This window comes from Nocardia pseudovaccinii NBRC 100343, from assembly GCF_001613225.1.
GTDB classification, from domain to species: Bacteria; Actinomycetota; Actinomycetes; order Mycobacteriales; family Mycobacteriaceae; genus Nocardia; species Nocardia pseudovaccinii.
Window position 1 is genome coordinate 1 of the sequence record NZ_BDBY01000124.1, and the last position, 44625, is coordinate 44625.

Here is a 44625-nt window from a genome sequence, read left to right on the forward strand (position 1 = left end):
TGATCGAGCGGCCGGTTGCGGATGGTTCGGCGAAAGGCATTGGTGGCTCCGTATTTCGCGGATGTTCGCAGGTCGATCGGGTTCAGGCCCGCCCGTCCCTGGGTCGCGTTACCGCGACGCTGGCCAGGACAAGCGAGGGGCAACGACACGGGGCCAGACGGGGATCCGGGCGCGGATGTGGCCGGGTGAAGGGACGGAGCCGACCGTCGCCTCCGGAGCACGGGGGCCGCGCGGACACTCAGGAGGTCTTGTGCGGCACGGCGGCGACCAGTCCGCCGTCCACGACGAACTCCGAGCCGGTGGCGTACGAGGATTCGTCGCTGGCCAGAAAGAGTACGAACGTGGCGACCTCGTCAGGCTGGGCGGGCCTGCCCAACGGAATGGTCACCAGGTCGTCGGGGATGTTCTCGGTCATGGGTGTCCGGATCAGGCCGGGATGCAGAGAGTTGACGCGAATCTTGTGGGGCGCCAGCTCGAGTGCGGCCGACTTGGCCAGGCCTCGCACGCCCCATTTCGAGGCCACGTAGCCATGCGCCCAAGGCGCGCCGCGCAGACCTTCGATCGAGGAGACGTTGATGATCGAACCGCCGCCCGCGGCGATCATCGGCGCCACGACCGCACGCATCCCGAGGAAGGTGCCGGTCAGGTTGACATCGATGATCTGACGCCATTTGCCCAGATCGAACTTCCCGAGCGGGCCGCCGTTGACGATACCGGCGTTGTTCACCAGGACGTCGAGCTTGCCGAACGCCTGCAGCGCCTCGTTCACCGCCGCCTCCCACTGCTCCGGCTCACTGACGTCGAGGTGCGCGTAACGCGCTGCATCGCCAAGTGATTCGGCGAGCACCTTGCCCTCGTCGTCGAGGATGTCGCCGATGACGACCTTGGCCCCCTCTGCCACCAGCAGCTCCGCATGCTTGGCACCCATCCCCCGCGCCCCGCCACTGATAAGTGCAACCTTGCCGTCTACACGTCCCATGGCGGACACGCTAACATACCGACTGGAAGCCAATCCAGACTACTGTCCGGAAATATGACCAGAACTCGGAACATGCTTGTTGACCGGCATCGCTCCACTTTTCGCAAGGAGAATCCATGCCCATCCGCGTCGCTCAAGTCGGCACGGGAAACGTCGGGCGCCTAGCGCTGACAGGCCTCATCGAAAGCCCGCGCTACCAGCTGACCGCTGTGTGCGTATCGACGCCCGGCAAGGTCGGACGCGACGCTGGAGAACTCGCCGGACTCGGCGTCACCACCGGCATTGCCGCGGTAGGCGACCTCGACGCGCTACTGGCGACCCGGCCCGACTGCGTCGTGTATTGCGCGATGGGCGACACCCGCGTGCAAGAGGCGATCGAGGATTGCCGACGGCTCGTTGCAGCCGGGGTGAACGTGGTGGGCTCGGCGCCCGGTCTGCTGCAGTACCCCTGGCAGATGCTACCCCGGAAGCACATAGATCCGCTGGAAAAGGCTGCGCAAGCGGGTAATTCGAGCTTGTTCATCACTGGTGTGGACCCCGGGTTCGCCAACGACCTGCTGCCCTTGGCATTGACGGGGAACCTGCCAGACCCTCAAGCAGGTTCGGTGTATGGAAATCGCCGACTATGCCACCTACGACGGAGCGACCGTATTGTTCGATGTCATGGGCTTCGGCATGCCGCTCGCCGAGATCCCAATGCTGCTGCAACCTGGCATTCTGAGCATCGCGTGGGGGCCGGCAATCCATCAGCTCGCCGCCGGACTAGGTGTCACGGTGGACACGATCACCGAACACTACGAGCGGATACCGGCGACCGAGGCGTTCGACATCGCCGCCGGTCATATCCCTCAGGGCGGCGTAGCTGCCCTGCGATTCGAGCTGTGCGGCATGGTCGACGGTCACCCGGCCATCGTCATCGAGCACGTCACGCGCCTGCGCGAAGACCTGTGCCCACAGTGGCCGCAACCCGCACAGGCAGGCGGCTCCTACCGGGTTGAGATCACCGGGGAACCGTCCTACACCGTGGACATCTGCCCGACCAGCCACAAGGGCGATCACAACCATGCCGCCATCGTCGCGGCCGCAGGCCGCATCGTGAACGCCGTACCGGCGGTGGTCGCGGCCGCCCCCGGCATCCGCACGACGCTCGACCTGCCGTTGGTTACCGCACCCGGCGTCCTCGCGGCCCCGGTACACCCGTAGCGATGCTTCCGACCGTCCAGCACTCCTGACTTATTGCGCCTACCCACTATCCGATACTCAGCCGCACGGAGACTCCACCCCTATGCAGTTCTACATCAGCACCGGTTTCCTGGAAACGCGCGAGATATTGCAGATTGCCCGCGCCGCAGACAGTCTGGGCTACGACGGCCTAGGGTTGCCCGATCACGTAGTGAACCTGGCCGACCTGGAAACGCCTTATCCCTACACCAGCAACGGCAAGCGGCGCTGGGAGCCGTTCTCGGACTGGCCCGACCCCTGGGTCCTGATCGGCAGTTTGGCCCAGATCACCACTCGGCTGCGCTTCGTGACCACAGTGTATGTGCCCGCTCTCCGCAATCCCTACTCTGCGGCCAAGGCCATTGGCACAGCCGCAATGCTCGCCGACGGCCGTGTCGAACTAGGCATCGGAGCCGGCTGGTGCAGAGAGGAATTCGAGTTGCTGGGTCAACCGTTCGAACATCGCGGCAGGCGCACCGAAGAAATGATCGAGCTGATGCGCCAGCTGTGGCAGCCCGGCTGGACAGAATTCAGGGGCGAGTTCTACCAGGCCCCGAAGCTGGCGATGAGCCCAGCCGCACCCGCGCCCCCGGTCTATGTCGGCGGCCTGTCCGAGCTCGCGCTGCGCCGGGCAGCGCGTTACGACGGCTGGATCGGCGACCTGACCACCCTCGGCGACGCCGTGAAAACCGTCGAGCGCATACGCCACCACCGAACAACGGACGGGCAGTCCATGACTGGCTACACGATCATGGCGCCCCTGACCGACGCAGTAACAGTCGAGGACTACGCCCGGGCCGAGCGCGGCGGCATCACCCACATTCTTACGATGCCGTGGATGTTCTACTCCGGGGCCGCAGCGACTACCGCCGAGAAGATCCGCGATATGGAACGTTTCCGCCACGACCTGAAACTCGACCGATGACACGCGGCGCCCGATCCCGGCACGGAGCAGTAAGTGCGCGATGAGTTCCCCACAAACCTCACGCTGGTCGATGGCCGAGGCCGCTGACCAGTCCGGCCGCGTCGCCGTAGTGACCTGCTCCAATACCGGCATCGGGCTCGAAGTCGCCAACGCGCTCGCCGCAGAACACGCCACGGTGGTACCAGCTTGCCGCAACCGCGCGTGCCGCCGACGCCGCACGCACATCCTTGCCCCTACGCCGGGCGCGGATGTGGCTGTCACGGAATTGGATACGAGCAGCCTCGCATCGGTCGCGGAATGCGCGCATCGCTTGGGTGAGCGGTGGCCGCGCATCGACCTGCTGATCAATAGTGCCGACGTGATGGCCGCCGAGCATGCGCGCACCGTCGACGGCTTCGAAACGGACTTCGGCACGAACTTCCTCGGGCATTTCGCCCTCACCGCCCACCTGCTCGACGCTGTCACCGCCACGCCCGCCGGGCGGATCGTCACCGTCAGCAGTATCACCCACCACCGCCGCACCGCCAGTTTGGATTTCGATGATCTCGACCTTCGGCGCCGATTCGACCTGGCCGTTGCCTACGCGCATTGTTGGAGGATGCTCGTGCAAACGCCGCCAGGGTGCGCGGCCATTGATGTGCTGATGAGCCGGACGCGGTCAACCGGCGCTGCAACTCGGCAATGAAGGTCATCGATGCCATCTTGGATACGGAATCGCCTGGTCCAACTCGTCTACCAGCCTCGCCCCGGCATGGCTGACCCGCGGGTTCACCCAGAGCCCCGCGGAGGGACCGCGACCGATACTCCGTGCGGACCTCGACACCGCCGCAACCGGAACCGACTTCTTCGGTCGGGGCGGACGGTGGGACCTGGTCAGTCCCGCAGTGCCGGTAACCCTATCCCGCCGAGCACTGGCCCCCCACGGGTGCCCGCCTGTGGCAGGTAGCTCAGCAAATCACCAGTGTCTCCTACCTGAACCGGCCACACCTGGAACCCGGTTAGAACTCTCCATCGCCGACGGACTCGGTCCGAGAGGGATAGCCACAATATTCGCGACAACCGGTCTGGCCAGGGATGCCTTGCCTCGCCGAGGAGGATGATGATCATGAAGACCCGTCTCACCTGCCCGTGTGGTGAATACATCCGGGGCACCGACGAGAACGACCTCGTCGAAAAGACCCGTGCCCACTTGGCCGAGAAGCACCCCGACCACGACTACACGCGCGACGAGATCCTGTTCATCGCATACTGACTCGGCTGGCGGCCGTGGCTATTTCGATGATCGCCGCGACCGGCAATCCAACCGCCCGCCGAACCCGATCACCCCATTCGGCCTTCGGCGAGAAGTCAGATATCGGGCGAGCCTTCCCGATGTCGGGCTCGTTCGGCTGCGGGCATCGGCCTCGCGATCGGATACTTCGCGTGACCATACCCGGGCACGGTTCGCAAACCTCGAAACTCTTGTCTCCCGATGGCTAACGCATCCGAATGTCAAGCATCTCCGTCAGTTTCATACGACAGGAGTCGATGCTGGCGGGCGGCCAGGCGATCGGACGATGTCGGATCTCAATCCGATATAGCTAATACTTCTAAGGCTAATACTTCGCCTTCCATCCCGACCAAGGACGTTCCCCCTCCTTCCCGCGGAGGCACGCCACCCGGTAAGCCGCCTGCTCATGCAGGCTGGCATTCTCGGCCGCCAGTTGCGCCAGCCAGCTGGTCATCCGGAACTCGCGCACATCGCGCAGCAGTTCGAACCCGTCCCACTCCATGATGTCGTGGCCGTAGGCGGTTACGAATTCCTTGTACTCGCCCTCGCTGATCCATCCACAGCTCGCCCAGTTGACGGCCGTCTGCACTGTGTCCCACTCGGGCGGGCCGATACAGAACCGTTCCAGGTCCAGCAGGATTGCTCTACCGTCATCAGCTGTCACAATATTTCCCTCGTGGGCGTCACCGTGGATTGCGCACCACGGCAAGCCATTTGGCAGATTCGCCCAACGCTGTTCCAGTGAGGCCAGGTGCTCGTGCATCCAGACCCTGTCGTCGTCGGTCAGGCTGGGAGCTGCCTCGATCCGCTGATCAAGCCGAACAAACGGCTGCACCCGACCAAGGCCGATATCTGTCGGTGCCGGCAGGTCGTGCAATTGCCGCAGCATGCGCCCAACTTGGGCTGGCCGGCTGATTTCATGTGGCGGCAGTTCGTGCCAGAAGACAACCGGTTGTCCCTCAACCTCGATCGGCTGGGGAAGTTCCCGAATCACGCGAACAGCACGGATGCCGGAATCCTCTAACCAGCGCGATACCACTACCTCACGGCGGGCCGTTTCCAACTGCCCCGGGCGAGAGATTCGCGCGACCACGCCACCAGGCAGCCGGTACACGGCGTTCTCGTTCATGCTGATCACTTCCGCTCTAGCAGCGGAATAACCAACGGCCGCGCAGGCAGATTCGAGGATCAGGCGGGTAGCTGCTTCGCGGCTCATACAGCAGCTATACCACCAAGACGCTGCCGCAGATCGGCCACACCATCCAACCTACGGTGCGGGCCGGCGAGAGTGTTCAGTTCACGCAGATACCACCCTGCCCGTTGCGAACGAACGTGGCAGACGTCGTCGACCGCCGCCTGCCCGATCACGGCGGCCTCTTCTGGTTCGCCGGTTGCCATCACTAGGGACGCCAGCTTCAGACTGGCGAAGGCGCGGGATCGGACGTAGTTGTCGCCATGGCCGTCGACCGCTGTCTGAAGACGGCGCCGGGCCTCGGAGACGAACCTGCCGTGAATCGCCAGATCGTACAAGGCATGTCCGGTATCGCCGCCGTGCTGGGCCGCGTCGTAGTAGCCCATCCAGATCGGATCGTTCTCCGGTCGGCTATTACTGAATTCGTCGTCGGCTTCGCCAACGGCTCGTACGGCATCATCGACACGTTGCAACGTAGCCAGTGCGCGTGCCCGAACTGTATGGATGTTGGCGCGCTCGGTCGCCGTCAGCATGTCAGCTCGGACCAGCGCCAGTTCGGCGAATGTCAGGCCCGTATCGGGATCACCGCACCAGATCGCCTGACGGGCCATTCGTGTCAGCACTTCGGCCCTCAGGTGCGGATCGCCTGCTTGTTCGGCGCAGGTGAGAGCGAGACGCATCATGCGCCGGGCATCGTCGTGTGCGAAGGCATCGAACGCCATCCAGGCTGAGGTATGCCCAAGGAATCCGACCGCGGTATACAAATCCGCGCGGTTGCTGGCCGAGCATCGGGCATTCAATAACTCCACGGCATAGGCCAATTGGGCGGCAACGGCTTCACGAACCAATCCGCCGCCGTAGGTGTTATCCCATGATGAAAACACCTGAGCCGTGTTAAGTACCTGCTGGATCTCGGTCCTGCCCACCAAGGAAGGAACAGGAGTTGGTTGCGTCACCGCCGCCAGTTCCCGCAGTGGCGTGGACGCAGCAAACGCTGTCGCCGTGCCTAGTGCCACACGGAAAAAGTCTGAACGGCGCACAGGTTCCTCCTCTGGTAGATCAGCAACCAGCGCCAGTGGTGAGCGCTGGTCGTAGAATCCAACGTCGTGGTCGGATCCGACCTTGAAGACATGGCGAAAAGCCTCGCGGTAGCGAGGATTCGGCCAGGTTCGTTCGCCGCGTAAGTAGCGGCGAATCGTTTCATCGGTATAGCGGCCGGGTTTGCCGCCAAGTTGTTCGACGCGGGCGTTCAGCAGATCCGCCAGACGCTGCTGCGTCATATTCGCCTCACTCATGAGGCCTTGCAGCTTCATGTTGGGCACCAGCTGTTTGGTCATCGCAGCCTCCCCTTGCGGTGCCGTGGGTACGGATTAGTGGGAAGGGTACGCGCGGCGGGGGTTTCGTGACGATAAACCCCCGGTAGACCCCCCTTTTACCGCCCCGAAACCCCCCGTTTAGCGCGCTTCTGAACGGGGGTCAGTGGTGGGCCTACCGACGTTCGTCCGTAGAGCCCACCCTCGAATCGGCACGTGACACTTCCGGGGTGGCCGACCTCCCCACTTTCGCTGAATACCAGGTGCCCTTGCCAATCTGCCCAGGAGTGGCCCACATGGAGACGGAATTGCTGCTGATCGCGCAACCGACCGCTGTTCGGTGTGCGTGCAACCTGGTGCTGATCAGGCTGTCCCACTGGGGGTTGTCTCATATCTCCTCGGTAATGGAAACGCTGACAACCGATCTCGTTGCCAGTGTGGTGCGCACTATCGGCTCCCCCAAGCCGGACCGACCTGAGCCTGGCGACGACATTCCACTTATTCGCTGCGTCCTGTGGCAGCGCGGTGGCGTCGTCGGTTTCGCGGTTGAGGACCCGACCGATGTAGACATCCCAACCCCGTCCATCGCCACGTTCTATCCGGCCGTCCGGTGGGATCGAACAAGGCTGGGCATCGGCAAGGCCACCTGGTTCGTCGTCCCGGTGCCCTCGACGCTCACCAGACCGCAATCGTCAATCCCTCTACCTCCCAGGAGGTTTGGTCATGTCTGAGTGCCACCTCCGCGTGCTGTTCGACGGTTTTCCGCCCCTCGACTACCGGGCCGACTGCGACGCTGCCCAACGGTTCGTCTTGGCCGCGCCTTCAGTCGGCGCCACGGCCTTCCTTAACGACGATCCACACGATGACCTGCCGCCTTTGCCCTGCGCACGTCTCTGGCGGTGGCCATGACCCGTTCCACCCACACCCGTCGCATTGCCGCCGAACCGCTGACAGCACGACCAAACGAACTGACGATGCGTGACATCGAAATTGTCGCTCGCGTCTTCGGCTTCACCGATCTAAACGCCCTGATCGGCCTCATGACCAGAACTGCCCCAAAAGCGAAGGAGCAACTCCGTGATCGTTGATATTGCCAATGCGCCTCTGGCGCCGAACCTTTGGGGCCACAAGGTGGCCCAGCTCAGCCGGTTGGCCACCGCAGGACTGCCCGTGCCACCGGCACTGTGTCTCCAGCCGGGAGCCGTGACCGGTCTGTGGCGAGGCAGCATCCTTGGTCATTGGCTGTCAGCGCTAACCTCCGATCGGGTCGTGCTGCGTTCGTCGACCCAAGCTGAGGACCGAGTCGATGACGCACGGGCGGGCCAAACCGTGTCACTAACGGACCTCCCACCGTCAGCCGAACACCTGATCCGGGTCATCGAACAGGAGATTGAACCAGATCTGATCCGCTACGACGGTGGGCGCTGCTGCATCCTGCAAGAGCAAATTCCCTGTGTACTGGGTGGCGTCGCCTTCAAGACGCCGGAATCCCTTGTCGTGGAAGGCTGCTACGACACACCACTCGCGACCACGGGCGGGGAGGTGCCCCAACTACGGCTGGTTTGCCGGGATGGCATTCGCGAATGGGAGTTCATCGACCACGATAGGGTGCAATACCAGCGCTTCGCGGTCCAGATCGAAGACCTTGCCACCCGTATCCACGCCATCATGCGGACGCCGGTGGATATGGAGTGGATGTTCGACGGCCGCAGCGTCTTCGTAGTCCAGGCGCGGCCGGTAACAGCCCCTCTGACGAGCGAGGACCAGGCGTGACCATTACCAAAGCCCAAGCCGTCGAACTGTTTCAGCGCTTCCACCTCGATGGGTTGCCCGCCTTCTTGCTTCGCCTGCGTGACAACGATCCGATGGAGGCTATCCGCACTCAGCTGCCGAATACCTCACGGCTAACGCTCCGGGTCTGCGGTGGTGACGAAAACCAGAATCTGCCGCGGATCGTCGGCTGCGACCTGGGCGACGCCGAGCAATGGTTACGTGAGGCCTGTGAGGATGGCGTCAGCACGGTGGTAGTGCAGCCCTATGACGATCTGCTCTTCTCCGTGGAACTAGCGGTGACCGAACGCACCTACGTCACCGAGATGATCCCAGGCATATGGGAATTGGACAACCAGGCCGAACCCACCACCATGATACTGACGCCCGCAGAAGAAGTCGGCGTCCGGCTGCGCGGGCCAGTGGCGGCCCAACCCGCCAAGTACTGGACGATCTCGACCGGCTACATGACGCAGCAGGCTCACATCGAAGACTGGCAGCTGAGCGAAGTTATGTGCTGGGTCGGCGAAAACGCCGGCGAACTGCAGCAGTTGCGGAAGGCGGTCGGCACCGATGCCGTAGGCATCAAACTGCACTACGCCCGCCGATATGGCCTATCGCCGCAGAACATCCACACCAAGGGGCTGTCGATTCCGACCGACGTTCAACCGTCGGCGCTCACACACCTCCCCTTGATCACCTCCATTCAGCAGGGACCGCCCCAAACGAAAGCTGTCCGCCTGGCAGTCGGCATCGGCCGGGAGCGCTACGGGGAGTTATTGACCTTCGCGACCAAGTTGCAGACAGCAGGCGTCACGACGGTGTATGTCCGCTCCGGTCTGCTGTCCCACATGGCAATCACCCTGCGGCAGCAGGGTTTTGACGTAAGGCGATGGTGATGTACTGGATCTCTATCGACGGTGTGGACGGCTCCGGCAAAACCACTCTCGCCCGTCAACTCCAAGCGATCGACCTCAAGCAGACCCGGATCCTGGTGCGGGACGACAAACCGGAACAGGCACTGGACAATTCGCTGTTCGTCAGTCAGCGGCTCACCGCCCTACGCGAACTGGTCTGGGACTACGACGCCAAAGAGGCCGTCTGGGAATACGGCACCCGCTACTGGCTGCACAGCCTCGGCAGCTGGTTCTGGCTGTACTACGAAACCGTCGTCATTCCGGCTGGCCGAGTGGCGTCATTCGTCATCACCGATGGCTGGGCGATCAAGCACTGGGCACGATTTCGGATGCATCAATCACCAGCCATCCGCGATGCGGCTGACCGAGTTTTCCGCGAGTTGCCGTGGCCCGACCGAACCGTACTGCTGCCTCCGGGGACCGTCGCCGGAGACGCACCAACAAGGCAGCTGAAGCCCTCGGAATTCGGCGCGTTCCAATCGGGCGGTGCAACAAACTTCGATACCTACCAGCAGGCCACCTGGGTGCAGATTCGGGAGGTCGCCGAGGACATCGACGACGAACTGACCGACGTCCGCTACACGCCAGCTGGCGAGACGCCGGACGCTGCCTCCTTCCTGCGACTTACCGAGGTCAGCTGATGGTCACGCGACTTGTTCCTCCGACGCCGCCCGCGGATCACACCATGGGTGAGCAGTTGCATCGCTACGTCCTACCGAAGGTGCCGGAGTTGGATCTGAGCGACGTGCAGGCCATCAAGGTGTACGGCTCGCCGTCGCTGGCATTGCTGCTCAATGCCAAGCCGCTGGATGCGAAGCTGTTCAATTGGCGCCGACCGGAGTTCATCCGCCTCGATGGGTTCCTCCACTGCGTCGCCTCGCCCGGCCGCGACTACACCTGGCACTACGCGAAGCTGATAGCCACCGCGGGCCTTATCAGGGGTGAGCAGCGGCCGGTGCTCCTGACCAAACCCAAGCGCTACGAGATGGATTGGTTCATCGACCGCTGGCTACCACATTCACTGCCGAATGCCGATGTGGTCGTCTTCGGCTATGTCCAGCAGCTGTTCGGCCTCGAGGCTGAGGGTGTGCCCTGGAACCGCTGCCACGGCTTCGGATGGAAGCGCATCGACGTTGCGGGGGCATCAGTACTGTTGCTCGGCTGCGAATTCAGTTACTGGGGCGATCTAGCGGGCAGTCTGACAGCCGCCATCCTTCGCCGTGGCCTCACCTCATGGGTGCTATACGTCGGCAAGTTGGGATCGCTCGATCCCAGCCTGGCCCCGAATCAGTGGCTGGCGACCGGACAGAGCTCGGTAGTCGATGGCGTGCCGTTTACCTGGCGAGGCCGACTGCAGTACGTGCGGCCGACAGGGCGGATGCTTCGGGAAATTTTTCACGTGACAGTGCCCTCGGTGATCGATGAGACCCGGGAGTGGGCAGGCGAAGCATCGCAGTCGTGCCAAGTGGTCGATCCGGAAATTGGACACATAGCACGGGCCGCCGTCAAAGCGGGCGCGTCGTTCGACTACCTGCATCTCGTGACGGATAACCTCGTCAAGGACTTCGACCAGGGACTGTACGACGAGCGCTCGAAACACGTTGCATCACAACGGAAATCGCTAGTTATGGAAGCTGAACAAATGATACGAAGGGGTATAATTCAAACATGCTGAGGGGACCATTTTTGTATTGCGGCTTGAGCTGGCGTGAAGATGGCCAATGGTTCCATGAAGCCATTTCACCCGACGGCACAATTGAATACTGGCCGGGTCAAAACAAGCGACTGGCATTTCGAGTAACCGATGAAAGTCGCTACTGCTTAGGCTATTTCACCTTCGCCAATAGGATCGGCACCAGGCAGCCATGCGCAGAGCGGGCCATGGCGAAGACCAGCAAGCAATGCGACCGCTGTCGCTTTCTCGAAGGCTTCTCAACCGTCCACCAACACCAGGGCTCCATCGACGGATTGCCCGCGCAAATTCGGGATTACATCACCCAACCGCACCTGCTCTACATCGCCTGTTTCGGAACTGGGCAGTGCAAGGTGGGAACCGCAGCGCTGTCCCGGAAAAACTCTCGTCTGCATGAACAGGGGGCCATCCTCGCGCGGGTCGTTGCCAGCTCGCCGGATGGCCTCCATGTCCGCCACCTCGAACGGATCGTGTCCGCAGCCGGATTCAAGCAGGCGATGACCAGCAGCGCCAAAACGAACGCCCTCACCGGCACGCCGGATAGATGGTCAACCCTCGAAGGCTCACTCGCTACCGCAGCAGCCAAGGCCATCGAAAGCCTGCCTCCCGACACCAAGATCCTGTACGACACCTGGACTGGTGGTGAGTGGTTCTACAATAAGTTGCTGGATTACGGCCGATTCCTAGAGGCTGCGCCATCATTCGGCGGCGCCGGCGAGTATGTCATCGACGGTGTCGACGCCCTTGGGCACACCATCCTGTGCCATGACGGCGACGGATCGCCAGAACTGGTGGTAGTCAACGACTCCAAGTTCGTCGGCCACCTGGTCGAACTGGACGACACCATCGAAAACAAACCAAGTTCGGCTCAGACCAGCCTGTTCTGACCTTCTTTCATAGGAGTAACCAGTGAGCGCACTGGCGGATATCTGCACCTTCTGCTGCGAGGTGAGCGGCGGGACCAGCTCCAATCTGTTCTACGACCTTGGCATCTCCCAGGAAGGCAGCCGCGACTACATCCTCGATGAGACAGCGCATTTCGTCGTATTTCCCTGCATCGGCGCACTGGTGCCCGAATACGTGCTGATCGTCAGCAAGCGGCACACGCTATCGGCAGGCTGGTTCAATGGCGAGGAGCGAACTGACCTCCAACAGCTGACCGAGCGCTGGACCGGTCGGCTTGGAGGCAATGTAGTGCTGTTCGAGCACGGCAGCTACGACTTCCGAGACAAAGGCGGCGCCTGCTACGACCACGCCCACATCCACCTCATCTCCACCGATGCCCAACCAGAGTCGTTCGTTAGATCTGTGGCCGAGGACGTCGCACTGCACTCTTGTGACGACTGGTTGGGCGCGGCCGTCGACAGCGTTCAGCGCGAGGAGCGGTCGTACCTCGCGATGAGCATCGACGGGTGCGACTACATCGGCAACTCACGGCAGGCACGGTCACAATTCTTCCGGCAGCACCTTGCTGCATGGCTGGGCGCTGAACCAGGTGGGTGGGATTGGTTGGTATATCCGGAGATTGGGCGGGTACAGGGGATGATCGGACGGCATGGGCAGACCTCGGTGACCTGACGAGGGGACGGCTCGATAGAGTGATGGCGGTAATGAGCTGAGCGACCAGCGAAGCAAACCGATACCCCCGATTGAGCCCCGGCCCTGATGGTCCGGGGCTTGATTGGTCTTGGGCATTGATCTCCCGTCCCTGGACGCCTTCCGCCAATGCGCACGTCGGGCTGACTATCAAATCTCCTTGCCTACCAGGTGACGCTGCAGTTCTATGCCGGAACTGGTATACACCCTCAGAGATACGGAATAATTTCACGCAGTGCATTTCTTCCAGGAAGTCGATACTCCGTCGTCCTTCGTGTTTTGTCCTGACCTGCGGCGAGGAATTTTGAGTGGCGGACCGAGTGCTGGTCAAGGTTGCTGGGGAGCCCTGGGATCGGGTGACTTCGCCATTGGATCTTGCTCGATTTCGCGGACTCTGAGGATCGGAGACGGTGAAGGTGGTTCCGCTCTAGCAGCTGTGGGGACGGTGCGCCGACCGGCCGAATGGCGAACGGATACGCCCCTCCCAGTGGTGAACCGCGGCGCGCCCGATACAGCCGTGACAGCGGTTTTGACGTTGTGAAACCCGCAACGATGTCGCCTAGTGCAACGAATTCGGTTGACGTTGGCTTCAGCATCGACAACGATGCGGTCATGTCGAATACGACCACGACAGAAAACTGGTCGCCAGCGGATTCACCTGTGGCCATCGCGGTATCGGAAGCGTATTGGTGGCAGAGCACCATCATGCTCGAAATTCGCCGTCTTCGAGACGATCCGGATCGCCGGGTGCGGGTCAGCTCCCACCAGATCGACGCGCGGCAGCTGGTGTTTGCCCTTCGTCAGTTGATTACCGCAGCGACGCTGATGGAAGACGTGGCCGCGGAGTGCGGCGCCGCGCGGGTGGTTACGGGCATGGCTGGCGCAATCCAGCGGTTCAAGGATGCGCTGCCGGGTGTCAAGGACATGCGCGACGGGCTGATGCACTTCGAGAACTGGTCACGCGGCACTGGCCGTGGTCCTCAGGCAAAGCGGGCGAGGGCCAAAGAGTTGCGGGAGATTGCCAGGGACTATTGGTTATTTGCGTTCGATCGTGAGGCCGACACCCTGTCGATGGGACCGTACGGCTTCAGCGGGGCAGCCGCCGAGCAGGCAGCTCGTGACCTGTACGGGATGATCTACGAGGCCGGACGGGTCCTGGATACCCCAGCGGGACCGTAGGTGCCATAGGGGAACCAGATTTGCCACGTTCGGTCCGCGCAGCGACACGGACGTTGCCTACGTCAGCATGATCGACTTCCTCGCCAGGTCGCGGAAAGCCCTGGTCTCGAAGTCTCCAGATGGGTTGCCGGACAAGATGATTAATGTTCGCTTCGACGGCTGGGTGAGGTGTTGGCCGTCGCTGAGTTTGCGGATGTTGGCGTCATCGGCGGTGCCGATGACGCGGAGATGGGAACGGCCTCGCTCGGAAGGGTGAGCGAGGCCGTGGTCGGTGTGGTGACGGTGTAGGCCGTCGACCTGGTGGTGGCGCCGATGCCGATGTTGGTCAGTCGTTGCCGGTTTCGGTGATGGCGATGCGGGCGGATTTCTCGTCGACGATGGCGTTGCCCGCGGCGAAGGCCGCGGTGAGAGCGTGGACGGCGAGGTTGTTGACCGCGCGTGGGTGACCGCGAGAAGCGTTGTGGATCAAGCCGATTGCGTCGTCTGAGAACAGGGTGTCCTGGCGGCCGGCGAGGCGGCAGTGGTGGCGGATGTAGTCGGCGGTGTCCTCGGGCTGCATGCCAGTGAGGGTGTAGCGCACCGAGATTCGCTGGTCCAGCGCCGCCAGGACGCCGAGGCGGAGGCGTTGGCGCAGGGTGGGCTGGCCGATGAGCAGTGCTGCGAAGGGGCTGGTGGAGTCCATGTCGTGGTTGGTGAGCATCCGGATCGCTTCGAGCTGATGGTTGTCCAGCAGATGTGCTTCGTCGATGGCGACCACGGGCAGTCTCCCTCTTTCTGCTGCTTCGCCGGCGAGGGCGTCGGCGGCCTGCGGGGCCAGCATCGCGGTGTGGTAGGCGGGCTGATGCCCGAGGGAGGCGACGATGTGATGCAGCATGCCGCGGACCCCGATCGACGGGTTGGGCAGATAGATCACGATGTGGCGGGAGGAGTCCAGGCTGGCGGTAGCAGCGCGGACGGCGACGGTTTTGCCGGCGCCGACCTCGCCGGTGATGACACCGATCGCGCGTTGGTCGACGCACCAGGTGATGCGGGCGACGGCCTCGCCGTGACCGGGGTGGCGGTGCAGCATGCCCGTCGCGAGGTCGCGGCCGAAGGGCATTCGGGTGAACCCGTAATGTGATTGCAGACGTTGAATACTCACTGCTCAGCCTCAGTTCCGCCGACTTGGGTGTCGAGAGTGTCGGCCCGGTAGAGGGCGTCGTAGCCGATGCGCTGATCCCGGCGCAACTGCTCATGGTGCGCATCGGCAGTGAGTTTCAGGTAGTCGATGCCGGTCGCGGGGCGTGGTTGTTCAGGGATCTCGGGCCGTGCTTTCGGGTGTGTGTGGCGGGTGATGGTGTGAGGCAACGCATTTCCGTAACTGCGGTCGCGGTAGCGGACGTCGATGGTTTCCATATCGAACGGGGAGAACACCAACTCGACGCGGCGCCCCGCCAGGGCCGGGTCGACGGCATAGGTGTTGGAATGCAGCGAAACGGTGCCGGACTTGGTGACCATCCGCTGCTCGCCCCAGAGAAACGCCTCGGTCAAATCCGGCGCGGTCGGGATGGCCGGCGATCGGTTGCGCCTGTCCCATCCGATGTCCCAACGGGCCAGCGGTGTCTGCCCGGTCTCGCTGTGAACCCGGCGGTGGTATTCGATTTCGACCCAGGCCGCGAACAGGCCGTTGAGCTCCAGCAACGCGGACCGGTAGTCCATACCGGACTCGGCGATGTCCTCGGCGGTGGTGTCGGGGACCTCGACCAAGAACTGGTCGCGGACGGTGCGAAACAGTCTCTCGATTTTCCCGCGGCCTTGCGGGCGGCGGGGAGTCGAATGGACCAGGCGGACACCGAGTTTCGCGCAAGCTCGAAGCAACCAGGCATCGACGAACGCCGACCCGTTGTCGACATAGACCGACTCGGGAACTCCTCGGCTGGCCAGGGCCGGCTCCAGCGCCGCCGCCAAACGAACGGTGTCCTCGGCGAACCCGAACCGATACCCCGGCAACAACCTGCTGTGATCGTCCAGAAAAGCGAACAAATAGGTCTTGCGGCCACCCACTTTCGGTCCGTGCAGGGCGTCACCAACCCAGAGCTCGTTGGGTCGGTCGGCCTCGAACCGGCCGAACACCACCGAGGGCCCACCGGCGGCCGGGCCGAGGAGGTCGAGGCGGTGAAAGTGCCGCAACAGTGTCGATTCCGAGGGCGCCCACCCGGTCGAGGTGCGCAGGATGCGCTGCACCTGAGCGACGGTGCGGGCCGGGTTCTCCCGCTTCAACGCCGCCGCCATCTCCAATGTCGCGGCGTCGATACGGGTGCTGGACTCCCGAATCGAGGGCACCAGCTCCTCGAACCCGCCGCGACGCCAGCGGCGGATCCAGCGATCCAGGGTGTCACGCGAATAGGCGACCCGGTTGCCGAACGGATCGGTATGGGAGCGAGAAGCGATGTCGCGCACGATCTTTCCCCGTGCCTTCGGCCCCCGCCCCTGGTCCAGGGCTGGGCAGATCAACTGATACCGGAACAACGCGATCGCCTGCGCCCGCTCACGGCGACGGGCCTCTTCCTGATCAACGGCACTCAATGCCGATGTCCTCCTCACTGACTCACCACGCCCGACGCCAGAACATTTGCCGGGCAACAACATCGGTGAGGATCACCCGTTTGCGATCACGACATCAGGGGCAACTCGTGTTGGGACACCCCTGCTCACTCTCAGCAGGACAGTCCGGCGCGAGAAGCCGACCGCCCGAGGCGGCCACCACCAGCTCGGCCGGCGTCACCATGCCGAGCTCGGCGAACCGGTCACCGACCACCGCGGCCGCCCACTCGACCGCGGCCAGCATGTCCTTCCACCCCGATCCAGCCGTCTTCGGCACCGTCACATCCACCCCGGCCGTCACGGCCAACCTCACGAACTCCGCCCGCACCACCTCCAGCCGGCCACCCGCCCGGCGCAGCCAGCCCCGCACCGTGGTGGCCACCGCCCCGAGCCGAGTAGCAACACGACGGTGCCCCAGGCCCGCCGCGCGATGTTGCAGCGCGGCCCAAATCACCTGCGCCGCATACGCCCTGCGCAGCAACAATGTCACCGGCAACAACACATGCGTCACCCCGCACCCACGACAGCGCGCCCGCCGCGGCCTCACCGGCTCACCGGTCGGCGCGACCCGCCGCGACCGGGCCCAACCCCACCGTGCCAGCACCCCGGTATCGCAAGCCGGGCAACAGATTTCACCCGCCACCAGACGGGTCTCGACGCGAACCGGATCGACCTCTACCGTGACCATCAGTGCCTCTCGCACTACGCACGGCACCCCAGGCCAGGGCCCGCCAAGACTCACCGCCGGGGTGCCGTGCACCAACAATGCTCGATACCATGACGGTGCAGACGATCCAGATCAATCCCCCAATGGCGCCGACCACCCCATCGGCAAACTCAACGACGGCTCGGGCCACCGTGATCGGCATCCCCGATGACGCTCAACAGTGAGGTCGCGCTGCGGAGTGGCCTTCGGGTGGGCATGAGAACAAGATCTCCCAGCCGAAATCTCAGTGTCAGCAATGCCAGGAACGGAATGACTCACAATGTCTGAGGAAGCCGGGACCTGCGCAGTCGTCTCGGAACGAACTCAGTGCGCTCAGTTCAGTTGACCAGATTCTGCCGAATCCCTGATGCGTCAGCCACCGTCGGAGGGGGCGGTGGCCAACCCCCTGCTGCCGAATGAATGGCAGTCAGATATCAGACCGTCGAGTCGGTCAGAGACGGCCGGTAAGACTCAGGCCAGCTAGCATGACCAGTGTTCCAACGCATTCGGTCAGGTAATCGAAGTCGCGGGATGCCTCGACCATCAGGCGTTGCCCCTCATCCGGGTCGTCGTTGATCCGGGCGGCGACCATCTGCAGCGCCCAGCGCTGCGACAAATCCATGTCCACTGGCCAAATGTCGGGGACAGGTGTCGGCGCTGTTACGGTCGCGGGGTCACTCCCTTCAATTAGGCGGTCGACCCACCACAGCACCGCCAATGTGAGTCCGTCGCTACCGACTTCCTCATCGCTGAGCAGTTTCGCGACCTCGAGGCCAACAGAGTCGGATCCCTCGGTTGCCGCAGTCAGCGCGGCACGGGCGCGGTTCAGCCAAACCGGATAGTTCACGATTCCCCCTCTTCGATTCAACGCTTCGAACTGCATACGAGCATCCGGCCGCCGACAGCGGTCCCTCGCCTCACCTCACATCACATCACTGTAGCTCCGCCGGGCCGCTGCGCGGCCGGTCTCCGAGATCGCCGTGGATACATGCGCCAACCGGCACTCGGCCTGCTCGCGCTACCTGGGGTTCGCGGACGTCGTCTGCACCGCCATGGTGGTCGTAGTGAGTGACACCCATGCCGTGATCACGCGGCGTCACGGCAGCACACGTCGTGCTCGCGGGCGGAGAGCACGCGAGTTCCTCCGCGGCGACGGGTGCGCACTGGGCACGACCTGCGCACCGACATCGAATTGATCCGGCAGTTCATCGCAATCCGGCGCCACGAACCGATGACCTGGCTTCCGCACGAATATCCCTGATCGCTTCGAACCAGCGACCTTGGCCGATAGGGTGCTCCAGGTGACCGATCGCACCGACCCGGAGTTGCAGCCGACGCTCCCTGTCGAGGGCAGTCAGCCGGTCATCCGCCGTCGACGCGGCAGCCGCACGAAGGCCGCAGCTTTCATCCGCGACGAGATCGCCTCGGAGACATATCATCCCAGCGGCTCGGTCGAGATCGAGGTCAGGCCAGCTGTGTGGACTCTCGCCCACAAGGGATACAGCGGTGGTGGACGCCTTGACGTGTGGGGGTACCCCGACGCAGACACCGCTCTGCACGATGGCGCGCAACTGGCCCTCGAATGTGGTCTCGATGAAGACCCGGCCATCGTGTCGCTGTTCAAACGCAAGAAGTACACCGAGATCCTCGAACAGTACGAGCAGCGACGACCTGGTCACATCCTGCGGGTACAGGCATCGTTCTTCGTCCTGGGCGAATAAGCCCACAACAAACTACCGGCAGCCGCTCCACCTCATTTTCGTTACCTCGGCAAACCCGAACGTGACCGCGGCCCGCTTGCCTTCACCGCAGCCTCGGCGGCGTTCGTCCTCGCCGGAACCCGGTCTCGTCTGTGTCGCCCGATTCGGGCAGGGCGCGGCTGCGGCGGCGTTCTCCTCGGCCGCCGGGCGATGGTGACGCGGGCTGACCCCGACTGCCGGATATGGGCGGGCGTTCGGCAGCTGCGGCGCATGGAAGGGACTCGGCTACACCCTCGGTCCGCTACTGGGCGGGGTTCTCGTCACGGTCGGCGGCTACCGCCTGCTGTTCACCACGCTCGCCGGGCTGGCTCGACCGTGAAGGATTCCAATCAATGGTGTTCAGATCCACGGGCTGCATCTGTCGTACCCCCTTCGCCCACACCAGATTTGACACTAACCTGCCTCAATGTCTCTACCGTTCGATCGCGGCCCGTCCCAGTCTGTCGAACAGGTGCTCGAGTGTCTCGAGGGCGGTCTCGATATCGAGGCAGTATCGCAGCTCCCGCATGATGCGCCCGCGAAACGGTGCCAGCTGTTGTGTTTCGACCGCCAGGACGTGGTCGAGGTTCCATACTTGGCGACCACTTGCTGTGATCTCGGTGCGGGGACCGAAAAGCGACTCCAAGTCTTCCTTGCGGTAGCCCAACAGTCGTAGGTCCACCTCGGAAATCATGCCCGCCTCCGCCAGGTCCCCGTCGTCACTGACACGTTCGGTAGTACCGAGATATTCCGCCATGATCCGTTCATCCTCGAGATCGGAACCACGGACGTCGAAATTGCCGGACATAACCAAACCCCCATAAGGTTCAGAGCGGGCCCTTCCCGCCCCTGCCTGCCACCGAAACCTACAGTGCACCAATCAAACACACCAGAAATTGCCGAATACGTGATGCCGGTTACATCGTTTCGGCTACCCCGGGGGCGTGCGAATCGGTCAGGCCCGGATCAGCAGATATCTACCCACCAGAGCATCCGGTCGGCGCACCAAAAGCTCGCGTCCTACAACGCGACTGCTCCCAACATCGGTCGGGCCGCCGACTCGTACCCTGTGCCTGCAGGCCGATACCAGGCTGGCCTATGCCGACGGGGGGCGCGGTGCGGGGCTGGCACGCGCCGCGGAAGCGTCCGGCCTCGGCTTTCCATGGCGCGGCAAGCGCGCGTTGCATGGCGTGGTTCTGTTCGCGCGAGGACAGACCGGCGACATGCTCGTACAGGCGGGCGAGGATCCCCTGCTGCGGCCATCCTTTCTCGACATCGGTGGATCCGCTGGCGGATCTCGATCAGGTCGATATGGGCAGCAACTCATCAACCATCAGCCGACTGTTTCCCCGCGCGCTGCCACCAGTCGATCGCTTCACCGGTGACATCCATGCGCTCGATGAGGGCGGCAGTCGATTCCACCTGCGCGCCGGAGGGACCGCAGAAAACCCATAACCGCTGGGCGGCACGGTGGTACCGGTGGATCACCTCATCGACCTCGAACACGTCCAGCTCCCCCGCCCGTAACCGGTCCACCGCTCGCCCGACTTGCTCGATCAGCTCACCCAGGCGCGCCTTGTGATACGCGGCGACCCGCTCGCGGGCGACTCGCCGGTCAGCCTTGCTTCCCATCCCGGCAAAGCTACCCGGCGTGGGGGTTGCACCAGGTGGATACACGCACCGGCTACCGCCCGCGGGGCGATCGGACCCGCCGTTGCCGCCGACGCTGTTCGGCCTGATCTGGCTGACGTGCGACTCGACTCGGGATTGCGGTCATTGCTCAGGTATGTGGCTGGTCAGTCCCAGTCGTCGTGGATCGCCAGTGGTGCGTGGTATCGGCGTATCGCCTGGACGGCGACGGTGATGTCTTGTGCAGCAACGGGCGCGAGAGCGGTGCGGGCTTTGTCGAGGGCGTTGTATGCGGTGGCTTGGCCGAGGAATTCCGGATGCGCGTCGATGGGCACGAGGCCACTGGTGCGCCAGTATCGGTCCAGCCTCTGCCTGGCGCGCCGCCCGACAGTAGATGTTCCATCGGTTTGGTCGGAAATCGGGGATAACACGATCAATCCGTCGTGGGAAGACAGCATCCGGTCGCTGATCTGGCTGATCATCCAAGCCCCGAGTTGGTGACCGCGTACCGGCGGTGCGAGCTGCGCGGTCAGCACCACCAACACATCGTTGATCGGTGTCGCCTCGAACTGCTGCTGTACCTGCTCGTCGAGCCATTCCCGATCGAACAGCGGTGAAAATTCCACGGCCCCTTGGCAGTAGGAGTCCAGGATGTCGGCACCGACGTGCTCGCGGCCGAGGCGGATGGTGAGGAAGTCGATACAGCCCACGCACACTGCGGTGTCGTCGTATTCATCCACATGCATCCACAGCTGTGCACACCAGTCCATGCAGGCGTCGAATTCGCTGGTGTTGATGCTGCGATAGCGCACGAGCGGCCCACCCAGACTCAGCGTCTCGCGTCCGTCGTTCTGGGCTTGTTCGGCTATCTCTCGCAACGTCGGCATCGCCACAGCCGACAAGTATGGCCCATCCGCCGCACCATCGAGCGAGGTGATCCAGAGCCGTGCACGGCCACCTGGTCACCGCGTGGGGCGAGAGGATTCGCGCACCCGGTCCGCTGTCCCCAGGGGTAGGTAGAACAGGGCGTGGCCCGCCGCAGGGACATGCCTTACCGGTGCCGCGAGGTAGTCACTGAAGGCTAAGGCCGCGCCGGGCTTGGTCACTATCATTCCGCAACGTCGATAGAACTCGTCCAGACCGACCGTGGCCGCGTCGAACTGTCCGAAGATGATCGGGACGCGGGCGCGTCGTGCGGTCGCGACGGCCTCGCGTAGCAGAGCGCGGCCAACTCCGTAACCGCGGTGTTGGGATACCACCGCGATGGCTCGAATCATGATGGTGTTCAAGGCAACATGAACGACTGCGTGTGGACCCTGCTCAGCTACTTGAAGCGCCAGAGGTATCGGCGGTGCGGCGATCAGTCCGCCGATGATGCGCCCGTCTGCGACCGCGACCAGCGCCATCGTTCGTGCTGCTGCCAGGGCAGCGACACCACCACGCCCGAGGGCGCTGTGTTCTGCGGGCAGGGGCCCACCGTTCAACGCGGCCGAGAGCAGTCCGGCGTCGTTGAGGGCAGCGAGGTGTCGGGCGGCAGCGCGAGCGCCGGTGTTGCCGGCCAGCTCATGCCAGTGCCGGAACTTCAGCATTTCGGCGCGGCCTCGGGCGCGGCGGATCAGCACCGGCTGTCGCTGTCCTTGGTAGGGGTCTGTGGTTTGTGGGGATGCTGAGGGCACGGGATTCTCCTTGTCGCGGTGGTAGTTCTGGTGTGTTTTGCCGTGATCGGTTGCCGCACATCGCCGAGCAGTTGAGTGGCGGCGTGGATGGCTGAGCGGCAGGGGTTTTCATTGCGGTCGCCAGGTGCTCACGCCGTCGATGTCGGTGACGGATCCGAGTTGCACGTCGGCGAAGTGGAGTCCGAACCCCAGGGTGTAGGGCGCGGCGAGTTCATCGAGGAGCCATTTAGCGGTGTTCACCGACTGGGCGGGGTCGTCATCGGATGCTGCGGTCAGGTGCGGATGGCTGACCTGGATCGGGGTTTGCATGGCGTCCCCGAATGCGATGAGACGGTGTCCGCGTGAGCTGATCACGAACCCGGTGTGTCCGAGGCTGTGCCCGGGTGTGGCGATGGCGCGCACGCCGGGGAAGATGGGCTCGCCATCGGCGATCGGGTTGACGTGGTCGGCGAATGCGTCGAGCATCTGTGGGCTGATTCCGTCGACGAGGGCGAGGTCGCGTTTGTCCCATTCGGTGTCTCCGACCAGGACCGGTGTGTCAGCGAATGGACTGGTGGTGGGTGTGGTTTGCCACAGCCAGCCGATGTGGTCGAGGTGTAGGTGGGTGAGCGCGATCAGGTCGATGTCGGCGGGTGTTTTGCCCACGGCGGCAAGGCTTTCCAAGAGTTGTCCACCAACCATCCACCCGAACGGTGTCGGGATCTGCGACGGTCCGAATCCGGTATCGATGAGCAAGCTCTGGTCTCCGTGCTCGACGAGCAAGCCGCCGATGCTGGCGGTGAGATTACCTTCGGTGTTGAGCAGTGCGAGGTGGTCGCGCCACAATCCTTCGGTGGATTCGGGTAGCCAGGCGCGGGGGTCGAGGGTCGCGAAACCGTCGGGTAGATAGGTGATGCGATGGTCGCCGAACTCGAAGATGCGCAACGCGGCGGGACGGGTCAGGCGGTCAGGGCTGATTGTTATCATCAACGGATCTCCTTCACGATGTGTACGGGCAGGTCGGCGTCGGGTCCGACCAGGGTTGGGGGCATGTGGATTTGGGGCGGCGGTCCTCGTGTCTGCGGCCCGGCGGGCGGGTCACGGGCGAGTTGACGCGGCCGGTATCTGGTCCACCGCAGCGCTGACCGCCGATACCTGGGCGCATGGGCTCCTCACAATGGATATGGATGTCGGCCAACAGGAATCGGTTCCCTCGCCGCTACGGATCAGGTCCGGTGTCCCGATGTGCTTGCGGCGCGGCGGTCCCACTAACGAGGGTGTCGATATCGCAGTCCCAGCAGTAAGCGGCCATGTGCGGCAGCGCGTCGGTGATCGCGGCACCGATCTGAGTCCCCGCCCCGCTTTCGGACCGGTCGACCACGGTCGTGCGCAGGGCGTGGCGAGCCTGTGCGAGTAGCGCTTTCGGAGTCGGGGGGTGCTCGCCGTCGGTGTCGGTATTGGCGGTGTTGGTCCCCCGGTCGGTGCGGCGCAGGCTGGCCAGTGAGCGCCGCACGGCGGCGGCGATGGTGGCGGTGGTGTAGCGGCGCCACTGCGGATCCAGGTCCTCGAGGCTGTATTGCAGGTAGTGGCCGAGTCGCTGTTCGAGGTCGTCGACGGTGGTGCGGGATATGTCGGCGCGCTGTGTTCGGCCCATCCCGATCGAGGTGGCGGTGGCAACCGCGCGCGTCCAGATCGCTACCATGTTTCGCCGCACCTGTTGGGCCGCAGCGGGTTCAGGCTCACCGCTGACACCACTGGTGGCGAGCAGGTGTTCGCGGGCCACGGTAATCGCGGCCATGTCGATGAGCTGAGTGGTGTCCGCGATGACGCGCGCGATGCTGCGACGCTTGGTTTTTGGAAGTGGTGTTGGGAGCAGTTGCTCGTCGGTCCAGGCGTCGCCGGTCTGTCCGACGCGGCGCGCGAGATCGACCCAGCTACGGGGCACGCCTCGTGCGCGGGCCTGGATTTCGGTCAGATCCCGGTCCCGGTCGAGGGCGGCGATCTGGGCCAGTATGTCGATTCTGGTGGCGCTGTTGTTCGCCGCGGACTGCACATGGTGCTGTAGTCGGGCGGCTTCGGCGGCGAGCTGGTGGACGCGATGCAGCATCCCCGCCTGCTCGGCTGCGATATCGCCAACGCGGTGCGCTGATCCCGGCCCGGTCATGGCTCGGTTCCCTGGACCGGCGATAGGAATTCCGGGGCCGAAATCTCACGGTCGGTGGCGGTGTCGAAGCTGAGCGGATCCGTGCTAGCTGCGTCGCTGAACAGTGTTGCCGCGGTGGCGGTTTCGGTGTCAGCCTCGGTGCTGTCGGTGAGGTTCGCGGCATTGATCGCGGTGTCGATGCTCGCGCCGGTGATTACGGCGAATCGGACGCGCTGCTGGGGGGCGAGTAATCGGGCATCGATCGCGGCTGCCAACTGTTGGTGCTGTGGCAGTGCCGCCGCGGATACGGTCGTGATTCCGGCGGCGGCCAAGGCGATGGCTTGCAGTGCGTAGGCGCGGGTGTCGGTGTGTGCGACGGCGTGCCAGCGCTGGACGAGTTCCTCGACTGGTACACCGTCGAGGGTTGCTGATCCGGTCTGTGCCCAGTCGTGGGTGGTGCCCCACAGTTGTTGACCTTGCTCGGCGGTGAGGCCGAGCAGGTTCGCTATCCCAGTGGTCCGTTCGCACAGGTTGCGTAGGTTGCGATCGAAGTCGGCGCCGATGTCGGTGTCGGGTGCTGGGCTGATCTGCTGGTAGGCGACCTCGAGCGCGCTCCACTCGCATAGCCGGTGCACGTCGGCGGTGAGGGCGGCCAGTATCGGGTCCCAGTCGAGGGCGTCGGGGGCGCGCAGGTACAGCTCGGGGCGCCAACCGATACCGCGTTCGCCGCGCTCACGCACGTGGTCGATCCACGCACTAGGTACCCCGCCCGCGTGGGCGGCGTTGAGCAGTTCCTCACGCACAATCGCCCGGCCGTGGTAGTCCTCGAACCAGGACTGTGGAGGGTTTTGCCCGCTCTGCTGCTGGCGGCGAGTTGCGTTGGCCACCAGGGCGTTCAACGCCTTGGTCTGGTTCTGCAGGGCTTTGAGCACTCGCGCCTGCACACGGGTCGGCGTTCTCACGGTCGTGGCCCTGCCTGTGAGGCGGGCGCGAGGGCCCGGAAGTCGGGTCCCCATCCGAGGTGTTCGATCGGGGTGGTCGTGCCGTCGATGCCGAACCAGGCTGGTGCGATCGCGGTGTTGGGCAGTCCGGTCAGTTCGATGTGTCGTTGTGGGGTGCACAGGTGTAGCGGTCCTTGTGCGGCGTCGAGGATGCGGCGCATGTGCCGGTCGATATGGCTGACGAACAGGCTCGACATCGCGGTCTTGTCCTCAGCGCGGCGCGCGGCTTCGAACACGGAATGGATAGCGGCGAAGCGCAGGACGACCTCGTGGTGGCGCCACCATTGCCGACACCACGTGTAGTGGCCTTCACGGTTGTTCGCGGTGACGCGGACAGCGATGACCGGCAGCAGCCAGTCGGTCACGAAGTCGCTGTAATGGGCGAACAGCGGTTGTGGCTTCGCTTCGGTTCCGGTGCCCGCTTGCGGAGTGGAGGTTGATTTGGTGCCGAACCAGTTCGCGGGCACCGGGTCCGCCGATAGCGACGGGACGGTGTTGTGTTCGGTGCGGGTGCACCGGTAGAGCGGTCCGTTCGCGGCGTCGAGGATCAGGTTGAAATGCGGGTCGACGTGGTTCAGGACATAGGTACTGATCGCACTGCCGGACTTGCTACGCCGCGAGACTTCGAAACCGTTGTGCAGGTGGGCGATGCGAACCGCGACGGGCCGGTGGCGCCACCATTGACTGCACCAGGTGTAAGCGTTTTCCCGATTCGCTTCAGCGAGGCGCACATTGACCATCGGCAGTAACCACTTGTCGGCAAATTCAGTGAAGTGCCGGTACGCCGGCGGTTGAGGCGGTCCTTTCGGTTTCGGGCCGCCTGCTGCGGGTGGGGTTGGTGCCGGACTGTTCATGGCGCGCTCCCCGCGCTGTCGTCAGTGGTCCCGGTCGCCAGCGGGACGACGGTCTCGGCGGTGGGGTCCGTGAACCGGTCCAGGGATCGCTGGATCTGGGGCGCGAGGTCGGGGTTGTCGTACCAGGGAACCTTTTTCACCAGCATCGGCCCGTGGTTCGGTAATCGGATGACGGCGCGGTCTTTGGGTAGCGCCCCGAGCTGGGCGACATCCAGGATCGGTTCGGAGCGCCAGGTCAACGACCGGGTGACTCCGCCAGGGCCGTAGCTGTGGGAACGGTCGGCCACGTCGTGGGGGCCGGTCATGCGTGACCAGTGCTCGAGGTAGTCCAGGGCGGCGATACCGCCGCCGTAGACCTCGATGGCTTGGGCGCGCATGATCTTCAGACCGTTCGCGCCCCACAGGGCTTCACCCTGTTCGAGAACTTGCAGGATGGTCATCAAGATGATGCCGCAGCCCGCGCAGTAGGTGTAGTACTCCGGTAGCTCGGCGATGCGTGCGCAGTTGGCGGCTTCATCCAGCACCGCCAGCAACGGAACCGCGAGCCGCCCATCAACTCTGGCCCGCGCGGCGGTCAGTGCGGCTTCGAGGATCTGTCCGATCAGCGCCGCGGTCAGCGGGGTCGCGCTATCGTGTCCGGCCATCGACAGCGCGTAGAGAGTGTCGTTGCTGGTGACGAATTCCCGCGGCTGGAATTGCGGCAGGTCATGAATTTGTGTGCCGTCGCTGATGTCGAGGATCACGATGTTGTTCGGGCCTTCGTAGGCCTTGATGACGCGCCGTCGGGGTGGGGTCACCATCCGCGCATAGCCTTCGTGGGTCAGCACGTTGAGATACCGGCGCGCCATATCGAACAGACCGTCACGCTGACGCGCATACAGGCTTTGGGCTTCCAGAATCCGTTCCGCGGCACGCGGGTGGTCGTAGTGGCGCAGGATCAACGCCGGCGTTTGGTCCTGATCACGGCCGAGCCATTCCGCGGCATGTAGCAGATCCCCACCCGCACACGCTGCCGCGAAAACATACAGTGCCAGCAACTCTCGCGCACCACCGTCGAAATAGGCATCCACGCGAGCGTTTTCGGCGTTCGAGTCGACGATGAAGAACCCGCCCAGCTTGCGGGCGGCGGGCAATGTCTGCACCTGTGCCAGCAGGTTCACCCAGAAGCAGCATTGGACCGTCCCGGTGACCGCCTGCAGATCACACAACCAGATCCGGGAGCCCTGTTCTTCGCGCCCGCCGACGGTGTGGCGATACACGTCGGGTTTGTTGGAGGTCGCCAGCACCGGCCCCCATCCCGAGAGCACCGCGGGCACCGCCCAGACCATGGTCTTGCCGGTGCGCTGACCAGCAGCGATCACCACCCCCATCTCCGCAGGCACAAACAACTCGATCCCGCCCTGCACCGTCGTGCCCAGCGGTGGCCCCGTCAGCGCCCGGATTTGCGGTGGCGCATCACGCAGCAGCCGCGTCGCGGCGGCGGCGTTGTCGGCTTGGGTGGCCATGGTGATCTCACTGGGGCGGTGCATGGTGCGGGCGGCGGCATCGATACGCGGACGCAAGCCCATCGAGCGCCACCCCATCCGAACCAGCACCGCGACCGGCACCGCGAACACGGCGGCCACGACGCTCGATTGCCACGGCCACCGGTGCTGACCGATCGCCACTTGCAGCAACGCCACCACCGGGTGCCGGGTCACCGGCAGTCCAGCCCACCAACTGCCCGCACTCAACGCCACCCACGCCAACAGCACCAGCACCATGACGGCCAAAAACAGCAGGAGCGCGGTGGTTTCGGGCCCCAACCCACCCACCCTGCGGCGGCGGGCCTCTCGTGTGGAAATCATGATCGCGAACTCCTCGACTACGAGCACGAAAACGGCTGCGGATTATGTTGCGGGTCAACCTGATTCACCGAACCGCCTCCTCAATGACCTCGGCCCGGGGGCTGTCGAGGACCGGTTCGGCGGGTTCGGTGGCGGTGTCCCAGTCGTTGCCCGCGTCGTCGGGTATGGCGGCGTCGATGGCAGCGCCGATCGCGGCGCCACCGTCGCCCGTGGTGTCGGCGCCGATGGTGGGGTTCACGATTGCGGGCGTCGAGAGTGTTGGTGCGGCTGCGGTTTCGGTACTGGTAGGCGCGGCTGCGCGGCGGGCGAGTTGGTCGCGCAGATCGGCAACAACGGCGCGCAGAGCGGCAGTTTCGGCGCGGGCGTCGTCGCGTTCGGCGGTGAGCTGCGCGATGCGCCCCAAATGAGGGTGGGCCGGACGGTCACTCCAATACGTGCCGTCCAAGCCCGCCCGATAGGCGAGGTCGATCGCGGATTGCTCGACTCCACCGGCGAGGGCCTCAGCGCGGGCGCGACGCAGCTGAGCCAGCAACGACTCCATGTGCTCGACAAGAGCTTGCGAGTCCCCGATCGGTTCGCCCTGTCCATCCGCCACGCGCGAGTGTTCGGCCGTGAGGTCCTGCACTTCACACAGCAGCGCTGCCTGGCGCGCCAACTGGTCGGTACCGTTGCGGTCGCCGAGCTCTTCCTCCCAGTCCAGGGCGAGGTCGATACCGTCGATGACGGCCCCGACCTCGTCCATGCTCAACAACTGCGCGCCCGGCCTAGCTCCCAACGCACGATCCACCGCGCTCAACACCGGCCCGGTCCCCTGCGCCGAGGCCGCCGCAGTATCGGGAGCCGAGTGGGCTTGAGGCGCGGTCGTGTTGGTGATCAGACGTAATTGCGGTCCGGGTGCTCGCCAACTTGCCTGGTCTTGGCTGGAGCCGTATGCGGTGCCGTCGGTGTGGCCGGTGATTTCGCGGGCCTGGCGCAGGGTGCGCCAGCTCATGTCATCGACACTGCGATCCCCGGCTTGGCGGGAGCGGGCGATGCCGTCGAAATATCGGCGCGCCGCCTCGGGATCGGTTTCCCATTCGTCGGTCGCGGCGTCGATCTGCCCCCAGAGGGCGCGCCACTGCGGCATGCCGTGGTGGACCCATGGCGCGGCGAGCTCGACGGCGGAGTTCTCGAGTCGCGCGACATCGGAGGGTGTTTCGCCGTAGGGTGCGATCTCGCGCAGCGCGTAGTGCTTGGCGAAGTCGGCACGTAGGTGCTGCTCGGTATCGGAGGCCGCATCGGCGTAGTAGAGCGGATCTTGGTAGCCGCGCGGCTGTTCCAACCACGTCACAGGTCCCGCCCCCACTCCGGCCTCGCCGCAGGATCCTCAGGCGATGCTTCCGTTTCCGGCACCCATTGCCCCCCGTCTGAGGCGTGTGATGTCGCATCGACGGCCTCGCCGATATCGCGACCGGAATCGGCTGCACGGTGCTGGAGGTTCTCGTCGCCGACTTCGGCGTCGCCCATGGTTCGGCCTGCAGCGATGTCGGGGACAGCGTTGTCTCCCAATAGCTCTCGGAGTGTGGTGTGGCTGGCGCTGAGCTGGTGTTCGAGCCCGCGGATCTTGGTGTTTTGGCCGGTGATGTGTATGCGCAGCCGCATGCCCTGCTCGTGGTACTGGAATGCCTGTCGTGCGGAAGCTTCGGCTTGGTCGCCGAGGCGTTCGATCCTGCCCAGCCAGCGGTGTGACGGCTGCGCCGCCCATGGCACGCCCTCAGTACCCAGCAGTTCGGCCGCGATCACATCGTCCTCGGCGACACCGTCGGCGAGCGCGTCGCGACGCGCCTGCCCCAACGCCATGGTCAGGGCGTCCAGCTGGGCTGGCACACCGTCACCGTGCTCCCCCGGCACCGCGGCATCGGCAAGCAGAGTTGTTGCCGCGGCGAGGTTTTGCACTTCCCGCAACCGGCGCGTGTAGAGCGCGTCGGCCGCATCGTCAGCGGCCGAGGACCGGCCTGCTTCGCTGGGCTTCCCGTCGATTCGTTCGGGCCGATAGAACAGCTCGAGCGCCAGCTTTTCGACCTGCGCGGGGGATGTGTCCAGCGCGGGTGGGGTCGATCCGGTGGGTGGGGATTGGCCCGCTGTGGCTGTATCGCCCGGGTTCGGGGGTGAACTGGCTGTGGCGGTGGGTGTTTCGGGATTGTCGTGGAATGTGTTGTCGGACATCATCTTTCGACCTCGTCGAAGTGGGCCGCAGCGCCTCGCGCGGCTGATTTCTGATGTCCCCGGCGGATTGTGTGGCTGTCTTGCCTGTGACCGGCACCTACGGTCAGCGAGGAAGACCCGGATTTTGCACCCGCTGTCACTGAATGCGCCGCGACCGGCACGGTCGGGGGCGCGAATGTTGTTGCGGTGTCGGTGGTTACGGTTCGGGACCTGCCTCCTTATGGGCATGTGGTGACATCTCGGTGGTGGGGGTGGTTTCGCTGTTCCACTGCCCGACCAGTCCGGGTGGCAGCGCCTGCTCGATCGCGGCGGTCATACCTTGCGGAGCAAGGGCGTCCTCGATGAACTGGGTGCGAATCGCGGCGTAGGCGTCAGCGATCATCTGCTCCGGTGCCGGTGGCACGCTGTCGGCTTGCGGGATCGGTTGACCGTCGTCGTCGACCGCGACATACGCTGGCACCGGCAATCCCGGGTCGGCGCTCATGTAGCCGCGTAGTTCGTTGTGGAGCCCGGTTTCGTCCTGGGCGCTGATGTAGGAGTTGTGGAGTTTCAGCCATCCCGCTCGACCGATTCCCCACAACTGCTCGCCCTCGGCCTCGCTCACCTGCGCCATGTGCGCGAACGCGGTCGCCCGCTGGTGATGGACGCCCATATTGCGTTCGAAATGCCTTGCCTGTATGGGTGATATCTCGAATGTCGCCCGGCCGGTGGCGACGCGGTCCTGATAGGCGGCGGCCAGATACGCCATCCGCTCCAGATTCCACAGATCCGGGGCCATCATGTCGAACCAGAACCCTCGGACCTCACTCGATGCACTCGGCAACTGGACTTCCTGCGACACGGTCACGGGCCGGGATCCGAGCTCGCGCACATCGGCGATCCAATCGGGGCTGACCCCGGCCTGCAGCGCTTGCTGTTCGAGGGCTTCCCGTTCGGCGATCAGCGCTTCCAGATGGGTGGTCCATTCCAGCTGCGGGTCGGGCCCGTCGTAGCCGTCCAAACCCAGCCGCGAGATGCGGGTGTGTTCACCTTCGAGGTGCTGGATTCGTCGCAGCAACTCGGTTTGCCACCGCGCGAGTTCCCGCTGGTGTGCTGTCAGGTCAGGATCGGTCACGATCGAAACCTCCTGCCAGCGCACCCAATTCGATGCTCACCGGTGCCATCACAGCTCCCGGTCCAGATCGTGTGCCGAACCCGAGATGATGGTGCCCGGCTCGCCGAGCGGTTCAGCTCCCCAGCTGCGGGTCAATTCGTCCAGCCGTGCCGCCGCGATCGCCTTCTCGCTGACCTGCCCATCGATGTGAGGGTCATCGCCGGAGGTGATAGCGAGCGCCTGTTGGGCGTTGTCGATCATCAGCTGCGGTGTCGGTGGTAGCTCACCGGGGACGACGGCGCGGCCCGGTCCGCTGCTGTCGAGGGGATGCATGTGGGTTCGGGCGTCGTACTCGATGCCCGGCCACGCTCGAGTGCGCCAGTGTTGTTCCAGGACCGTGTCGCTGTAGCGATCGACCGTCGCCTCCACCAGGGTCGCCCACCCGTGTGCGTCGCGGCCCCACAGCTGGGCGCGTTCGGTATCGGAGAGGTCCGCGGCGACGGCGGTGTCGGCGGCACGCACCCACAGCGCGGCCATGTTGGTGTGGATCTGGCTCGCCGCGACCGGCTCGGATTCGGAAACAATCCCGGCCGCGATGCGGCGTTGCCGGCGCGCGGCGAGGATCGCGGCGGTGTGTTCGAGCGCCCAGACATCGTCCGCGACACTGTCGAGCATCGCCTCGCGCGCCACGTCGGCCCCGCGGGCGGTTTCCGGCGGTGGTGGTCTCCGCTCATCCCACCGGATTCCGCGATCACCGAGCGCGCGGGCCTGCTCGATCATCGGTTCGGGAATTGCGTTGGCGCGGGCGCGGATCACGGCTTGGTCGCGTTCGGCGTCCAGTTCCCGCAGGTGGGCCTGCCAAACACGGACTCGTGTGTCGTCGCTGCCGGGGGTGAGGGTGTAGTCGGGGTAGCCGTGATGCAGGACCCGCTGATGGTGGTACGACAGATCTTGTACCTGCTCGAGCAGTCGAGTTTTCCACGGCGGCAGCGACTCCCACGGCGGCGACGGCGCGGTCACAGCCACCCTCCTGGTCTACGAATCCGTTTGTGCTGCATTGTGGTTCGCAAGTTCATGCGTGACTCCTGTCGGGTTACGGTTCGATGCCGCGCTCGGTGTCCACCTGCGACGCGGGCTGGTGCGGGGCAAGCGGAAGACCGGTTGGGAGCCGGTCGCCCAAGGCAACGGCATCCACGTGGGCGGCGGTGTCGCCGGTCGTGTCGGTGTCGGTGTCGATTCCCGTCGCGTCGATGGCCTGACCGATCGCAACGCCTGCGCTGCGGCTCGAGTCCGGATCGGTGAGGGTGGTGGCGTCGGTTCTTGCGGTGTTGCCTGGGCTTGCGGCGACGGCGATGAGCTGGTGTGGTGACGGTGGCATATGCCCGGCCGCGTGCGCGTGGGCTAGGGATATCCCTGAGCTGGTCAGCGCTGCCAACCGCAGTTCGTCGGCCAGGAGCTGCGGCAGGGAGGCGTATTCGAGCCATCGCGCGGTCAAGGTGTCGTTGTCATAGCCGTGCATCCGCGCCTGCAGGGTTTGGCGCAGACCCGTGCCATCGGTCGACCACAGCTGCTCGCGTTCGCTGCTGGTGATCTCGAGGGCGTGGGCTACCGCGCCGATGCGGTTGCGTAGCACGGTCATTCGCGCGTCGAAAAACGACTGCTGGTCCGGGTCGGCGGCCCCGAATCGGTGGTTGTGGGCGGCGCGGACGGCGACCATATCTTCCAGCTGATCCACCTGTGTCCCCAACCGAGCCAGCAGTCCCACACGGTCTGCCGCGGCGGCGTCGGGGATTACCTGGTTACCGCGCCATCGCAGCCCGTCGGTGCCGCACGCTTGGACGTGATCGATCGTGTGTTGGGCGATCCCGATCGCCGTGGCCTGTTCGCGCACCAGCTGCCGGGACCAGTTCAGATGCCACAACTGCCGCCGCCACGCTGCCGTGAGGTCCGCGTCCCCCTGATTCGCGTGACGAGCGCGGTTCTCGGCGTTGCTGATCTGGACGGTGAAGTTCTGGATCGCGCGCAGCATCTGCACCCGCACCGCCGGAATCGCCAGGCCCGCACCCGAACTCGACCACAGCCGATCACTCACCACGACCACCTACTCGGGCAGTCGCCACGCGGTAGGTCGAGCAGGTCCGCGCCCTCGCTGTTCGCGAATGTGATGGCGTTCATGGGTCGATGCCGTGGTTGGTGGTCAGGTGCAGTGGGTGCGAAGGCGGATCGGTCGCCTCGTCCAGCGGTGCGGTGTGTGTGTCGCTGTTCAGGCCCGCATGCTCGATCGCCGTGTGGATCACCGCCCCATCCCCAGCCCACGCACTGGCCGCATCGAGGGTGGAGTCACCATCAGCGGTGCTGGTGGTCGTGGCGTCGGTTGCGTTCTCGGCGAGCGCGATCAGCTCTTGTGGGGCTGGTGGCAGTTGCCCGGCCGCGGCGGAATCAGCGCTGGTGATGCCCGCTCCTTGCAGGACATCGATCGGCAGGGATTCGGCGATCAGATTCGACAAGCTCGCCCGGCTCCGCCATTGCTCGATCAACGCGTCGCCATCGAGGGCGCGCGCTCGCGTGGTGGCCGCTGCGATGCTGGCGGCGTCGGGCCACAATTGTTCGCGTTCGGCCGGCGAGAGGTCCAGGGCGTGGGCGAGCGCGCCGATGTGCTCGCGCAGCGCTTTCATGCTCAGCTGGAACCACGTCTGCGGTTCACCGGTGAAGTCACTGTATCGGTGTGTGTAGGCGGCATGGAACGCGGCCATCTCCTGCAGACGGCCGACCTGGGCGGCTAATCCGGCCAGCAACTGCGCCCGGTCGACGACCTCGGTGATGGGCATCGTCTGACCGGGATGCCACCGGATGCCGTTGGCGCCGCGCTGACGGACATGCTCGATCAGCCGCGGCGGCACTCCAACAGCGGCGGCCTCACCAGTGATGACCTCGCGAGCCTCGTTGAGATGGTGCAGTTGGTGCTGCCATCCCTGCGCGATGCCCAGATCCAGCCGGTCCCAACCGAATCGGCCCCGATCAGCGGCGTTGCGTATATCGACGCTCATGTTCTGAATCGCGGACAGCAACGCCTGCTGCACTGGCGGTAGCGCCGACCCCGACTCGACCATCACAACCACCCACCCGCGTCGTCGACGCAGCGGCCAGTCCTCGCCCCCGGGGCGCTCATCGTTGGATCCCCACATCCACACCGAGCACCCGACCAGTCGGCGCCGGTCCGAAGTCGGCCTCGATTCCGACACCGACCTCGCCGGTCAGTCCGGCGTCCTCGATCGCGGCGCCGATACCGTCCCCGGTATCGGCAACGACGCCCGGGCGGGGGCCGGCCACGTCGTCGAGGAGGTGTTCGGCGTGCACACCGAGTGTCAGTTCCTCGGTCAGCCCGGCGACCGCGTCCAACAATGGTTCCGGGTTCCGGGTGCGGGTCGCGACGTCGATCTCGTTGACCTCGACTGTCTCGACGTCGATGTAGGGCAGGTCATCATCCGGGCTGGTGCCGTAGGGGACCATCGTCGTGCCCGGCTGCCCGGTGTCGGGGTCGCCGTCGAGATAGGTCTGCGGATCGGTGCCGGTGTCGTCGCTGAACCGCTCGTCATAGGCGGCGGCATGGGTGCGGTGCTCCTCGGACAGATCCGCGGTGTGATGGGCGGCGGCGAACCCGACCGAGGCGTGGTGCGTTGCCGCGTCCTCGCCGCTCGTGGTGGACAACGTTTCGCTGAAACCGGCAGCGCGGCGGCGGATGTCGATCAGCAGCTTCTTGTACTTGACGTCCAGGTCGTACAAGTCTTTCGCGTACTTCGACCGGTCGGCGTACCCGTCTTTCTGCAGTTGGTGGGTCTCGTTTTTGCGCTGCTGCTCGGCCGCGCTCTCGCGGTCGCGACGTTTCAGGTCCGCATTGCCTCGTCGGATCTGCTCGCTTTTGACCTCGATTTCGGCGTTGTTCAGGGCTTCGCCCCACCGGGCGCGGTCGTTGTATCCGTCCAGTTGACGTTGATGCACAGCCTGTTTGCGGGTCTGATCATCGCGCTTGGCTTGCTCGTCGAGTTCGAACAGCCGCTGTCCCTGTGTCTGGCGATCGGCGTAGCCCTGCAATTTCGCCCAGTGCAGTTGCCCCTCGCGCAACTCACGCGCTCCGGCATCCTGCATCCGCTGCAAATGCTCTTCCACCGAGCGGGACTCGGCGCCGCGGCGTTGCAGGAAGTTGCCGACCATCGCTCCGGTCTGGAATGCCTGGATAAACCCCTGACGCACCGCTTGACCGCCCTCCTCGACAGGATCCCCGGTCATCCGGTCACCTCCAAGGCCGCGACCAGCCACGGACTCGACAGGCCCGAGCGGGTGACGTGCGCGTACACCGCGAACCTCATCGCAGGGCTGGCCTCACCCAGATGCAGATCGACCCCGAGGACACGACTCATCAAGGTCGCGGTATCGGGCGGATGGTCATCGCCGGTGATTCGCGCGGTGGCCGTCACGCTCACGAGTTGGGTTCGCCATTCCTGCCAGCGCGCCGCAGTGATCGGCGTGAACACCGTCGCCGCCGATTCACCAGCAGCGGCGAACGCCGGGTCTAGCAACGGTTTCGCGTGCTGGAACGCGACGCGTTGATCAGCCTGGATCTGGGGCTGATAGGTAAAGACCGCCGCGACCGCCGCTCTCAGCACCGCTTCGCCCGAACAGGGATCGACCGTGGCGTAAGGAGAGGCGAATCCGGTTGCAGTGCACACTTTCCCGCTGCCGATGGCCGGTTCGTGGGCACAGCCAGCACCCAGGACGATGGAGCTCGTTGCCACTGCCACGACCAGCGCACGGGCTCGGATGCCGCTCATGTCGGGATCCGGTGCTGGATCAGGGTGCCCAGATCGATGCGGCGCCAGTCGACGGGGGTGGTGCCGATGGACTGGTCATGGGCGGGGTTGTGGTCCCGGTCGGTGATCAGATCCAGCACGAGTCCGGCGACGAACGCCACATGCTCCAAGTTCTCGAGCAGGTCGCTGCTTCTGCACGCGAGGATCAGGTTCGGTGTGGCGACCGGGTCACCCCTGTCGTGGCGAGCCTGTCGGGCCAGCCAAATCGTCTGGCGTGCAGCGGATTCGACCGCGTCCGCTTCGGATTCGATCACTGCGGGCGGGGTGAGAGCCTCGAAGCGTTGCCGCCAGATCACTCGCCCGTCGGCGCCACACAGCGTGAACTGCTCGCTCGTCGCGGCCGACCACAACAACAGGTGTGGTCGGCGTGTCCCGCGTTCGGCCAGCCGGGCGTGGGCTTGCTCTCGCGCCAGCTGGTTCTCGCGCAACCGCGTATAGTCGATCCCCGCTTCGGTTCGCAATGCGGCAGTGAATTTGGCGAACAGTTCCGCAGTGTTGAATCGGTGTTCGGTAGCGACACGGTCCAGCTGCTGGTAACTGGTGCAACCGCGCAGCTCACGCGCCAAGCCCCGCACCACCAACTGCGGGAGGGTGAGTGTGTGTGCGTCAGCGGGGGTCACGGTCAGTGTGACTGTCATTGGTGACTGCCTTTCTCGTTGGCTCGTTGGCTCGTTGGCTCGTTGGGTGTTCGGTTCGATTGCGGTGCAGCGGCTTTCACCCCGACCGGTCATGAGTCCGGGTCCGGCATGGGCGACGCCTGCGTCGCTGTGCCGTGTGTGGTGTCGCCTCCGATGGCCTCGCCCTGCCAGGCGCGGTTTGCACTGCCCCCGAGCGCGGCGTCAACGGCGTCGCTGATCGCGCTGTCGCCATCTGTCCCCAGATCCGAGGCGATGCCCGTGGCGCTGGTCGCGGCGCTACTGCGCCACGCTGTTTCAGCGGCCTTGATCAGCTCAGAGGGGCGCGGTGGTAGTTGGTGTGTGGCGGCGTCGCCGAGGCTGATCCCCGCCATGCTCAGGGCTTCGACTCGCACGTTCGCGTCGCTCACCGCGGTCGTCTTCGTGTGGGTTCTCCACCGTTTGAGCAGTTGCGATGCGGCCTGTTCGCGGGTTGACGCCAGCACCGATCTCCATGCGTCAGCGTCGAACCACCATCCCGCGACCTCGGTCTCGGTCACCTCGAGGGCGATAGCGACCATCGCGACCCGGGACCACTGCAACCGCAGATGCTCCCGGAACCGCTCGGCGAGATCGCCGGGGACAGCGCCGAAACGGTCCACGCACACCGTGTGGGTAACGGTCATGTCGTAGAGCAGCACCACCTGCTCACGCAGCTGCGCCAGCAACGGCTCGCGATCCACCGCGGCGACCAGAGGCATCGACTCACCGCCAGTCCATCGTGTTCCCGTATTTCCGGCGTTCTTAGCGACGGCGATCCAGGTACCGGGCACCCCGATAGCACGAGCTTGTTCCTCGACCAGCTGTGATGCCACCGACAGCCCGCGTAAGTTGTTGCGCCACATCCTGAGCTCGCCACCGCTGGGCCCGTCGGCGAGCAGCGCCAGATCAGCGGTGACGTTCTGGATCACCTTCAGCATTCCCAGAGCCACCGCGCTGGCCGCGCCGCCATCCGATGCCGAGGCAGTCACAGTCGCGGACCCGAATCATCTGGCAGACACCATATTTCAGATTTTCTATCGGTGATCTGGATGTGCCGGGATCTCTGGTGTGAATGCGGACCGGCTTCATACCGGCCTTGTTCGACAGATCCTTGGGCGGCCCTAGATTTCGTGTCCCGCCGCGCCGATCCAGGACTGAGCATGTGGTCGGTCATAGCGAGAACCCGAGATCTCGTGGTGCGCGCGCCTGGGAGTCGTTATCGGGCATCTCGCCTGGTTCCTACTCGAAATCTGTGCCGAGATCGATCGCCGCATCGGGCGGCACCGATCCGGGGCGGTCGCTGAGTTCTTCTCGCGGGCGGGCTACCTGATCGGACTGTGGGGTCTGCGGCTCGACCCGCAGGGCATCTCTGGCCTGTGCGGCCATTTCATGCGGCGGCGGTAGCAGTGGTTCGGTCACCACCGCGCGGCGGTAACAGAGACTATTCGCTATCCTGTTGGATCGGATCTCAAACCAAGGTTCGCACAGGTAGTTCCACGCCTCTTCGCTGATTCCAAGGGAGGCGATACCCTCTGCGGTCGCAGAAATCATTCGACGCCAGTTATCTGTCGTGCGGGCACGGATAGCGGTGAACTCGGCGTCAGTGATATCGATCAGATCCGCGATAGTCTCTACGTTCATTCGCAGTGCGGCCATGTTCCGCTCGTACTGTTGCGCGTCGGGACCCCGCTCGGCGATGGAACCTTCTGCCCGGTGCTGCTGGTCGCGGATGACGTCGACGGCGACCATATATCGGAGCATCCATGCGTCGGCGTCGGCTATTTCCAGCAGGCTTGCGCGAATCGATTCCCCAATATTCCGCGAGTTGCGAATATCAGTCCACTGCTGATCCAGAAATCCGACCGTACGGACCCCATCAATATCCTTCCAGGATATCCCGGCTCTATGCGCCCTTTCCTCGGCTTTACGCAGCACCGAATCATCCGCCTGAATATTCGCGGAACTCCATACCGAATTCGCCGCCGCCAGATCACCGACTTCACGCAGCCAAGAATTCTCGGTCACCGCGGCGAGTATTTCGTTCACCGTCTCGCGGACATCGGAGACCAGCGGCGGGATGTGGCCGGTCGCGTCTTCTTCCATGGTCACCGCGACCGGGCCATACCACCCGCTGGGGTGGTCATAGCCCAACCGTGCGAGCACTTGGTCGGCCAGCGGGTTCGGATGCAAGGCGCGCCTGGCGAAGTCCTCGGCGAACCAGGCCCGCACCCTCCCCATGCCCTGCGTGTCCAGGTCGGGCACATGCGCGCCGATAGCGCCCCGCAACCCCTGATCGCGCTCACGCGAGCCGTAGATGGCCGCGCCATCGGGCTGCAGCACCACGAAATCGGCAGGCCGGTCGATCGACGCACCTTCGCTACGCTGAAAATGCTGGTCTTCGAGACCCGCGGCGCTGTCGCCGGCGAGTGGTTGTGGGCTTGTCATCGCAGGACTCCCTTGATTTCCTTCGTTGTCAGGCGACGCGTATCGCGATCGCGATACGCTGCGCGGAATTGCTGCGCGGCACGGCCGCTGGTCTTCGTTGTCATCGATGGCGTTGTCCCGCTTCGTCGTTCGCCGAGACCTCGGCAGTGGTGGTGGTGGAGGTCGGGGTGTATCTGCGCACGTCCATGTGCTCGCCGGTCCATGCACTCAGTGGGGTGAGAGCGACGTTTTGCCCTCTCTGCGGGCTGTGCAAAAGCAGGTCTTGACCTTGTTCGTTGCGGCCCGCATAGATCCCGACATGATGGGAATCCGTGGCGCCGGGTTCGGTGAAGAACACCAGGTCTCCCGGTTCCCTCTTCTCGAACGGCACCGGCTGTGCAGATGGATGATCTTGCTGAGCTTGGGTGTAGTGCGGCAGCCGGATCTGCCCACCGGATGCCTGATAGATCGCGTACAAGGTCAACCCGGAGCAGTCGAACCCGCCGCCGGTCGGCCCGTCCTGGTTGCCGCCACCCCACACGTACGGTGTGCCGATCCATCGCCGCGCCGCTTCCACGACCGCTTGCCCGAAAGGCCCTCCAGCGCTCAGCGGTGCACCCGATCCGGTCGCACCGCATCCTGCCGGCGGTTGACCGGCTTGTGGTGCGGGCATCGAGGCCGGGTCAATATCGGCGAACATCGCATACAACTGCTTGGCGAGATCGAGTTGCCCGGCGTAGGCGGCGGGCGCGGATTGTTCGACGGCCTGAGCCAGCTGCGGTGGGCTCATCTGTTCGGCGCCAGCGGTTTTGGTGGCTTGGTCGTAGAACCAGTTGATCTGATAGGTCGGATCCATCAATCGGGCGATGCCGACCGACCCCCATACGCTGACCCGCATCTGGTGCGGTCCGACCGAGTCGTGGTCGTGGCCGACGCCGTCGTTGCTGTAGGACAGTGATTCCGGCACCGAGGAATTCGCCAGATTCCGGAACGTCGACTCGGTAGCCTGGGCAGCCAGCTCGGCCACGATCACCGAGTCGGGCATCTGCCGCTGTTTGCCGATCGCCACACCATTGCGGGCCAGCTTCAGCTTGGCTTCGTTCAGCCCAGCCACACTGGCCTTTCCCGATCCGCTCTCCCCACTCGCGGAGCTGGGTGCTACTGTCGCCGCACACGAGGTCGCCGGGTCGGCTCCGACGAAGATCAGCAACATCAAGATCAGCGCGATTGGCAACGAAACTGATACTGCTGCAAGGGTTTTCGGAGATTCCACCACCGTTCACCTGCCCGCCTCCTGGGTGGTTCCGATGTCCTGGAAGCGACGGTTGGTGTTGTGGATGTCGGATTCACGCTCGGTTCGCGTGAACGTCAGCCGGAACGCGATTCCGGGTTCGCCGGATTCTCCGGTTTTGAGCAGGAAGCACCCGGTGCCCGGTGGCGTTTCGCGGGTGTCGGTGTCCTCGTCGCTGGGTGGGCGTGGCGCGGCCCAAGAAGTCACCAGTAGTTTCTCGGTTTCGGTGATCCCGACCGCGGCACGGATGCGGTTGATCTCCTCCGGCCCGACGGGGCCGATGATTTTCGCGCGGGCTCGCTCGAAGAAGCCGAGCGCTTTGACCTGTGCGGCAACCGAATCGAAAGCGGAGAGGTCTTTGATGGTGTGGCTGCACATGATCAATCCCGCACCCAATGGCCTGTTGAGCCGGGTCAGGGCGTCGACGCGGTCGACCATGAACACACCGACTCCGAGAACGCGCCAGATTTCGTCCATCACGACTTCGTAAGTGCGTTTGCGGGCCAGTCCGGCATCAGCGAGGGCGTGTGCGGCGGCGACAGCCCCGAAACCCTGGGACCAGCACACCATCAGCACCGCCGAGAGGAGTTTGGTGTCACCTTCGGGGATACGGGAGACATCGACACAGATCGCGGGACTGTCCAGGTTCAGCGGTGTGCTGGTGTGGCCATCGAAGATCGCCCCGAACGGGCCTTCGACCAGCGCCCGCAGCGAGCGGCGCAGAGTTTTGGTGCTGGCCCGGTAGCTGCGGTCGTCGTCTTCTTCGGCGAACTGGCGCAACTGTTCCCCGCCACCGGAGATGACCGCCAGCAGATCCGACAACACCGGCGGCGCGGCCGGAGTGAATCCGCCTGCGGGACTGTAAAGTTCGCGAAGCCCCGCCGCGATGAGAGTTTCCTCGTAGTCCGCGACACGGCTGCCGCGCACGAGTTCGATCAGCCCCGCGACGATATTGACCTGTCCGGCTTCCACCCGGGCCGCGACCTGGCGGCGCTGGTCCGCATCGGGCAGCCGGTCGATGATCTCCCCGAGCGCGCCGACATCGAGGGGGTTGAGGTGCCCGTGCCCGTAGCCGATGTCGATGACCTGCCCACCCAGGTGTTCGACAAGGTCGCGGTAGTCCGGCTTGGTGTCGCCCATGCACAGCACGGTCTCCCCGGCCGCGACCGCGCCGGTCACCATCCTCCGGATCAAGCTGGACTTCCCGAAACCATTGAGCGCCAACACGAAAGCGATCGGCGCGGTGATATATCCCCTCAAGAACCACGACATCACATCGAAATGCACAGGAGCACCAGTGATGTAGTGGCTGCCGACCGGCGTGCCGACGATGGGGGCGCTGGCTCCGATCGCGAACGGCCACAACCCGGCGACCTGCACGGTGGTCGAACGCCACTCCGGCATCGAAGCGACCACCGCGGCACGCCCACCCCCAAGGCCGACGTAGCCGCGGTCGGTCAACCGGGCCAGCGACCGCTGAAAGCCACCGTCACGGTCGAGATCCTCGACACGGCGAGCCGCGTTGGACCGGCGGTGATCATCTGCCGACATCGCCAACCTGGCACGTCGTCCACGCCACCCGGGCAGCGCCGCATCCTCTTCGACCTGGACGCGTGCTGCCGGTGTCAGGACCCGGATTCCGGCGACGCTGACCGTCTTGCGCCGCCGATCGGACTGGTCAGCGGTGGTGTTGGTGGTGCGGTTGCCGCTCATGCCAGTTCCCCATCACTCAGGTTCGATTGGTGGTGGCCGGGGGCGGTGAGCCGCAGACCAGGGGCCTTAACCGTGATACGTGCTGTGATCGGCGTGATGTGGTTGTCTCGGCTTTTCTGAAGCGGTCTCATGTTTCTCGATCTCCTTCCACGTCGGGTGAAGGCGAGGTGTGAGAGTTGGGCGTAACGGCAGTCCGGGATCTGCGGTCGGTTCGGCTGGCGGCCTCGGCCGAGGAGTTGGAAAGGTTCGAGACCGCGCGTTCCTGCCGAACCTGCGCGGCCCGGCAGCGACCCTGGAACGACTGCGCATCGACCGCGAACTCGAGGAAGCCATCACCTGCGGCGCGGACCCGCTGCACCTGTCGGTGATGTTCGGGATCTCCGACACCAACGCGATCCGGTGGGCCACCAACGCCCGGCAACTGCCGACCGACCCTCACACCCCCAGCCCGCCAGCTTCCACACCAACCCGAGCACCCACCCACCCGAATACCGCCGGAGAGCACTCGGGTTCCCCCTGAAGACGCTTCAGTTTCCGTCAACCCGTTCAACTCGAGACCCGCTTGGAGATGGAGGTGTGCTCGGGCAGGATCAATCCGATCCCCAAGCTCGCCGCGAAGGTGGCGGCCTGCGAGCCATAGCAGCGGCGCACTCCGAGACGCGACGCGTCCGACATGCCTTGTACCGATGCTTCGATGCCGGGCAGGTCCGCCTCGAGATGGTCGCTGACCGTGATCAACACACCGAATCTGGTCAATCCCGCGCCACGCGCTTGTTCTTGGCGGGCGGCGTTGGTGTTGCCGACCCGCAAAGACGCCGATGCCGAAGCCATTCCGCGTTCGGTCTGTTCCGCCGCCAGCGCGTCACGGAAGTCGGAGTCGACGAGTTTGGTGGCCTCCGCGGCCGAGTGCAGCCGGTACACGATGGCGACACGTTTGCGTGGCACGTCCGCGCGGGGGCGCAGCAACTCCTCCAACCCGGATTCCAGGACCGCACCGCGCGGGGCGGCATCCATTTCCCACGTGATCGAGCGGGCACCGTCATGCAGGTAGTGATCCCATCGATCTGCGTGTGCGATCGGGCCTGCGGTGTCCCACGACTGCGTAGTCGTGATCGTCGCCCCCGCGGACTCGACGTCACGCTGCGCCGCAAGGTCATAGCGGGTGCGGACCAGCCCGATCACTTCCCACGCGTGCAGCGGGGTCGCGGGCAAACCTGCCCGCGCCAGATGCGACAGGACTCCTTGCAGGCGTTGCCCGATCTCACGAGCCTGTTCGGCGTCATCGCGACGGATACGCCCTTTGCCGATCGCCCGGTAGGTCACCGCGATACGAGCCTCAATGCGCACACCGAACCCACCGATATCGGCAGCGGCTTCCCGCATCACCGCTTTCGCGAATTCCGGTGCGTCCGAACGCACTAGACGCGCGACCTCGCGGCGCTGCCGCAGCCGGGTCTCGACCACGTTCTCCAGCACTGCGGTCACCGCGACGACTTCCCCGCCACGGCTTTGGGCGGCCAAGAACTGCCCGTAGCCCTCCACCCACGCATCGATCTGGGACTGGTCGACCAGTTCCTTGCCACGCGGGATCACCCGCAGCACCACCGTGTAATGGTCGGTGCGGCGGATATGGATCATCGCGAACCGCTTCCCGCCCGCGGTCTCGTACTCCGAGAGCCGCGAATCAGCCAGCAGCCCAGGCAATCTCGCCGTCCCTGGGATCCGAGAGAACCGCCCGGCCCGATACATCAGCTCACCGCGGGCGCGTGCCATCGCGAACTGGGTGCGCAGCACGATCAGTTCCCACCCGGTGCGGCCGTTGCGGCTCACGACCAGCGGGATGAACACCAGCGCGCCACCACCGACCAGTGCACCGGCCGCCGTCAGCGAGCGGGTGAGCATGAACCCGACCATCACGATGATCACCAGTGCGAGGCCGAACATCGACGCACCCCAGGTGAGCCCGAAAAACCCTGCGGAACGTGGCTTTTCCCACCTGCCGTACATGCGTGTCGTCATCGGCGAACCTCCCCCGGCGCCGACGCGTCCAGATCGACACCACCGTCAGCGGCATCGGTCGCGGTGGCGTCGACCGCCGAAACACCCTGGCGCGCAACGCCAGCCCCGGCCTTGGCGGCCATGACGGCAGCACCCGCAACACCT

The 44625-nt window shown here is 64.8% G+C and carries 44 protein-coding genes and 1 pseudogene; 15 read left to right on the forward strand and 30 right to left on the reverse strand.

Annotated elements, in window-relative coordinates; all coding sequences use genetic code 11:
• Positions 1-238: 238 nt before the first annotated feature.
• Positions 239-979, reverse strand: a complete 741-nt coding sequence (locus NP3_RS14935; RefSeq protein ID WP_063041733.1) for a glucose 1-dehydrogenase — start codon at positions 977-979, stop codon at positions 239-241.
• Positions 980-1095: 116 nt separating this feature from the next.
• On the opposite strand from NP3_RS14935, the pseudogene NP3_RS14940 reads away from it, so the two are divergent.
• The 4 genes and pseudogenes from NP3_RS14940 to NP3_RS46170 all read left to right on the forward strand — a co-directional run bounded on the left by NP3_RS14940 (position 1096) and on the right by NP3_RS46170 (position 4377).
• Positions 1096-2182: pseudogene (locus NP3_RS14940) on the forward strand (NAD(P)H-dependent amine dehydrogenase family protein).
• Between the two features lie 82 nt (positions 2183-2264).
• Entirely contained in the window at positions 2265-3125 is an 861-nt protein-coding gene (locus NP3_RS14945) for a TIGR03619 family F420-dependent LLM class oxidoreductase (protein WP_063041735.1), read from the forward strand.
• Between the two features lie 40 nt (positions 3126-3165).
• Complete coding sequence (locus tag NP3_RS14950) at positions 3166-3810, forward strand: SDR family NAD(P)-dependent oxidoreductase (protein WP_084508600.1); 645 nt, start codon at positions 3166-3168, stop codon at positions 3808-3810.
• A 420-nt stretch (positions 3811-4230) separates the two neighbouring features.
• Entirely contained in the window at positions 4231-4377 is a 147-nt protein-coding gene (locus NP3_RS46170) for a hypothetical protein (RefSeq protein WP_063824776.1), read from the forward strand.
• A gap of 343 nt (positions 4378-4720) precedes the next feature.
• On the opposite strand, the gene NP3_RS14955 is transcribed toward NP3_RS46170, so the two are convergent.
• A complete protein-coding gene (locus tag NP3_RS14955) occupies positions 4721-5611 on the reverse strand; it encodes an aminoglycoside phosphotransferase family protein (protein ID WP_063041740.1) in 891 nt (296 codons plus the stop codon).
• Positions 5608-6924 carry an NsdA family TPR-like regulatory protein gene (locus tag NP3_RS14960; RefSeq protein ID WP_218024859.1) on the reverse strand — a complete coding sequence of 439 codons (1317 nt, stop codon included), beginning with the start codon at positions 6922-6924 and terminating at the stop codon, positions 5608-5610. The genes NP3_RS14955 and NP3_RS14960 overlap by 4 nt, the downstream gene beginning before the upstream one ends.
• A 272-nt stretch (positions 6925-7196) precedes the next feature.
• Here NP3_RS14960 and NP3_RS14965 point away from each other — a divergent pair, with 272 nt between their 5' ends.
• The 9 genes from NP3_RS14965 (at position 7197) to NP3_RS15005 (ending at position 14055) form a co-directional block, all read left to right on the forward strand.
• A complete protein-coding gene (locus NP3_RS14965; RefSeq protein ID WP_157124320.1) occupies positions 7197-7631 on the forward strand; it encodes a hypothetical protein in 435 nt (144 codons plus the stop codon).
• Between the two features lie 174 nt (positions 7632-7805).
• Entirely contained in the window at positions 7806-7988 is a 183-nt protein-coding gene (locus tag NP3_RS14970; RefSeq protein WP_063041744.1) for a hypothetical protein, read from the forward strand.
• Positions 7978-8673: a PEP/pyruvate-binding domain-containing protein gene (locus tag NP3_RS14975; RefSeq protein ID WP_169814503.1), complete on the forward strand. Its 696-nt coding sequence runs from the start codon at positions 7978-7980 to the stop codon at positions 8671-8673. The genes NP3_RS14970 and NP3_RS14975 overlap by 11 nt, the downstream gene beginning before the upstream one ends.
• Positions 8670-9569 (forward strand): hypothetical protein, encoded by a 900-nt coding sequence (locus tag NP3_RS14980; RefSeq protein WP_063041748.1) that lies wholly within the window; start codon positions 8670-8672, stop codon positions 9567-9569. Before NP3_RS14975 ends, NP3_RS14980 begins: the two co-directional genes overlap by 4 nt.
• Positions 9569-10228: a nucleoside/nucleotide kinase family protein gene (locus tag NP3_RS14985; protein WP_157124322.1), complete on the forward strand. Its 660-nt coding sequence runs from the start codon at positions 9569-9571 to the stop codon at positions 10226-10228. Before NP3_RS14980 ends, NP3_RS14985 begins: the two co-directional genes overlap by 1 nt.
• Positions 10229-10272: 44 nt before the next feature.
• Positions 10273-11262, forward strand: coding sequence for a hypothetical protein (locus tag NP3_RS14990; protein ID WP_157124323.1), 990 nt, complete (start codon positions 10273-10275; stop codon positions 11260-11262).
• Positions 11256-12167 carry a DUF2797 domain-containing protein gene (locus NP3_RS14995; protein ID WP_084508601.1) on the forward strand — a complete coding sequence of 304 codons (912 nt, stop codon included), beginning with the start codon at positions 11256-11258 and terminating at the stop codon, positions 12165-12167. Before NP3_RS14990 ends, NP3_RS14995 begins: the two co-directional genes overlap by 7 nt.
• 22 nt (positions 12168-12189) lie before the next feature.
• Positions 12190-12858, forward strand: coding sequence for an HIT family protein (locus NP3_RS15000; RefSeq protein ID WP_063041756.1), 669 nt, complete (start codon positions 12190-12192; stop codon positions 12856-12858).
• Positions 12859-13488: 630 nt separating this feature from the next.
• Positions 13489-14055: a hypothetical protein gene (locus NP3_RS15005; protein WP_157124324.1), complete on the forward strand. Its 567-nt coding sequence runs from the start codon at positions 13489-13491 to the stop codon at positions 14053-14055.
• A 325-nt stretch (positions 14056-14380) separates the two neighbouring features.
• Here NP3_RS15005 and NP3_RS15010 read toward each other — a convergent pair whose 3' ends face one another.
• The 4 genes from NP3_RS15010 to NP3_RS15025 all read right to left on the reverse strand — a co-directional run bounded on the left by NP3_RS15010 (position 14381) and on the right by NP3_RS15025 (position 18227).
• Positions 14381-15154, reverse strand: a complete 774-nt coding sequence (locus NP3_RS15010; protein WP_174566218.1) for an ExeA family protein — start codon at positions 15152-15154, stop codon at positions 14381-14383.
• A 38-nt stretch (positions 15155-15192) separates the two neighbouring features.
• Positions 15193-16620 (reverse strand): DDE-type integrase/transposase/recombinase, encoded by a 1428-nt coding sequence (locus NP3_RS15015; RefSeq protein WP_218024860.1) that lies wholly within the window; start codon positions 16618-16620, stop codon positions 15193-15195.
• A 94-nt stretch (positions 16621-16714) separates the two neighbouring features.
• A complete protein-coding gene (locus NP3_RS15020) occupies positions 16715-17326 on the reverse strand; it encodes a hypothetical protein (RefSeq protein ID WP_063041762.1) in 612 nt (203 codons plus the stop codon).
• A gap of 469 nt (positions 17327-17795) precedes the next feature.
• Positions 17796-18227 carry a hypothetical protein gene (locus NP3_RS15025; RefSeq protein ID WP_157124325.1) on the reverse strand — a complete coding sequence of 144 codons (432 nt, stop codon included), beginning with the start codon at positions 18225-18227 and terminating at the stop codon, positions 17796-17798.
• Positions 18228-18645: 418 nt separating this feature from the next.
• Here NP3_RS15025 and NP3_RS15030 point away from each other — a divergent pair, with 418 nt between their 5' ends.
• Positions 18646-19065, forward strand: coding sequence for a hypothetical protein (locus NP3_RS15030; RefSeq protein ID WP_245720945.1), 420 nt, complete (start codon positions 18646-18648; stop codon positions 19063-19065).
• Positions 19066-19516: 451 nt separating this feature from the next.
• On the opposite strand, the gene NP3_RS15035 is transcribed toward NP3_RS15030, so the two are convergent.
• The 22 genes from NP3_RS15035 to NP3_RS15140 all read right to left on the reverse strand — a co-directional run bounded on the left by NP3_RS15035 (position 19517) and on the right by NP3_RS15140 (position 42462).
• A complete protein-coding gene (locus NP3_RS15035; protein ID WP_063041766.1) occupies positions 19517-19891 on the reverse strand; it encodes a hypothetical protein in 375 nt (124 codons plus the stop codon).
• Positions 19892-20409: 518 nt separating this feature from the next.
• The gene (locus NP3_RS15040) at positions 20410-20715 is read right to left on the reverse strand and encodes a hypothetical protein (RefSeq protein WP_063041768.1); all 306 of its coding nucleotides are present in this window, start codon (positions 20713-20715) and stop codon (positions 20410-20412) included.
• Between the two features lie 164 nt (positions 20716-20879).
• Positions 20880-21599 carry a hypothetical protein gene (locus NP3_RS15045; RefSeq protein WP_157124326.1) on the reverse strand — a complete coding sequence of 240 codons (720 nt, stop codon included), beginning with the start codon at positions 21597-21599 and terminating at the stop codon, positions 20880-20882.
• A gap of 75 nt (positions 21600-21674) precedes the next feature.
• Positions 21675-22388: a GNAT family N-acetyltransferase gene (locus NP3_RS15050; RefSeq protein WP_157124327.1), complete on the reverse strand. Its 714-nt coding sequence runs from the start codon at positions 22386-22388 to the stop codon at positions 21675-21677.
• Between the two features lie 108 nt (positions 22389-22496).
• Positions 22497-23354, reverse strand: a complete 858-nt coding sequence (locus NP3_RS15055; protein WP_063041774.1) for an MBL fold metallo-hydrolase — start codon at positions 23352-23354, stop codon at positions 22497-22499.
• A gap of 232 nt (positions 23355-23586) precedes the next feature.
• Positions 23587-24531: an FtsB/FtsL family cell division protein gene (locus tag NP3_RS15060; RefSeq protein WP_063041776.1), complete on the reverse strand. Its 945-nt coding sequence runs from the start codon at positions 24529-24531 to the stop codon at positions 23587-23589.
• A complete protein-coding gene (locus NP3_RS15065; protein WP_157124328.1) occupies positions 24528-25472 on the reverse strand; it encodes a hypothetical protein in 945 nt (314 codons plus the stop codon). Before NP3_RS15065 ends, NP3_RS15060 begins: the two co-directional genes overlap by 4 nt.
• On the reverse strand, positions 25469-26365 hold the full coding sequence (locus tag NP3_RS15070; protein WP_084508602.1) for a DUF4913 domain-containing protein: 897 nt from the start codon (positions 26363-26365) through the stop codon (positions 25469-25471). Before NP3_RS15070 ends, NP3_RS15065 begins: the two co-directional genes overlap by 4 nt.
• Entirely contained in the window at positions 26362-28212 is a 1851-nt protein-coding gene (locus tag NP3_RS15075; RefSeq protein WP_157124329.1) for a type IV secretory system conjugative DNA transfer family protein, read from the reverse strand. The genes NP3_RS15070 and NP3_RS15075 overlap by 4 nt, the downstream gene beginning before the upstream one ends.
• A 64-nt stretch (positions 28213-28276) precedes the next feature.
• Positions 28277-29542: a hypothetical protein gene (locus tag NP3_RS15080; RefSeq protein ID WP_157124330.1), complete on the reverse strand. Its 1266-nt coding sequence runs from the start codon at positions 29540-29542 to the stop codon at positions 28277-28279.
• A complete protein-coding gene (locus NP3_RS15085; RefSeq protein ID WP_157124331.1) occupies positions 29539-30417 on the reverse strand; it encodes a hypothetical protein in 879 nt (292 codons plus the stop codon). The genes NP3_RS15080 and NP3_RS15085 overlap by 4 nt, the downstream gene beginning before the upstream one ends.
• Positions 30418-30613: 196 nt before the next feature.
• Positions 30614-31531, reverse strand: coding sequence for a hypothetical protein (locus tag NP3_RS15090; RefSeq protein WP_157124332.1), 918 nt, complete (start codon positions 31529-31531; stop codon positions 30614-30616).
• A gap of 48 nt (positions 31532-31579) precedes the next feature.
• A complete protein-coding gene (locus NP3_RS15095; protein ID WP_063041789.1) occupies positions 31580-32530 on the reverse strand; it encodes a hypothetical protein in 951 nt (316 codons plus the stop codon).
• Between the two features lie 73 nt (positions 32531-32603).
• Positions 32604-33602: a hypothetical protein gene (locus NP3_RS15100; RefSeq protein ID WP_157124333.1), complete on the reverse strand. Its 999-nt coding sequence runs from the start codon at positions 33600-33602 to the stop codon at positions 32604-32606.
• 79 nt (positions 33603-33681) lie between these two features.
• Positions 33682-34557: a hypothetical protein gene (locus NP3_RS15105; RefSeq protein ID WP_157124334.1), complete on the reverse strand. Its 876-nt coding sequence runs from the start codon at positions 34555-34557 to the stop codon at positions 33682-33684.
• A gap of 118 nt (positions 34558-34675) precedes the next feature.
• Positions 34676-35797, reverse strand: a complete 1122-nt coding sequence (locus NP3_RS15110; protein ID WP_063041795.1) for an Atg14 domain-containing protein — start codon at positions 35795-35797, stop codon at positions 34676-34678.
• A complete protein-coding gene (locus NP3_RS15115) occupies positions 35794-36339 on the reverse strand; it encodes a hypothetical protein (RefSeq protein WP_063041797.1) in 546 nt (181 codons plus the stop codon). The genes NP3_RS15110 and NP3_RS15115 overlap by 4 nt, the downstream gene beginning before the upstream one ends.
• Positions 36336-37016 (reverse strand): hypothetical protein, encoded by a 681-nt coding sequence (locus NP3_RS15120; RefSeq protein WP_063041799.1) that lies wholly within the window; start codon positions 37014-37016, stop codon positions 36336-36338. Before NP3_RS15120 ends, NP3_RS15115 begins: the two co-directional genes overlap by 4 nt.
• A gap of 89 nt (positions 37017-37105) precedes the next feature.
• Positions 37106-38023: a hypothetical protein gene (locus tag NP3_RS15125; protein WP_063041801.1), complete on the reverse strand. Its 918-nt coding sequence runs from the start codon at positions 38021-38023 to the stop codon at positions 37106-37108.
• 250 nt (positions 38024-38273) lie between these two features.
• Positions 38274-39479 (reverse strand): hypothetical protein, encoded by a 1206-nt coding sequence (locus NP3_RS15130; protein ID WP_063041803.1) that lies wholly within the window; start codon positions 39477-39479, stop codon positions 38274-38276.
• Positions 39480-39579: 100 nt separating this feature from the next.
• Complete coding sequence (locus NP3_RS15135) at positions 39580-40572, reverse strand: C40 family peptidase (RefSeq protein ID WP_245720946.1); 993 nt, start codon at positions 40570-40572, stop codon at positions 39580-39582.
• 165 nt (positions 40573-40737) lie between these two features.
• Positions 40738-42462 carry a putative type IV secretion/conjugal transfer ATPase gene (locus NP3_RS15140; protein ID WP_063041805.1) on the reverse strand — a complete coding sequence of 575 codons (1725 nt, stop codon included), beginning with the start codon at positions 42460-42462 and terminating at the stop codon, positions 40738-40740.
• Between the two features lie 169 nt (positions 42463-42631).
• Between NP3_RS15140 and NP3_RS15145 the strand changes: the two genes are divergently transcribed.
• Entirely contained in the window at positions 42632-42982 is a 351-nt protein-coding gene (locus NP3_RS15145; RefSeq protein WP_063041807.1) for a hypothetical protein, read from the forward strand.
• Between the two features lie 26 nt (positions 42983-43008).
• On the opposite strand, the gene NP3_RS15150 is transcribed toward NP3_RS15145, so the two are convergent.
• Complete coding sequence (locus tag NP3_RS15150; RefSeq protein ID WP_063041809.1) at positions 43009-44481, reverse strand: SCO6880 family protein; 1473 nt, start codon at positions 44479-44481, stop codon at positions 43009-43011.
• Positions 44482-44625 lie beyond the last annotated feature (144 nt).

Coding starts and splice junctions, on each gene's coding strand:
- NP3_RS15105 (WP_157124334.1), bottom strand. CDS start 34,557: ATGAGCGTCGATATACGCAACGCCGCTGATCGGGGCCGATTCGGTTGG.
- NP3_RS15005 (WP_157124324.1), top strand. CDS start 13,489: ATGTCGAATACGACCACGACAGAAAACTGGTCGCCAGCGGATTCACCT.
- NP3_RS15115 (WP_063041797.1), bottom strand. CDS start 36,339: ATGAGCGGCATCCGAGCCCGTGCGCTGGTCGTGGCAGTGGCAACGAGC.
- NP3_RS14995 (WP_084508601.1), top strand. CDS start 11,256: ATGCTGAGGGGACCATTTTTGTATTGCGGCTTGAGCTGGCGTGAAGAT.
- NP3_RS15130 (WP_063041803.1), bottom strand. CDS start 39,479: ATGACAAGCCCACAACCACTCGCCGGCGACAGCGCCGCGGGTCTCGAA.
- NP3_RS15025 (WP_157124325.1), bottom strand. CDS start 18,227: ATGCAGTTCGAAGCGTTGAATCGAAGAGGGGGAATCGTGAACTATCCG.
- NP3_RS14960 (WP_218024859.1), bottom strand. CDS start 6,924: ATGACCAAACAGCTGGTGCCCAACATGAAGCTGCAAGGCCTCATGAGT.
- NP3_RS15120 (WP_063041799.1), bottom strand. CDS start 37,016: ATGACAGTCACACTGACCGTGACCCCCGCTGACGCACACACACTCACC.
- NP3_RS15020 (WP_063041762.1), bottom strand. CDS start 17,326: ATGGTCACGGTAGAGGTCGATCCGGTTCGCGTCGAGACCCGTCTGGTG.
- NP3_RS14985 (WP_157124322.1), top strand. CDS start 9,569: ATGTACTGGATCTCTATCGACGGTGTGGACGGCTCCGGCAAAACCACT.
- NP3_RS15070 (WP_084508602.1), bottom strand. CDS start 26,365: ATGAACAGTCCGGCACCAACCCCACCCGCAGCAGGCGGCCCGAAACCG.
- NP3_RS14965 (WP_157124320.1), top strand. CDS start 7,197: ATGGAGACGGAATTGCTGCTGATCGCGCAACCGACCGCTGTTCGGTGT.
- NP3_RS15055 (WP_063041774.1), bottom strand. CDS start 23,354: ATGATAACAATCAGCCCTGACCGCCTGACCCGTCCCGCCGCGTTGCGC.
- NP3_RS15035 (WP_063041766.1), bottom strand. CDS start 19,891: ATGTCCGGCAATTTCGACGTCCGTGGTTCCGATCTCGAGGATGAACGG.
- NP3_RS15045 (WP_157124326.1), bottom strand. CDS start 21,599: ATGCCGACGTTGCGAGAGATAGCCGAACAAGCCCAGAACGACGGACGC.
- NP3_RS14970 (WP_063041744.1), top strand. CDS start 7,806: ATGACCCGTTCCACCCACACCCGTCGCATTGCCGCCGAACCGCTGACA.
- NP3_RS14950 (WP_084508600.1), top strand. CDS start 3,166: ATGAGTTCCCCACAAACCTCACGCTGGTCGATGGCCGAGGCCGCTGAC.
- NP3_RS15140 (WP_063041805.1), bottom strand. CDS start 42,462: ATGAGCGGCAACCGCACCACCAACACCACCGCTGACCAGTCCGATCGG.
- NP3_RS14955 (WP_063041740.1), bottom strand. CDS start 5,611: ATGAGCCGCGAAGCAGCTACCCGCCTGATCCTCGAATCTGCCTGCGCG.
- NP3_RS46170 (WP_063824776.1), top strand. CDS start 4,231: ATGAAGACCCGTCTCACCTGCCCGTGTGGTGAATACATCCGGGGCACC.
- NP3_RS15150 (WP_063041809.1), bottom strand. CDS start 44,481: ATGACGACACGCATGTACGGCAGGTGGGAAAAGCCACGTTCCGCAGGG.
- NP3_RS14935 (WP_063041733.1), bottom strand. CDS start 979: ATGGGACGTGTAGACGGCAAGGTTGCACTTATCAGTGGCGGGGCGCGG.
- NP3_RS15075 (WP_157124329.1), bottom strand. CDS start 28,212: ATGATTTCCACACGAGAGGCCCGCCGCCGCAGGGTGGGTGGGTTGGGG.
- NP3_RS15085 (WP_157124331.1), bottom strand. CDS start 30,417: ATGTCCGACAACACATTCCACGACAATCCCGAAACACCCACCGCCACA.
- NP3_RS15010 (WP_174566218.1), bottom strand. CDS start 15,154: ATGCCCTTCGGCCGCGACCTCGCGACGGGCATGCTGCACCGCCACCCC.
- NP3_RS15040 (WP_063041768.1), bottom strand. CDS start 20,715: ATGGGAAGCAAGGCTGACCGGCGAGTCGCCCGCGAGCGGGTCGCCGCG.
- NP3_RS14990 (WP_157124323.1), top strand. CDS start 10,273: ATGGGTGAGCAGTTGCATCGCTACGTCCTACCGAAGGTGCCGGAGTTG.
- NP3_RS15110 (WP_063041795.1), bottom strand. CDS start 35,797: ATGACCGGGGATCCTGTCGAGGAGGGCGGTCAAGCGGTGCGTCAGGGG.
- NP3_RS14945 (WP_063041735.1), top strand. CDS start 2,265: ATGCAGTTCTACATCAGCACCGGTTTCCTGGAAACGCGCGAGATATTG.
- NP3_RS15060 (WP_063041776.1), bottom strand. CDS start 24,531: ATGACCGGGCCGGGATCAGCGCACCGCGTTGGCGATATCGCAGCCGAG.